Below are 47,506 nucleotides of genomic sequence, written 5' to 3'. Positions count from 1 at the left end.
CCGTCACCGGGAATGATGTCGCCGGCCTCGCAGACGACCAGGTCACCGATGCGCAGCGCGGTCCCGGGGACCTGCTCCTCGGCACCGCCGTCCTGGGACAGCCGGCGCTTCACCCTCGCCGTGATGCCCGACACCCAGTACCTCTTCGACGGACCCAGCATCGACAAGGCGCCGGTGGAGGTGTCCCTGCGCTACCTCCTCGAGCACGGCAGGGACGAGAACATCGTCTTCCTCTCCCACCTCGGCGACCTCACACAGAACGGCGCCGAGGACGAATTCGCCGCGATCGGTGAGTCGTTCGGGATCCTCGACCGGCGGGGCGTCGGCTACAGCGTCCTCGCCGGCAACCACGACGTGAAGTCCTCGACGGACGACCAGCGCGGCTCGACACCGTACCTGGACGCGTTCGGACCGCAGCGCTTCAAGAGCAAGCCGACGTTCGGGGGCGCCTCCGCGGACGGCTACAACACCTGCCACCTGTTCAAGGCCGCGGGGCGCGAGTGGATGGTGCTGGCGCTGGACTGGCGGCTGTCGGCGCAGGGGTACGCCTGGGCGAAGGACGTCCTCGCGCGGCATCCGAAGGCGCCGGTCATCCTCACCACGCACGAACTGGTCGTCGAGGACGGCCAGTTGTCGACGTACGGGCAGCAGCTGTGGGACCAGCTGATCGAGGAGCACGACCAGATCTTCCTGACCCTGAACGGCCACTACTGGCCGGCGGGCCGGGCGACCCGCGAGAACGCGGCGGGCAACGAGGTCCACCTGCACCTCACGAACTACCAGAACCGCTACTTCGGCGGCGCGGCGATGATCCGCCTCTACCGGTTCGACCTGGACCGGAACGTCATCGACGTGGAGACGGTCTCCCCGTGGATCCTGGGCCGGGCCGCGAAGGGCCTGAACGAGCTGGAGCGACAGGAGATCGAGCTGAGCGGCGACGCCGACCGCTTCTCGGTGGAGATCGACTTCGTGAAACGTTTCTCCGGATTCGCCCCGGTCCCGGCCCGCCCGGCACGCCCCGCGTCCAAGGTGCTGATTCCCGGCACGGTCGCCTACTGGCGCTTCGACGGGCACGACGACGGTGCGGCCGTCACGGGCACCGTCCGCGACCTGTCCGGACGCGGCAACGACCTCAGCCTCGTCACGGTGGGCGGCGGCGCCCTGACCTGGTCCGCCGACCACCATCCCGACCAGCCCGGCCACGGCAGCCTGGAGTTCCGGGGCTACAAGTCGCCGCTGAAGGGCGCGTATCTGAAGACCGTCGACGGCGCACCGCTCAACGCTGCCGGTTTCAAGGGCGGTTACACCATCGAGGCGTTCTACCGGCTGCCCGCCGACTGGGACCCCGACCACACCGCCTGGTCCGGCATCGTCAGCCGCACGGGCACGGGCGGCGCCGCCGGCAAGACCGCCGACGACCCCGACGAGCCCCTCGCCACGCTGTCGCTGTCCAACGACCGCGAGCCGCAGTGGGCGATGCGCCCGCTCGACCAGGAGGGCATCGCCACCAACTGGGGCCAGGAGACCCCGCTGGAGACCTGGTGGCATCTCGCGGTCGTCAACGACGGCAGACACACCACCCTGTACGTCGAGGGCTGCCCGGTCGTCCGCAACCCGAAGGCCGCCGCGTCCGGCATCACCTCCGTCGGACTGCCGTGGCTGCTCGGCGGCTACGAGTACGCCGGCAAGATCGACCAGATCCTGCACGGCCGCCTCGGCGACGTCCGGATCGTCTCGCGGGCGCTGCCCGTCACCTCCTTCATGAACCACTGACGCCGCCGAAGAGGACCTTGAGGAGGACCTTGAAGATCATGACCGAGCAGCAGCTGCCCGCCTGGGCCGACCCGTCCGTCTCCCCCGCCGCCCTCGACGTCCAGGGCGTGTCGAGACGCCAACTCCTGCACCGCGCCGGCCTGTTCGGCGCCGCCTTCGCCCTCGGCTCCGCGGCGACCCCCGCGCTCGCCTCCGCGCAGCGCGGCTTCGGCGGCGACGACCCGCGCCTCGCCTACCTCGTCGGCGACCACCACGTCCACTCCGTCTACAGCCACGACGCGAAGTACACCTTCTCCCAGCAGGCCCGGGCCGCCGCCAAGTACGGCCTCGACTGGATGGTGTTCAACGAGCACTCCAACTTCGGGCACGCCTACTACGGCGCGAAGATGGAGCACGCGGAGATCATCAAGGCCCGTGCCGAGAACCCGCGCCAGCTGATCTTCCAGGGCCTGGAGTGGTACATCCCGGCCGCCGAGCACTGCACGGTGTTCGCCGCCCCCGGCCCCAACGAGGTCGACCTGCTCACGCGGTTCGAGCTCGCCTACGACGGCAAGCTGCTCGGCTACACCGAGGGCTCCGCCGGCGCGACCGACACCGCCCGCAACGAGGCCCACGCCGTCAAGGCCGTCCAGTGGCTGGCCGAGCAGCGCCGCACCGGATACGTCGACGACGTCCTCGTCCTCGCCAACCACCCGCTGCGCCTCGGCATCGACTCCCCGCACGAGATGCGCAACTGGCGGGACGCGGCCCCCGAGATCATGATCGGCATGGAGGGCGCGCCCGGCGCCCAGGGCGCGGCCGTCCCCGGCTGGCGCGGCTCCACCTCGATCCGCGGCGAGTACGAGAACAAGCCGTCGGCGCAGTCGTGGGCGGACTATCCGGCGGACGCGTACCTGACGTACGGCGGCTTCGACTGGGCGACCGCCACCGTCGGCGGGCTGTGGGACTCGATGCTGGCCGAGGGCCGGCTGTTCACGATCACCACCAACTCCGACAACCACCGGACCGTCTTCGACACCTGGAAGAACGGCGACTGGCCGGCCGGCCAGAACTTCGACAACACCGGCAAGCTGCCCGACCCGGTGAACACCGACACCCCGCAGCCGGGCAGCGACTTCTGGCCCGGCGAGTTCAGCCGCACGCACGTCGGCGTGACCCGGTACGGCTACCGCGCCGTGATGGCGGGCCTGCGCGCGGGCCGCGTCTGGCTCGACCACGGGCACCTGCTGGACGGGCTCGACGTGCGGGTGAAGCGGGACTGCGACGCCGGCCGCGGCGTCACCCTCGGCGGGCGGCTGCGCGTCCGCAGGGGCGAGAAGATCACGCTGTACGTGACAGTGACGACCGCCTCCCGGGCCAACCCACAGGGCATCCTGCCCCAGTTGGCCCAGGTGGACGTGATCCGGGGCGCGGTGCGCGGCCCGGTCAGCGACCGCGACACCTGGAAGGCGCCGGACACGAAGGTCGTGCACTCGAAGGACGTGTCCGGCCGCAAGGGAACGTACACACTGCGCATCCCGCTGTCGGTCGGCGACGAGTCCTTCTACGTCCGGCTCCGCGGCAGCGACGGCAACCGGCATGGGGCCGGCTACCTGGGCGCCGCCGTCGACCCCCACGGCCCGATTCCCCACGAGCCCGGGAACGGTGACCCGTGGGCCGACACGTGGTTCTACTCGAACCCGGTCTTCGTCGACGTGGTGAGCGCCTGACATCGCGGACCGTAGACGGAGATCGCAGACTGTGAACGAAGATCGCAGATCGTAGGCGAAGATCGTAGACAGTAGACGTCAAGCGTAGAACCGGGACAGGCTCTGCAGGACGGCGGCGGGCTTCCCGCCGCCGTCGATCTCGATCGTGCCGTCGACGGTGATCTGCACCCCGCCGGGAACCTCCTCGACCTCCGCCAGCCGAGCCACCAGACGGATCCGGGAGCCGACCTTGACGGGCGCGGGGAAACGCACCTTGTTCAGACCATAGTTGACCTTGGTCGTGACACCCTGGACGTCCAGCAGCTCGGTGAACAGCGGGATGAACAAGGACAGCGTCAGATAGCCGTGGGCGATGGGCGCGCCGAACGGCCCTTCGGCGGCGCGCTGCGGGTCGACGTGGATCCACTGGTGGTCGCCGGTGGCGTCGGCGAAGGTGTCGATGCGCTCCTGGGTGACCTCGGTCCACTCGCTGCTGCCGAGGTCGCTGCCGGCCAGCTTCTTCAGGTCGTCCAGGCCGTTGACGGTGACGCTCATGAGTACCTTGTTCCTTAGGGGAGTTGGTTGCCGTAGCGCTGGCGCACCCGGGACTTGAGGAGCTTTCCCGAGGCGGTGCGCGGGAGTTCGTCCGCGATCACCACGGACTTGGGGATCTTGTACTTGGCGAGGCGGCCGGCCAGGGAGGCGAGCACCTCGTCGGGGTCGAGGGCGGCACCCTCGCGGGGCACGACGACCGCGCGCGGCACCTCGCCCCACTTGTCGTCCGGCACACCGATGACCGCGCATTCGACGATGTCGGGGTGGGCGAGGAGCCGGTCCTCGATCTCGGCGGGGTAGACGTTCTCCCCACCCGAGATGATCATGTCCTTCATACGGTCGACGATGTACACATAACCGTCCTCGTCGACCCGTGCCGCGTCCCCGCTGCGGAACCAGCCGTCCGCGAAGGAGGCGGCAGTCTCCTCGGGCAGCCCCCAGTAGCCGGGCATGACGTGCGGCCCGCGTACCACGACCTCGCCGGTCTCGCCGACGTCGACAGCGGTGAGGTCCGGCCGGACGACCCGTACGTCGCTGAAGAAGTGCGGTACGCCCGCCGACCCCGCCTTGCTCACGGCGTGTTCGGCGTCCAGGAAGAGGGTGCCGGGCGCGGCCTCGGTCATGCCGTAGCCCTGGAGGAAGGTCAGGCCGCGCTCCTGGTAGGCGGCGATCAGCGGGGTGGGGACGGGCGAGCCGCCGCAGGTGAGGATCCTGAGGGAGGACAGGTCGGCGCCCGCCCAGCGGGGGTGCCGGGCCACCTGGTCGAACATGGTCGGCACGCCGAACATGAAGGTGATGCGGTGCCGTTCGATCAGGTCGAAGGTCGCGTCGGGGTCGAAGGCGTCCACCAGGACGCAGGTTCCGCCCTTGAGCAGTACCGGCAGGGTCAGCATGTTGAGGCCGGCCGTGTGGAACAACGGGGCGGAGACCAGGGCGCGTTCATCGGCGATCAGGTCGTGGTCGACGAGGACGTTGACGGCGTTCCAGGTCAGGTTGCCGTGGGTGAGCATCGCGCCCTTGGGGCGGCCGGTCGTCCCCGAGGTGTACATGATGAGGCAGGTGTCGTCCGCGGCGACCGGTTCGTCGATGGGGTCGGGCGCGGCGGCGGCCAGCGCCTCCTCGTACTCGGCGCCCACCTCGGCATACGTCCGCACGTCGGTCTCGCCGGGCAGCCCGGCGACGAGCCCTGCGTGGGTGGGACCGTACACGAGGGCCTTGGCGCCGGAGTCGGCGAGCTGGTAGGCGATCTCGGGGCCGGCGAGGCGGGTGTTGAGGGGGACGAAGACCGCGCCCAGGGTGCCCGCGGCGAACAGTGTCTCCAGGTAGGCGGGGTGGTTGGGGCCGAGGTAGGCGATGCGGTCGCCGCGGCGGACGCCCCGGGCGCGCAGGGCGTGGGCCAGGCGCGTGGTGCGTGTATACAGTGTGCGGTAGTCGGTGGACCAGTCACTGTGTACCAGGGCGGTGCGGTGCGGGGTCTTGCGGGCCCGGCGAGCGGGCCACGACCCCAGTCCCTCATTGCGCATCCGACGCCCCCTTCACGGTTTCGTCAGCCCGAGCAGACGGGCGGCGTTCTCCTTGAGGATCTTCGGCCGGACCTCGTCCTTGATCGGCAGCTTCTCGAAGTCGGCGAGCCAACGGTCAGGGGTGAGGACGGGAAAGTCGGAGCCGAAGAGGACCTTGTCCTTCAGCAGCGTGTTGGCGTACTGCACCAGTTGCGACGGAAAGTACTTCGGCGACCAGCCGGACAGGTCGATGTGCACGCCCGGCTTGTGCGTGGCGACGGCGAGGGCCTCGTCCTGCCAGGGGAAGGACGGATGCGCCAGGATGATCTTCAGGTGCGGGAAGTCGGCGGCGACGTCGTCCACGTGGAGCGGGTTGGAGTATTTCAGCCGGATCCCGCCCCCGCCGGGGACTCCGGCGCCGATGCCGGTCTGGCCGGTGTGGAACAGGGCGATGGTGCCCGTGTCCTCGATCACCTCGTACAGGTCGTACGCCACCGAGCGGTCGTTGGGGAAGAAGCCCTGGATGCTGGGGTGGAACTTGAAGCCCTTCACCCCGTACTCCTCGACCAGGCGGCGGGCCTGCCTGACGCCCGCCTTCCCCCGGAAGGGGTCGATGGAGGCGAACGGGATCAGGACGTCCGCGTTGGCGGCCGCGGCCTCGGCGACCTCCTCGTTGGGGACCGGCGCGGTGCCGGTGGCGGACTCGGCGTCCACCGTGAAGATCACGGCGGCCATCTTCCGTTCGCGGTAGTGGGCGGCCGTCTCCTCCAGGGTCGGCTTCCGCTTGCCCTCGACCTTGAAGTAGGCGGAGGAGGCGTCGTGCAGGTCGTCGTCCAGGGAGGAGTGGCCCTTGGAGGACACCTCCGCGTGGGTGTGGACGTCGATCGCGACGAGTTCCTCGAGGTTAATGCCGAGGTCCATCACGCCTCCGGGAACTTGGGCGCCGGGATGCCGACGGTCTGCGGTTCGGCGCCGACCGAGCCGGCCCACGCGTCGGCCAGGGCGTCGGGGGTCCAGCCGCCGTCGGCGTAGGCCGCCCTGATCTCCTGCGGATGCGACCAGAGTGCCACCTTGTCGCCGCCGATGCCGATGGCCTGGCCGGTGATGCCGCGCGCGGCCCGTGAGGCGAGGAAGGGGACGAGGGCCGCGCAGTCCTCGGGGGTGCCGAAGCCCTCGCCCTTGCGCAAGAAGTCCGGCAGCGGTTCGCCGTTCTTCATGGCCTCGACGTACGGCGCGAAGGCGGGGATGGTCTCGGTCATGGCGGTCGCGGCCACCGGCACGATCGCGTTGACGGTGATGTCCGCGCGGGCCAGCTCCATCGACCAGGTACGGGCCATGGCGGCGATGCCGGCCTTGGCGGCGGCGTAGTTGGTCTGGCCGAAGTTGCCGCGCTGGCCCGCCGGGGAGCCGACCAGGATCAGGGTGCCGCCCTCGCCCTGCTCGCGCATGCGGACGGCGGCCGCCCGGGCGCAGGTGAAGGTGCCCTTGAGGTGGGTGGTGATCACCGCGTCGAAGTCGTCGTCGGTCATCTTCCACAGCACCTTGTCGCGCAGGATGCCCGCGTTGGTGACCAGGACGTCCAGCCGGCCGAACTCCTCGACCGCACGGCCGACCAGCCGCTCGGCGGCCTCGGCGGTGCCGACCGGGACCACCTCCGCGACGGCCGTGCCGCCCGCCTCGGTGATGGACTTCACGGCCTGCTCGGCCACGTCCTCGTCGATGTCGTTGACGACCACGGACGCCCCGTGGGCGGCGAGGGCATGGGCGTAGGCGAGGCCGAGGCCCCGGCCGCTGCCGGTGACGACGGCGGCCTTGCCGGTGAGATCGATGCTGGACACGGGCCAGTCCCTTCACAAGGCGATGCGGTTCACAAGGCGATGCGGTGCCGTGGCGGTGCCGCGGCTTCGAGATCGAAGCTAAGAGCAATAATTGTTGACGTCAATAGTTGTCCCGGACCTACGAGTGGGGCATGCTGGCCTGCGAGGACCGGACGACATCCGGGCCGGCCGAGACGAGGGAGAGCCGCCATCACCCGCCAGCACGCCACGAACCCCAGCCTCGACGCGCACGAGCCGTGGATGCGCGGCCTGCACGCCGACACCGGCTACCTGCTGTACCGGCTGGGCCTGCGCTCCGGGCAGCTGTTCAACGCCTTCCTGCAGGAGTCGGGCCTGCGCCTGCGCCACTACGCGCTGCTGCGCTTCCTCGCCACCTCCGAGGGCGCCCTCCAGCGGGAACTGAGCACGCGGCTCGGCTACGACCCGAGCGCGATCGTCGGCCTGGTCGACGACCTGGAGAAACTGGGCTTCGCCGAGCGCCGCCCCGCCCCCGACGACCGCCGCAGCCGCATCGTCGTCCTCACCGGTACGGGCCGGGCCTTCCTGCGGGACACCGACGAGGCGGGCCTGCGCGTCACCGGGGAACTGCTGGCCCCCCTGGACCCGGCCGAGCGGGAGACGCTGCACGCCCTGCTGCTGCGGATCGCCGAGGACGGGCTCTCCTGAGCCGCATCGCTGGAAACTCCGGCCGCACCGCTGGAAACTGAGGCCGCACCGCTGGAAAGGGGCACTCGGCGATGACCGTCCGTTCCGCGCCGGACCTGCTGCTGTCGGTGCTCGCCGCGTTCGACCACGAGCATCCGGCGCTGTGCCTGACGGACATCAGCCGCCGGGCGGGACTCACCCTCACCACCACGCACCGGCTGGTCGCCGCGCTCACCGAGTGGGGCGCCCTGGAGCGGGACCCGGACGGTGTGTACCACGTGGGCCTCAGACTGTGGGAGCTCGCCGCCCTGGCGCCGCGCGGCCTGGCGCTGCGGCAGATCGCGCTGCCGTACCTGGAGGACCTGTACGAGGCGACGCACGAGAACGTGCAGATGGCGGTGCGGGACGGGTCCGAGGTCGTCTACATCGAGTGGATCTCGGGCCGTTCGGCGGTCGGCGTCCACATCCGGGTCGGCGCACGCTGGCCCCTGCACGCCACCGGGGTGGGGCTCGCCCTGCTGGCGCACGCCGGCACCGGCTTCCAGGAGGAGTACTGCGCCGGTCCGCTCGCCTCCTTCACCCCGTACACGATCACCGATCCGGCGCGGCTGCGCAGGGTGCTGGCCGAAGTACGGCGTACCGGCGTCGCGGTGAGCGACCGTCAGGTGACCGAGGACGCGCTGTCGGTGGCGGCCGACGTGCGCGGGCCGGGCGGGGCCGTGGTCGCCGCCGTGTCCGTCGTCGTCCCCCAACGGGCCGCCCAGGTACCGATGCTGGCACCGGCGGTACGACTGGCCGCGCGGGGGATATCCAGGGCGCTGGGCTGGCAGCCGGAGCGGACGCCCTGAGCGCCGGCGCCGGGGACCGCCCGCCGGTGCCCGGGGTCAGTCCGCGTCCGGCGTGGTGGTGGGGGGCGCGGCAGCCAGGAGGCAGGCCGTGCCCGTCGCGCGGCGGGTGACGGATCGCTCGCGCGGGCGGGCGGGCGGGCCGTGAACTCGTAGCAGGTCTTCACCGGAATCTCAGGCAGGGCCCCTCGGATTCAAAGGAGCGACCCAGACAACCCGCGCAGTATGCCCACGCACAGACGGACAACTCGGAAAGGCGTGTCGTGGGCGTCTCGCACATATCGAACCGGGCCGGACAGCCGGCGCGGAACTGGTCCCGGCGCGGGATCCTCGGCATGCTCGGCGTCGCGCCCGGCGCCGCCGTACTCGCCGGATGCGGCTCCTCCCCGGACTCCTCCGGCGGCGCCGGCACCTCGCAGGCCGCGGACGGCGGGGGCGCGACCGCCTCCGCACAGGCCGCGACGACGAAGAAGGCGACGATCACGGTCACGCCCGCGGCGGGCACCAAGAAGGCCGACTTCACCAGCCGCGTCGAGGTCACCGCGACCGACGGCACCCTGGCCTCCGTCAAGGTCACCGGCAACGACGGCTCCACCCTGGCGGGCTCCTACAACGACGCCCGCACGAAGTGGACGTCGACGAAGAACCCGTACTCGGGAACGAAGTACACGGTGACGGCCAAGGCGAAAGGCGCCGCCGCCGAGGAGACGGTGACCACCTTCACCACCAAGTCCCCCGGCGCCACCTTCGTCGGCTACTTCACGCCCGAGGCGGGATCCACCTCCGGCGTCGGCATGCCGGTGTCGATCAACTTCACCCACGCCGTCACGGACCGGGCCGCCGTGCAGAAGGCGATCACGGTGACCGCCGAGCCCGCCGTCGAAGTGGTCGGGCACTGGTTCAGCGACACCCGGCTCGACTTCCGGCCGGAGACCTACTGGGCGCCCGGCACCACGGTCACGCTGAGCCTGCGGCTGAAGGACATCGAGGGCGCGGAGGGTGTGTACGGTATGCAATCAAAGGATGTTGTATTCCATATCGGTCGGCAGCAGATGAGCACCGTCGACCTGGCCACCAAGCAGATGACGGTGAAGCGTGACGGCACCACCGTCGCCACCTATCCCGTCTCCGGCGGCGACTCCGACCACACCACCTGGTCTGGGATCATGGTGATCAGCGAGCGGTTCAAGCAGACACGCATGGAGTCGTCCACGGTCGGGCTCGGCGACGAGTACGACATCCCGGACGTGCCGCACGCCCAGCGGCTGACCACCTCCGGCACCTTCGTCCACGGCAACTACTGGGCGTCCACCGCGGTGTTCGGGCACGAGAACACCAGCCACGGCTGCGTCGGCCTGCACGACGCCAAGGGCGCGGGCGACAGCTCCGTGGCGGGCTACAAGTTCTACGAGTCCTCGATGCTCGGCGACGTGGTGATCGTGAAGAATTCGGGCGAGAGAACGGTCGACCCGGCCAACGGACTCAACGGCTGGAACCTGTCCTGGGCGGACTGGAAGGCCGGCAGCGCGCTCTAGGGCCGACGGCCGGGCCCGCCGGATCGGGCCCGTACACGGCTTCATCGGGTGAACTCCCCCTCGAAGAAGGGAGTTTCCTTGCTTCAAGTCTTGACGACCGCAGGGGCGGAGAGCACATTGGCCGCATCTTGAGAGCGCTCTCAAGGGCATCCGCGCACATCTACTCCGTACCCGAGAGGCCCCCCCGTGATCGAAACCTCCGGCATACCCAGACGGCGCCCGCTGCGCCGTGCGCTAGTGGCCGTGCTCGGCACCCTCGGCCTCGCGGCAGCCGCCGCGACGGCCGCCGCCCTCCCCGCCAGCGCCTCGGCGCCCACGCCACCGTCCGGCTGGACGCAGGTGTTCCTGGACGACTTCGACGGCGCGGCGGGGACCGGCGTCAACACCTCCACCTGGCAGTACGACACCGGGACGTCCTACCCGGGCGGCGCCGCCAACTGGGGCACCGGCGAGGTCGAGACGATGACCTCCAGCACCAGCAACGTCGCCCTCGACGGCAACGGCAACCTGCTCATCACCCCGCGCCGCGACTCCTCCGGCAACTGGACCTCGGGCCGCGTCGAAACGACCCGCACCGACTTCCAGCCCCCGGCCGGCGGCAAGCTGCGCGTCGAATCCCGTATACAGATGCCCAACGTCACCGGCGCCGCCGCCAAGGGCTACTGGCCGGCGTTCTGGATGCTGGGCGCGCCCTACCGCGGCAACTACCAGAACTGGCCGAGCGTCGGCGAACTGGACATCATGGAGAACGTCCAGGGGCTGAACACCGACTGGGCCACGATGCACTGCGGCACCAACCCGGGCGGACCCTGCAACGAGACATCCGGCATCGGCGGCAACACCCCCTGTTCCGGCAGCACTTGCCAGGCCGGGTTCCACACGTACGCGATGGAATGGGACCGCTCCACCAGCCCCGAGGAGATCCGGTTCTACCTCGACGGCGTCAACTTCCACACCGTGAAAGCGAATCAGGTCGATGCCACGACCTGGGCGAACGCCACCAACCACGGCTTCTTCGTCATCCTCAACGTGGCGATGGGCGGCGGCTTCCCGGCGGCGTTCGGCGGCGGGCCGGACAGCGGCACGGAGCCGGGCCACCCGATGGTCGTGGACTATGTGCAGGTGCTTCAGTCGACAGGTGGTGGGAGCGGTACCACACCCCCGCCGTCCGGCAACCGTGACGCCTACAGCGCCATTCAGGCGGAGTCGTACGACAGCCAGTCCGGCACGGCCACCGAGACCACCGCGGACACCGGCGGCGGCCAGGACCTCGGTTACCTGGCGAACGGCGACTGGGCCCTGTACAAGGGCGTCGACTTCGGCTCCACGGCGGCCAAGCAGTTCTACGGCCGGGTGGCCAGCGGCGCCGCCCCCGGGGTGAGCGGACTGGTCGAGGTGCGCCTCGACAGCCCCGGCAACTCCCCCATCGGCAGCTTCGCGGTCTCCAGCACCGGCGGCTGGCAGAACTGGCAGACCGTCCCGGCCAACATCACCTCGGTGACCGGCACCCACGACGTCTATCTGACCTTCACCAGCGGCCAGCCATCGGACTTCGTGAACGTCAACTGGTTCGACTTCGGTCACTGACCTCCCGCCGCCGGCGACGCCCGGGTTGACCTTCACGTACGGGTCAATCCCTAGCGTCGCCGGCATGACCGCAACCGTGAACAACCGCACGGGCCTCGAGGCCCGCCTGGCCCGCCGTCCCCAGGGACTGCCCACCCCCGACGACATCGAGATCGCCGAGGTCCCGGTACCGGACCCCGCCCCCGGCCAGGTCCTGGTCCGCAACCTGTTCCTGTCCCTCGACCCGGGCATGCTGCTGCTGATGTCCGACGAGCCCGGGCTGCCCCTGCCGCGCTACGAGATCGGCGAGCCGATGTACGGGGACGCCGTCGGCGAGGTCGTCGCCTCGGACGAACCCTGCCTGTCGCCGGGGGACCTGGTGGTGCACCGGCTGGGCTGGCGGGAGTACGCGGTGGCCGCGGCCGAGGCGTTCCGGAAGGTGGACCGGGCCGCCTATCCGACCCCGTCCCTGCACCTGGGCTTCGGTCTGGTCGCCTACGTCGGACTCGTCGAGGCCGCCCGATTGCGGCCGGGCGACACCGTGTTCGTCTCCAGCGCGGCCGGCGCCACCGGCAGCCTCGCCGGTCAGATCGCCCGGCTCAAGGGGGCCGCCCGGGTGATCGGCAGCGCCGGCTCCCCCGAGAAGGTCGCCCGTCTCACCGGCAGGCTCGGCTTCGACGCGGCCTTCGATTACCACGACGGTCCGGTCGTCGACCGGCTGCGCGAGGCCGCGCCCGACGGTATCGACGTCTACTTCGACAACGTGGGCGGCGAGCAACTGCGGGCCGCCGTCGAGGTGATGAACGACCACGGCCGCATCGCCGTCTGCGGTGCCCTGCACCGGCAGAGCACCGGCCGGCCCGACACCGGGCCCGGCGATCTGCTCACCGTGGTCGGCAAGCGGCTGACGATCCGCGGCTTCACCGTCCGCGACCACCTGGACCGGGCCGCCGAGTTCGGGGAGCAGTTCCGCGGCTGGCTGCGCGACGGCTCGATCGTCCACGACGAGACGGTCGTCGACGGCCTGCCGAACGCGCCGCAGGCACTCCTCGACCTGGTGCGCGGCAGGTACACCGGGAAGACGGTGGTGCGGCTGAGGAGTTGACCTTCGCATACAGCATGCGAATACACCATGCCAAAGCCTCCGGAGGCGACTGTGATGCTGATAGGTGACCTGGCCGCGCTCACCGGGACCACCACCCGGGCCCTGCGCTACTACGAGGAGCAGGGTCTGCTGGAGTCCGAGCGGACCGCGTCCGGTTACCGGGTCTACGGGCCGGGGGCGGAGACGCGCGTGCGCAACGTCAGGGACCTGCTCGCCTCCGGGTTCACGGTGGAGAACGTCAAGTCCTTCGTCCGCTACCTCGACAACGATCTGCCCGAGGTGTTCGCGTACTCACCCGCCTGCGCCGCCAACTACGAGGTCGGCGCACGCCGGGTGGCCGAGTTGGAGGAGCGCATCGAGGCGCTGACCCGTATGCGCGACACGCTCGTGCGCCGGATACCGTGGCTGGGCGAGCACGCCCAGCCCCAGGGCCTGTCGGGCGGGATGCGCTAGCCCAGCTCCGCCCGGAACGCCACCGGTGTCTGTCCGGTGTGCAGTTGGAAGAACTTGGAGAAGTTCGCCGCGTCGGGGAAGCCAACGGCCGCCCCGACGCGGCCTATCGGCATGTCCGTGTGGGCGAGGAGGCGTTTGGCCTCCAGGACGACGCGTTTGTCGATGAAGCCCTTCGGTGTCTCGCCGGTGGCGGCGCGGACCGCGCGGACCAGGGTGCGGCGGGAGTAGCCGAGGGCGTCGGCGTAGGCGCTGACGCTGTGGATGGTGGCGAAGCCCTTCTCCACAGCGTCGCGGAAGAGGGTGAACGTCGTGTCGGCCTGTTGCCGTGCCGCCTGTTCCGAGCTGGCCGCCAGGTGCGCCAGGCGCAGCAGGAACGCCGTGAGGGAGTGGCGCAGCACCGAGGTGTGCAGGCTGAGCGGAAGCGTCGTGGTGTCCTCGTACTCGAGGCGCAGCTGGGCGAGGGAGGCCTCGAGGGCTGCCAGCCGGGGCTCGTCCGGGTGGAGCAGGGGTGGCAGGTCGTAGCGGTACAGGCCGGTGGCCTCCACCGTGGCGCGGGGCAGGAAGCCGGGTTGCATGGTCAGGACGGTTCCGCGGTACTCGCTGGTGCGCGAGAAGCGGTGGACCTGCCCCGGGCGGATCCACAGCAGGTCGCCGGCCGTGGCCTCGTACTCGGCGAAGTCGATCATGTGGCGTACGGGACCGTCGGTGAACAGCATCACGACGTGGAAGTCGATGCGGTGCACCCGCTCCAGCGGTGCGTCGGCGTGCCAGGTGCGGCCGTCGCCCATGGGGCCGATCTGCATGCCGACGCCGCAGACGCTGAGTTCGACCGGGAAGGGGAAGGTTCTGATCCCGTCCACGCCGCCGTCACCGCCGACGTCACCTTCTTGGCCTTGGATGGTTCTGTCCGCCATGTCCTTCTCGTGCCGCCTTTGTCGCGCGCGGTGCGGCGCCGTGCCGCGCGCGATGCCGTCGTTGCCCGCCGTCGCCGTCGTGGCCGTCGTTGGTGTCCCAGTTTCACCACAGGCTGACACACGCCGACCTTCCCCCGTAAAAGTCAGACTTTTAAGTTTGAACGCGTCAGACCAGTCACCCGCTCGGATCGAGGACTTCTTGAAGATGAGCACGCAGACACCGGACAGCTTCGAATGGACCGAACTCGACCGGCGTGCCGTCGACACCGCCCGCCTGTTGGCGGCGGATGCCGTGCAGAAGGTCGGCAACGGCCACCCCGGCACCGCGATGAGTCTGGCCCCGGCGGCGTACACCTTGTTTCAGAAGGTGATGCGTCATGACCCGGCCGACCCGGAGTGGGTGGGCCGCGACCGCTTCGTGCTGTCCCCCGGTCACACCTCGCTGACCCTCTACACGCAGCTCCACCTCGCCGGGTACGAGCTGGAGCTGGACGACCTGAAGGCGTTCCGCACGCACGGCTCGAAGACGCCGGGGCACCCCGAGTACGGGCACACCGCGGGCGTGGAGACCACCACGGGCCCGCTCGGCCAGGGCGTCGCGAACGCCGTGGGCATGGCGATGGCCGCCCGCTACGAGCGCGGCCTGTTCGACCCGGAGGCCCCTGAGGGCACCTCCCCCTTCGACCACACCGTCTGGGCGATCGTCTCCGACGGCGACCTCCAGGAGGGCGTCTCGGCGGAGGCCTCCTCGCTGGCCGGGCACCAGAAGCTCGGCAACCTGGTCTTCCTCTACGACGACAACCACATCTCCATCGAGGGCGACACCGCCACGGCGTTCTCCGAGGACGTGCTGAAGCGGTACGAGGCGTACGGCTGGCACACCCAGCGCATCGAGCCCGCCGCGAGTGGCGACATCGACGTGCGGGCGCTGCACGCGGCGCTCGAGGCCGCGCGGGCCGAGACCGGGCGCCCCTCCATCATCGCGATGCGCACGATCATCGCCTGGCCCGCCCCGAACGCGCAGAACACCGAGGCCGCCCACGGCTCGGCGCTCGGCGCCGACGAGGTGGCCGCGACCAAGCGGGTCCTCGGCCTCGACCCGGAGAAGACCTTCGAGGTCGCGGGCGACGTCCTGGCCCACACCCGCCGGGCCCTCGACCGGGGCGCGGAGGAGCATGCCGCCTGGGACAAGCGGATCGCCGAGTGGCGCGAGGTCCGGCCGGAACGCGCTGAGCTGTTCGACCGGATCGTCGCGGGCCGGCTGCCGGAGGGCTGGGAGGACGCCGTACCGGTGTTCGAACCCGGTAAGTCCGTCGCGACCCGCGCCGCCTCGGGCAAGGTCCTTGAGGCACTCGGACCGGTGCTCCCCGAGCTGTGGGGCGGCTCCGCCGACCTGGCCGGATCGAACAACACCACCATCGACAAGGCCAGCTCCTTCCTCCCCGCGGGCAACCCGCTGCCGGAGGCGGACCCGTACGGCCGTACCGTCCACTTCGGCATCCGCGAGTTCTCGATGGCCGCGGAGATGAACGGCATCGCGCTGCACGGCAACACCCGCATCTACGGCGGCACCTTCCTGGTGTTCTCCGACTACATGCGCAACGCCGTCCGGATGTCCGCGCTGATGCAGCTGCCGGTGACGTACGTGTGGACGCACGACTCCATCGGCCTCGGCGAGGACGGCCCGACCCACCAGCCGGTCGAGCACCTGGCGTCCCTGCGCGCCATCCCGGGACTGAACGTCGTGCGTCCGGCCGACGCCAACGAGACCGCCGTCGCGTGGGCGGAGATCCTCCGCCGGCACTCCACCCACCCGGCCCCGCACGGCCTGGCGCTCACCCGGCAGGGCGTGCCGGCGTACGCGCCGAACCCGGACGCGGCGCGCGGCGGCTACGTCCTCGAGGAGTCCTCCACCCGGGCGCCGGACGTGGTCCTGATCGCCACCGGCTCCGAAGTGCAGCTCGCGGTGGCCGCCCGTGAGCTGCTGGAAGCCGAGGGTACCGGTACGCGGGTGGTGTCGATGCCGTCCGTGGAGTGGTTCGAGGAGCAGCCGCGCGAGTACCGGGAGCGGGTGCTTCCGCCCGAGGTGCGGGCGCGCGTCGCCGTGGAGGCGGGCATCGGCCTGACGTGGTACCGCTTCGTGGGAGACGCCGGACGCATCGTCTCCCTCGAACACTTCGGCGCCTCCGCCGACGCCAAGACCCTGTTCGCCGAGTTCGGCTTCACCGCCGAGAACGTCGCCGTCAAGGCCCGGGAATCCCTCGCGGCCGCCCGCGGTTGATCCGATCGCACGAAGGAAGATGATCACAGTGACCGAAGCGACCGCGACCGCGGGAGCACTGGAGCGCCTCGCCGACGAGGGCGTGTCGATCTGGCTGGACGACCTGTCCCGGCAGCGGATCGAATCCGGCAGCCTCGCCGGGCTCGTCGAGGCCGGGAAGGTCGTCGGCGTCACCACCAACCCGTCGATCTTCCAGGCCGCCATCGGCTCCGGCGCGGGCTACGAGGAGCAGCTCGCCGACCTGGCCGTGCGGGGTGTCACAGTCGACGAGGCGGTGCGTATGCTGACGACCGCCGACGTGCGGTCCGCCGCCGACATCCTGCATCCTGTATACGAAAAGACAGTCGGCCGGGACGGCCGCGTCTCCATCGAGGTCGACCCGCGCCTGGCCCACGACACGGCGGCCACCGTCGCCGAGGCCCGCCAGCTCGCCTGGCTCGTCGATCGCCCCAATGTCATGATCAAGATCCCGGCGACCCGGGCGGGTCTGCCGGCCATCACCGAGGTCATAGGCCAGGGCATCAGCGTCAACGTCACGCTGATCTTCTCCCTGGAGCGGTACCGCGAGGTGATGGACGCCTACCTCGCCGGCCTGGAGGAGGCCCGCGCGAAGGGCCTGGACCTGTCCGCCATCCACTCCGTGGCGTCGTTCTTCGTCTCCCGCGTCGACACCGAGATAGACAAGCGGCTGACGGTCCTGGGCACCGAGGAGGCCCTCGCGCTCAAGGGCCGGGCCGCGCTGGCCAACGCGAGACTGGCCTACGAGGCGTACGAGGACGTCTTCTCCGGCGAGCGCTGGCTCGCCCTGGCCGGGGACCGGGCGAACAGGCAGCGTCCGCTGTGGGCGTCCACCGGTGTGAAGGATCCCGCATACAAGGACACCCTGTATGTAGACGATCTGGTCGCGCCCGGCACGGTCAACACCATGCCGGAGGCCACCCTGAACGCGGTCGCCGACCATGGAGCCGTCACCGGCGACACGGTCACCGGCGGCTACCCGCAGGCCCACGCCGACCTCGCGGCCGTCGAGCGGCTGGGGATCTCCTACGAGGAGGTCGTCCGGCAGCTCGAGGACGAGGGTGTCGCCAAGTTCGAGGCGGCCTGGCAGGACCTGCTGGACGCGGTCACGAAGTCCTTGGACACAAGGGAGTTGACGCGTAATGACCACCAATGAAGACCAGGGCGCGGCACCGGAGCCGGTGCGGGTGCCCGTCATCCCGGCGGCCGACTGGGTGAACCCCCTGCGCGATCCGCGCGACCGCCGACTGCCCCGCATCGCCGGCCCGTCGGGTCTGGTCATCTTCGGCGTGACCGGTGACCTGTCCCGCAAGAAGCTGATGCCGGCCGTGTACGACCTGGCCAACCGCGGTCTGCTGCCGCCGGGCTTCTCCCTGGTGGGTTTCGCCCGCCGCGACTGGGAGGACCAGGACTTCGCCGAGGTGGTGCACGACGCCGTCCGCGAGCACGCCCGTACCCCGTTCCGCGAGGAGGTCTGGCAGCAGCTCGCCGAGGGCATGCGGTTCATCCCGGGTGACTTCGACGACGACACCGCGTTCAAGCAGCTGCGGCAGGCCGTCGACGAGCTGGACGCCTCCCGGGGCACGGGCGGCAACTTCGCCTTCTACCTGTCCGTACCGCCGAAGTTCTTCCCCAAGGTCGTGCGGCAGCTGAAGAAGCACGGCCTGGCGAGTCCCCCGAAGGGTGCCTGGCGGCGCGCGGTCATCGAAAAGCCGTTCGGGCACGATCTGGCGAGCGCCCGCGAGCTGAACGCGGTCGTGCACGACGTGTTCGAACCGGACCAGGTGTTCCGGATCGACCACTACCTCGGCAAGGAGACCGTCCAGAACATCCTGGCGCTGCGCTTCGCCAACCAGATGTACGAGCCGATCTGGAACCGGTCGTACGTCGACCACGTGCAGATCACCATGGCCGAGGACATCGGCATCGGCGGCCGGGCCGGCTACTACGACGGCATCGGCGCCGCCCGTGACGTCATCCAGAACCACCTGCTCCAGCTGATGGCGCTCACCGCGATGGAGGAACCCATCGCCTTCGACGCCGAGGCGCTGCTCACCGAGAAGCTGAAGGTGCTCAAGTCGGTTCGGCTGCCGAAGGACCTGGGTTCGAGCACCGTCCGCGGGCAGTACGCGCAGGGCTGGCAGGGCGGCGCGAAGGTGCCCGGATACCTCCAGGAGGAGGGCATCGACGCGCGGTCCAAGACCGACACGTACGCGGCGGTCAAGCTGGAGGTCGACAACCGCCGCTGGGCGGGCGTCCCCTTCTACCTGCGCACCGGCAAGCGGCTCGGCCGCCGGGTCACCGAGATCGCGGTGGTGTTCAAGCGGGCCCCGCATTCCCCGTTCGACTCCTCGGCCACCGAGGAGCTCGGGCAGAACGCCGTCGTCATCCGCGTCCAGCCGGACGAGGGCATGACCGTCCGGTTCGGCTCCAAGGTGCCGGGCACCTCGATGGAGATCCGGGACGTGTCGATGGACTTCGCCTACGGCGAGTCGTTCACCGAGTCCAGTCCGGAGGCGTACGAGCGGCTCATCCTGGACGTGCTGCTCGGCGACGCCAACCTGTTCCCCCGTCACCAGGAAGTGGAAGAGTCCTGGAAGATCCTCGACCCCGTCGAGGAGTACTGGGCGGCGCACGGCAGGCCGGCCCAGTACCCGGCGGGCACATGGGGTCCGGAGGAAGCAGACGAGATGCTCGCACGAGACGGACGGAGCTGGCGCAGGCCATGAAGATCGACCTGACCGACACCACGGCAAGCAAGATCAACAAGGCGTTGGTGCAGGGCCGCCGCGCCATCGGAACCCCTGCTGTGGGCATGGTCCTGACGATGGTCATCGTCACGGACGAGGAGAACGCCTACGACGCGATCAAGGCCGCCGAGGAGGCCTCGCACGAGCACCCCTCGCGCACCCTGGTCGTCATCAAGCGGCACGCCCGCAGCCCGCGCGAGCGCACGCAGTCCCGGCTGGACGCGGAGGTCCGGGTCGGGTCCGAGGCCGGCACCGGCGAGACGGTCGTACTGCGCACCTACGGCGAGGTGTCCCAGCACGCCGACTCGGTCGTCCTGCCGCTGCTGCTGCCGGACGCGCCGGTGGTCGTGTGGTGGCCGGTGGACGCGCCGGAGAACCCCGCGAAGGACCCGCTGGGCGCGCTCGCGCAGCGCAGGATCACCGACCTGTACGCCGTCGAGAACCCCCTCGCGGTCCTCCAGGACCGTGTGCGTTCCTACGCGCCCGGCGACACCGACCTCGCCTGGACCCGGCTCACCCCCTGGCGGTCGATGCTGGCCGCCGCCCTGGACCAGGCCCGCACCGAGGTGACCTCCGCGGCCGTGGAGGCCGAGGCCGACAACCCGGCCGCCGAGCTGCTCGCCCGCTGGCTGGAGGCGCGGCTGAAGGTGAACGTCGACCGCGTCGTCACCGCCGGGCCGGTGGTCACGGCCGTCCGGCTGGGCACCCACAACGGCGAGATCGTCATCGACCGTCCCGAGGGCCCGCTGGCCACGCTGACCCTGCCGGGCCAGCCGCCGCGCACCCTCGCGCTGAAGGTGCGGACCATGTCCGAACTCATCGCCGAGGAACTGCGCCGTCTCGACGCCGACGAGATGTATGCAATCGCCCTGCGCGGCGACGGCGCCGAGGGGATCCCCGCCCATGCCTGACGCCCCGATCCCCACCCGGCGGCCGGAGTGGGCCGCCCTGTCGGACCACCGCGCGGACGCGATGCCGCACCCGAGCCTGAGGGAGCTGTTCGCGGCGGACCCCGCTCGCGCCGAGCGGTACGTCGTCACCGTCGGCGATCTGCGCATCGACTACTCCAAGCACCTGGTCACCGACGAGACCCTCGCCCTGCTCCAGGAACTGGCCACCGCCACCGGCGTGTCCGTCCTCAGGGACGCGATGTTCCGCGGCGAGCGGATCAACGTCACCGAGGACCGGGCCGTGCTGCACACCGCACTGCGCGCCCCTCGGGAGGCGGTGGTCGAGGTGGACGGGGAGAACGTCGTCCCCGAGGTGCACGCCGTGCTGGACAAGATGGCCGCCTTCGCCGAGCGGGTCCGTTCCGGTGAGTGGACCGGCCACACGGGCAGGCGGATCCGCAACGTCGTCAACATCGGCATCGGCGGCTCCGACCTGGGCCCGGCGATGGCATACGAAGTACTGCGATCGTATACCTCACGCGAGCTGACGTTCCGGTTCGTGTCGAACGTGGACGGCGCGGATCTGCACGAAGCGATCCGTGACCTGGACCCGGCTGAGACCCTGTTCATCGTCGCGTCCAAGACGTTCACCACGATCGAGACGATCACCAATGCGACATCGGCGCGTAAGTGGCTGCTCGACGGGCTGGACGGCGACGACAAGGCGGTCGCCAAGCACTTCGTGGCACTGTCGACGAACGCCGGGAAGGTCACCGAGTTCGGCATCGACCCGGACAACATGTTCGGGTTCTGGGACTGGGTGGGCGGCCGCTACTCGTACGACTCGGCCATCGGCCTGTCCCTGATGATCGCCATCGGCCCGGACCGCTTCCGGGAGATGCTGGACGGTTTCCGGATCGTCGACGAGCACTTCCGGACCGCGCCCGCCGAGGCCAACGCGCCGCTGATCCTGGGCCTGTTGGGCATCTGGTACAACAACTTCTTCGACGCCCAGTCGCACGCGGTGCTGCCCTACAGCCACTACCTGTCCAAGTTCACCGCCTACTTGCAGCAGCTGGACATGGAGTCCAACGGCAAGTCGGTGGACCGTCAGGGCCGCCCGGTCGAGTGGCAGACCGGTCCCGTGGTGTGGGGGACGCCGGGCACCAACGGGCAGCACGCCTACTACCAGCTCATCCACCAGGGTACGAAGCTGATCCCGGCCGACTTCATCGGCTTCGCCCGGCCGGTGGCCGAGCTGAGCGGGGAACTCAAGGCCCAGCACGACCTGTTGATGGCCAACTTCTTCGCCCAGACCCAGGCCCTGGCCTTCGGCAAGACCGCCGAGGAGGTGCGCGCAGAGGGCGTGCCCGAGGAGCAGGTGCCGCACCGCACCTTCCGCGGCAACCATCCCACCACGACGATCCTCGCCACCGAGCTGACCCCGTCGGTCCTCGGTCAGCTCGTCGCGCTCTACGAGCACAAGGTGTTCGTGCAGGGCGCGGTGTGGGACATCGACTCCTTCGACCAGTGGGGCGTGGAACTGGGCAAGGTCCTCGCCAAGCGCGTAGAGCCCGCCCTCACCGAGGGCGCGGACGTGCCCGGCCTCGACCCGTCCACTCGCGCCCTGGTGGCCGCGTACCGCTCGCTGAAGAACGCCTAGAGAGAAGTGAAGCTGATATGACAGCCATGCAGTTGGGCCTCATCGGCCTCGGCAAGATGGGCGGCAACATGCGCGAGCGGATCCGCCGCGCGGGCCACACCGTCATCGGCTACGACCGCAACCCCGACCTCTCCGACGTCAAGGACCTCGCCGAACTGGTCGAGAAGCTCGACGCCCCCCGCGCCGTGTGGGTGATGGTCCCGGCCGGCCACGCCACCCAGTCCGTCATCGACGAGCTGGGGGACCTGCTGTCCGAGGGCGACACGGTCGTCGACGGCGGCAACTCCCGCTGGACCGACGACGAGAAGCACGCCGCGGAACTCGGCATCAAGGGCATCGGTTTCGTCGACGCGGGCGTCTCCGGCGGCGTGTGGGGCCTGCAGAACGGTTACGCCCTGATGGTCGGCGGCAACAAGGAGCACGTCCAGCCCCTGGAGCCGGTCTTCGAGGCGCTCAAGCCGGAGGGCCCGTACGGCTACGTCCACGCGGGCAAGGTCGGCGCCGGGCACTTCTCCAAGATGGTCCACAACGGCATCGAGTACGCCATGATGCAGGCCTACGCCGAGGGCTGGGAGCTCCTGGAGAAGGTCAAGTCGGTGGACAACGTCCGTGAGGTGTTCCGCTCCTGGCAGGAGGGCACCGTCATCCGCTCCTGGCTGCTCGACCTCGCGGTCAACGCCCTCGACGACGACCAGCACCTTCAGAAGCTGCGCGGCTACGCGGAGGACTCCGGCGAGGGCCGCTGGACCGTCGAGGCGGCCATCGACAACGCGGTGCCGCTGCCCGCGATCACCGCCTCCCTCTTCGCGCGGTTCGCCTCCCGCCAGGACGACTCCCCGCAGATGAAGATGATCGCGGCGCTGCGCAACCAGTTCGGCGGCCACGCCGTCGAGTCGGCGAAGGACTGACCGGCCGTGGGGGACCTTCTGCTGGTCCGCCACGGTGAGACGGAGTGGAGCGTGTCGGGACAGCACACCAGCTGGACCGACCTGCCCCTCACCCGGCACGGCGAGGAACAGGCCAAGTCCCTCGCTCCGCTCCTCACCGGCCGGACCTACGCCCTGACGCTGACCAGCCCGCTCGGCCGCGCGATACGCACCGCGCAACTCGCGGGCCTCGACGGGGCCGTCCCGGACCCCGACCTGCACGAATGGGACTACGGCGGTTACGAGGGCGTCACCACCGTCGACATCCACCGCACCCGCCCCGACTGGGACCTGTGGACGGACGGCGTACCGCCCGGCCCCGAGGGGCACCCCGGTGAGTCACCCGCCGAGATCGGCCGGCGCGCCGACCGGGTGCTGTCCCGCCTGGACACGGTCCTCACCGGCGACGAGGGCGACGTGGTTCTCGTCGCGCACGCCCATTTCCTGCGCGTCCTGACCGCCCGCCGGCTGGGCCTGCCGCCCGCCGACGGCCGCCTCTTCCAGCTGGCCACCAGCACCCTCAGCCGCCTGTCGACGGAGCACGGCCGGCCGGTGATCGCGGAGTGGAACAGCAGACCCTAGCTCTGGGTGTGCTGCGCCGCGAGGCGTACCGGTGCGTTCGGGGCGCCGTAACCGTGGTAGCCGGGATCGCGCTGGACCAGTTCGAAGAAGACCCGGCCGACGGTGGCGGTGTAGCAGTGCCGGAAGGCGCCGCCCGCGTCCCGGTCGTAGAGGATGCCGAGGCCGCGGTACGTCTCGAGCTCCCCGTCGGCGAGGTCGTACCGGGCGGCCAGGTCGTCGTAGTAGTTGGCGGGGATGGGCAGCAGACGGCCGCCGGCCGCGCGGAAGCGGCGGGCGGCCGTCACCACGTCGTCGGTGGCCAGGGCGATGTGCTGGGCGTGCGCGCCGTCCTCGGTGGGGGCCGCGCCCACGGTGAGGGCGATGCGGACGCTGCCGTCGGCGCTGGTGACGGCGCGGCTTCGCAGCAGGCCGTAGGGGTCGGCGACGTCGACGCTCTCCTGGGCGTCCAGGCCGAGCACGCCGCGGTGGAAGAGGGCGGCCTCGTCGAAGTGGTGCCAGGGCTGGGTGAGGGCGAGGTGGTCGACGCGGGTCACGCGGGTGACGCCGTCGGCCGGCGGGGTGTGCGGCACGTCCGTGAAGTCGGCCCGCCAGTCGGGCAGTGGGGGACGGTTCGTGGCGCAGAAGAACAGTTCCGTGCCGTCGGGGGCCGCCACCGCGTCGAGCGGGGCGTCCCCGGGGGCGCGGCGGCGGGGCAGCACCGGGGCCAGCAGTGCCTCGGCGCGCCGGGCGGCGCCCGCCGGATCGGGTGACTCCAGGCCGACCGCGGCGAGGGCGGTGCCGTCCCGCCGCCCGGCCGCGCCGGTGTTCACCAGGATCCGGGCCTGCCCCTGTTCCCACAGGTCCACCGGCTTGCCGCGGTGGCGGGCCGTACGGACGAAGCCCAGCGCGCCGAGGACCGCCGCGACCGGTTCGGCGTCCGGGGTGAGCAGTTCGGTGAAGGCGACGCCCGTCGGCACCACCGGCGCCGGCGGCTTCGCCACCCCGGCGGCCTCCTGGAGCAGCAGCAGTGAGCGTTGCGCGTCCACGGCCGTCGGGCCGGCCTCGGCCTGCCGGAAGACGTCGTTGAAGACCTCCAGGGACAGCGGGCCGTCGTAGCCGGTGCGCAGCACGTGCCCGAGCAGCCCGGCGACGTCGAAGCCGCCCTGCCCGGGGAAGCAGCGGTAGTGGCGGCTCCACTGGAGCACGTCCATGGCGAGCCGGGGCGCGTCCGCGAGCTGGAGGAAGAAGATCTTCTTGCCGGGGATGTCCTCGATGCCCTTGGGGTCGCCGCCCCGGGAGAGGATGTGGAAGCTGTCCAGGCAGGTACCCAGGGCCGGGTGGCCGGCCGCCTCGACGATCCGCCAGGCGTGTTCGTAGGTGTTCACATGACGGCCCCAGGCGAGCGCCTCGTAGGCGACGCGGATTCCGAAGTCCTGTGCCAGGTCGGCGAGTTCACTCAACTGCGCGACTGCCAGCGCGTCGTCGTCCTCGGCGGCCGGGGAGACGCTGGAGCACACCAGGACGGTGTCCGCGCCGAGCCTGCGCATCAGCTCGAACTTGTGCCGGGCACGGCGCAGGTTGCGTGCGAACTCGTCGGCGGGCACGGCCTCGATGTCGCGCATCGGCTGATACAGGTCGATGCTCAGGCCGAGGTCGGCGCAGCGGGCGCGGATCTCCTCGGGGGTGAGGGGGCTGGCGAGCAGGTCGTTCTCGAAGATCTCGACGCCGTCGAAGCCCGCCCGGGAGGCGGCGGTGAGTTTCTCGGTGAGGGGTCCGCTGAGGGAGACGGTGGCGATGGACGTACGCACGTCGGTTCCTCTCTCTACCGGTCGCTACCGGTGTCTTCCGGTGTCTTCCGGTCCCTGCCGGTGCCTTCCGGTCTCTACCGGTCTCTACCGGTGCCTCCCGGTCCCTACCGGGGGCTGGCCACGGCGCCCGCCAGTTCGGCGAAGTCGTCGAGCATCCGCGCGCTGTCGGGTTCCCGCCCGGTGAACAGCCGGAACGCGTCCGCCGCCTGGAAGACCGCCATGCCACCGCCGTCGAGGGTGGCGCAGCCCGCCGCTCGGGCGATGCGCAGCAGCTCGGTGCACAGCGGACGGTAGACGACCTCGGCGACCCACAGGCCGGGGTGCAGCAGGTCCGCCGGGAACGGCAGGCCGGGGTAGGCGGCCATGCCGGTGGGGGTGGCGTGCACGATGCCGTCGGCCCGCGTCAGCAGGGCGGGCAGTTCCCCGGGGACCGCGGCGGTCGCCCGGCCCGCGCCGAAGTGCCGGTTCAGGGAGGCGGCGAGAGCGGCGGCCCGCTCCGGCAGCGCGTCGACGACGGTGACCAGCCCCGCGCCGAGGGTGAGCGTGGCGTGCGCGACGGCCGCGCCCGCGCCGCCCGCGCCGAGCTGCACCACCCGTTCCAGCGGCGCGTCCGGCAGACCGCGCGCGAAGGACGCCGCGAAACCGGTGACGTCCGTGTTGTGTCCCGTGGCCCTGCCGTCCTCGCTGAACACCACGGTGTTGACCGCGCCGAGCGCCTCGGCCTGCGGGGTGAGCGCGTCGAGGTGCTCCAGGACGAGCTGCTTGCACGGGTGGGTGATGTTCAGCCCGTCGAAGCCCAGGTCGCGGGCGGCCCGGACGAGGTCGCCCACCGCCTCCGGGCCGACGCCGAGCGTGTCGATGTCGATGAGCCGGTAGACGTGGCGCAGCCCCTGCCGGTCGGCCTCCCGCTCGTGCAGGGCCGGGCTGAGCGAGGGTCCGATGCCCGCACCGACGAGCCCGACGAGATACGAGTCCCTGGCCACGCAGACCTCCTGAAACCGTCTAATGTACGAACCAGTACGTTAGCTATACCAGGCCGACGAGCCCGGAGGGAAGACCCGGCGCAGCGCACCCCGCCCGGGAAGAGCCCGTGCGGAACATCCCGCCGACGCCCCGGGAACCTGCTTCTACAATCACGGGCACTGGCCCTACGCCCGAAGGAATCCGATGACCACCGTCGACGAACCGGCACGCGACAACGGGCGCATCCGCGACGCCGCCCGCACCAGGGCCGAGATCCTCGACGTGGCCACCCAGGAGTTCGCCCGGGCCGGCTACGACGGCGCCCGCGTCGACGAGATCGCCGCCCGCACCCGCACCACCAAGCGGATGATCTACTACTACTTCGGCGGCAAGGAACAGCTGTTCACGGCCGTGCTGGAGCGGGCGTACGGGGTGATCCGCGAGGCCGAGCAGGAGCTCGACGTCGAACACCTGGACCCGGTCGCGGCCATCCGGCGTCTGGCCGAACTCACCTTCGACCACCATGAGCGGCATCCCGACTTCATCCGCCTGGTCAGCATCGAGAACATCCACGGCGCCGAGCACATCGTCGCCTCCGAGAAACTCGGCAAGATCGGTTCGCCCGCCCTCGAGGTGATCCGCCGCATCCTGGCGTCCGGTCAGGAGTCCGGCCTGTTCACGGCCGACGTCGACGCGATCGACCTGCACGCGATGATCAGCTCGTTCTGCTTCTTCCGGGTCGCCAACCGGCACACCTTCGGCGCCCTGTTCGGACGGGACCTGGTGGACCCCGCGCAGCGCGAGCACTACCGCGCCATGCTCGGCGACATGGTGATCGCCTACCTGACGGCGGAGCGCGCGGCCGGCTGAGGTCATACGGCAGCACCCCTTGACACCCGGGAAACGCGGACGCAACATCCCTACCCACCGGAACTAACTATCCAGTGGGTTAATTGGCCGAGATCCGCACCTTCACCTCCCACCTCCGCTCACTCCGCCGACGGTGGAGTCCCCCCGAAGGAGCACGCCGTGTCCGTCCCCGCCGAAGCCGCCGGGCAACCGAAAAAGGCGGCCGCCGCCGCCTGGATCGGCAGCGCCCTCGAGTACTACGACTTCTTCGTCTACGGCAGCGCGGCCGCGCTGATCTTCCCCAAGGTGTTCTTCGACGCCTCCGACCCCGCGACCGCGACCCTGCTGTCGCTGGCCACCTTCGGCGTCGCCTACGCCGCCCGCCCCGTCGGCGCGCTCTTCCTCGGGCACATCGGCGACCGGCTGGGCCGCAAGAAGATCATGGTGTTCACGCTGATCCTGATGGGCCTGTCGACGTTCCTCATCGGCTGTCTGCCCACCCGTGCCCAGGCCGGCTCCGTCGCCCCCGTGCTGCTGGTGCTGTGCCGGGTGCTCCAGGGGATCTCGGCGGCGGGAGAGCAGGCCAGCGCGAGTTCCATGAGTCTGGAACACGCGCCGGAACACCGGCGCGGCTTCTTCACCAGCTTCACCCTCAGCGGCACCCAGGGCGGCCAGCTGATCGCCACCCTCGTCTTCCTCCTCGTCGCCCAGCTGCCCGACGACCAGTTGCTGTCCTGGGGCTGGCGGGTGCCGTTCTGGCTGAGCGTCGCCGTCGCCGTCGTCGGCTACGTCATCCGGCGCAGGCTCGAGGAGACCCCGGCCTTCACCCGGGAGGCGGCGACCGCGGGCGTCGCACGGCTGCCGCTGCTGGTGCTGCTGCGCGAGCACTGGCGGGACGTGCTGCGGGTGATCGCGGGTGCCCTCATCGCCTCGGTGAGCACGATCTTCACGGTGTGGTCGCTGGCCTACGCCACCAGTGACTCGGTCGGCATGTCCCGGTCCTCGATGCTGTGGGTGGGGGCTCTCGCCAATCTGGTCGCCCTGGCGGCGATCCCGCTCTGGGCGACGCTGTCCGACCGGATCGGCCGCCGTCCCGTGTACGTGGCCGGCGCGGCCGGCAGCGCGGTGACGATGTTCCTGTACCTGTGGGCGATCTCGTCCGGCTCCTACCCGCTGACCCTGCTGACCGGCGTCCTCGCCTTCGGCGTGGTCTACAGCGCCGCCAACGGCGTGTGGCCCGCCTTCTACGGGGAGATGTTCTCCACCCGGGTCCGGCTGTCCGGCATGGCGATCGGCACACAGATCGGCTTCGCGGTCGCCGGGTTCGCGGTCACCTTCGCCGCGCAGGTCGCGGGTCCCGGCGGCGACGACTGGTCGGCGGTCGGCCTGTTCACCGCGGCCCTGTGCGTCCCGCCGGTCGTCGCCGCCCTCTCGGCCCGCGAGACCCACCGGGTTCCGACGCGGGCGCTGGGCGAGCGGGCGGGGCGGGGGGCCTCGCGGCCGGAGACGGTGTCGGCCTGACCCGTCGGCGATGGTGTCGGTCTGACCCGCCGACGACGGCCCGGGCGGCTCAGGACGGGCGCACGACGGCGGAGTCCAGAAGGGGCCCGAGTTCTGCGGCCACGGTCGTCAGGGGGCGTACGTCCTCTTCGGCGCGGGCCAGCAGGATGGCACCCTCAAGGGCGCTGATCATGAGGGTTGCGAGCCCGTCGGCGCGGACGGCGGGCACGCCCATGCCTGTGAGGGCGCCGGCGAGCGGGCGCCGCCAGGCCGCGAAGGCGTCGGCGACCGCCTCACGCGTGGACGTGCCGGCCGAGGCGCAGTCCACGGTGGCCGCGGCGACCGGACAGCCCGCGCCGAAGCCGGCCGTCCCGTACTCGTCGCTCCACTGCCGCACCATCGCCGCGAACAGGCCGCTCGGCGTCGGCCCGTCCTCCAGCCCGGCCAGGAAGCGCTCGATCCGCTTGCCCGCGTACCGGCCCGCCCAGTCGACGGCCTCGTTGACGAGCTGTTCCTTGCCGCCGGGGAAGTAGTGCTGGAGCGAGCCGCGGGGTGCCCCGGCGTGCGCGGCGACGTCCCGCATGCCGGTCGCCGTGACTCCGTCCCGCCGGATGAGCTGGGCCGCGCTGAACACCATCCGCTCGCGTGGCCCCCGCCCGGACTCCGCCATCGTCGACCTCCCGGCACCCCGCATCGGCTCGCGCTCCCGGAGGCCACTCTATGACCGGTGTCATAACTGCCGCTACTATGACCGCTGTCATAGTCGCCCCTCGAGCGGAGGGTGGTCCGCCATGCGGGTCGGTTTCATCGGTCTCGGAGTGATGGGGCAGCCCATGGCGCTGCGGCTGGCGGCCGCGGGCACTCCCCTGGTGGTCTTCAACCGGACGGCCGCCCGCACCGAGCCGCTGCGCACGGCCGGCGCCGAGGTGGCGGAGTATGCCGACGGGGTGTTCGCGCGGGCCGGGGTGGTGCTGCTGATGCTGGCTGACGACCTCGCGATCGACGCCGTCCTGGGCCGCGGCACCCCCGCCTTCGCCACCCGGGTCGCCGGGCGGACCGTCGTCCACATGGGGACCACGTCCCCCGAGTACTCGCGGTGCCTGGAGGCCGAGGTGCGGGGGGCGGGCGGGCACTACGTCGAGGCTCCCGTGTCCGGATCGCGGGTCCCGGCGGAACGGGGGGAACTGGTGGCCATGCTGGCCGGAGAGGAGGCGGCCGTGGAGACCGTGCGGCCGCTGCTCTCGCCTTTGTGCCGGGAGACGTTCTTCTGCGGTCCGGCGCCCGCCGCCCTGCTGATGAAGCTGTCAGTGAATCTGTTCCTGATCACTCTGGTGACAGGGCTGACGGAGGCGTTCCACTTCGCCGAGCGGCAGGGCCTGGACCGGCGGCTGTTCCTGGACGTGCTGGACGCCGGCCCCATGGCCAGCGGCGTCTCCCGGATGAAGGCGCCCAAGCTCCACGACCGTGACTTCGCGGTCCAGGCGGCGGCCGCGGACGTGCTGAAGAACAACCGGCTGATCGCCGAGGCCGCCCGCCAGGCCCGCCTGGCCTCGCCGCTCCTCGACGTCTGCCACGCCCTCTTCGGGGAGACCGTGGAGCGGGGATACGGCGAGGAGGACATGGTGGCGGTGCTGCGGGCGATCGAAGGGCGGACCGACGGGACGTAGGCCGTACACGCAGGGTGTAGACCGTATACAAAAGGTGTAGACGACAGCCGTGGACTACGGACAGTCTCCCGTCTCCCCCGGACAGGCTTACGGCTTAGGAATGCCGTACGCGCGCTCCACCCGCAGCCTCAGCACCAGCCGGCGGTCGCGGACCATGGCGGCCCGGTAGTCGTCCCAGTCCGGGTGCTCGCCCCGCACGTCGCGGTAGAGGCGGATCAGCTCCTCCACCGTCTCGTCGTGCGGGTCCCCGGCGACGGGCGAGAGGTCGGCGGTGCCCTCGGCGACCGCGTACGCCCACCGGTCGGCGGTGGTGACGTGGTACGAGGCTCTCGGATCCCGGCGCAGATTGCGGGTCTTGGCGCGGTCGTCGGTGAGTGAGACCCGGATGATCCGCTCGTCGGGGTAGTAGGCGTGGTTGACGTTCGACAGCTGGGGCCGGCCGTCGCGCTTGAGAGTGACCAGCACTCCGCTGTTGCCCTCGGAGAGCAGCCCGAGCAGTGCGTTCTGTGTCGCGTCGTGAGTCATGCCTGGATCAACCACCCCGTCGCACTCACGCATTCCGGGTAGACACCGTCTACGCGCACTTGGTAGACAGTGTCTATGTCCTTGAGTAAGAGTGAATCCGCGCCGGGCCTGCGCACCCGCCTGGTCGACGTCGGCGTGGAACTCGTGGCCGCCGAGGGCGCCGGCGCGCTGACCCTGCGGGAGATCGCCCGCCGGGCCGGGGTCTCGCACGGGGCGCCGCGCCGGCACTTCCCCACCCACCTGGAGCTGCTGTCCGCGATCGCCCGCCGAGGCTTCACCGACCTGGCCGGCCGGGCGGAGGCCGCGCTCGCGGACGCCCCGCCGGACCCGCGCGGGCGACTGACGGTCCTGGGCCGGGTCTACCTGGAGTTCTCTCTGGGCAACCGCGGCATGTACGAGCTGATGTTCCGTCACGATCTTCTGGAAAGCGGCCACTTAGGCCTCCGCGAGACCAGTCTGCCGCTCTTCGGCCTGCTGGCCGAGCTGGTGGGCAGGGTGCGTCCGGAGGCCGACGCCCGCCTGGTCGCGGGCGCGTTGTGGGCCAACCTGCACGGCATCGCCCAGCTGTGGGGCTGGGGCAGCCTGCAACTCGCCACCGGCGGCGAGGACTTCGTACCCCTTCTGCATTCCGCGCTGGACGCCCACCTCGGACCGGAGGAGGTGCGGTGAACCGTCCGTTGACGCTGGCGAGCAGCGTGGTGGGCGCCGTGGTAGTCGCCCTGGACGGCACGGTTCTCACGGTCGCCCAGCCCACCCTGCAAAGGGAGTTGCACGCCTCCTTCGCCGAGGTGCAGTGGACCAGTACGGCCTATCTGATCGCGGTGGCGAGTCTGCTGGTGTTCGCCGGGCGGCTGGGCGACCGGTACGGGCAGCGGCGGATGTTCGCCTGGGGGATGCTCGGGTTCGGGGCGGCGTCGGCGGCCATCGGCCTGGCGCCCGGCGTGGGCTGGGTGATCGTGCTCCGGGCGGCGCAGGGCGTGTGCGGCGCGCTGTTGCAACCCGCGACGCTGGGGATGCTGCGCACCGCGTTCCCACCGGATCGTCTTGCGATGCCCCTCGCCGTGCGCACCGCCGCGATCGGGCTGGCCGCGGCCGCCGGGCCGGTCCTGGGCGGGGCGCTGGTGACGGAACTCGGCTGGCGGGCGGTGTTCTTCCTCAACGTGGTGCCCGCCTGCGGTTTCGGCGCGCTCGCGCTCGCCGCGCGCGACACCGGTGGGGCGCGGCCCGCGGGAGCCCGGCTGGACGTTCCCGGCGCCCTGCTCCTCGCGATGACGCTCGGCTCTCTGGTGCACGCGCTGGTCCTGCGTCCGGTGTCCGCGCAGACGGTGGCCGGGCTGAGCCTGGCGGCCGTCGCCGGCGCCGCGTTCGTCCGGCACGAGCGGCGGGCCGCGAGCCCGTTGCTGCCGCCCGAGGTGATCGGCTCACCGGCGGTCGGCGCGGCGCTGGGCATCCTGGTGGCCGCGTCGGCCTCGCTGTTCGGCACGCTGTTCGCCGTCACGTACGTCCTCCAGGACGGACTCGGCCTCGACCCCTTCCACAGTGCCCTGCGCAGTCTGCCGCTGGCGGTGCTGATGGTGCTGTCCGCGCCCGGCTGCGCGGTGCTGCTGCGCAGGGTGGGCGCCCGCCGTACGACCGGGACGGCGATGGCCGTCCTCGCGGCCGGAGTCCTGGTGCTCTCCCGGGCCTCGGGCACGCTCGCGCTGGGCGCCGGTTTCGCGCTGCTGGGCGCCGGGTTCGGCACGGTCATGGTGGCGGCCACGCACGTCGTCGTACGGCGGGCGGACGCCGGTACGGCCGGGGTGGCGGGCGGGTTGCAGCAGACCGCGCTCAGCATCGGGCCGACCCTGGGCGTGGCCGCGGCGACCTCGCTGCTGGGCGCGGGGACGGCGCCGGCGCTGACCGTCCTGGCCGCCGTGGCCGCGCTCGGGGCGGTGGCCTGCCGGGCGCTGCCCGGGCACCGCGTCGCGTCGATCACACCCCGCCCGGATCCGCGGGAGCGGGCCGGTGTTCCTGCGACGATGAACTCGGACGACGTCCGACGGGGTCTGACCACGTCCGATGAGGCCGGATGAGGCCTGAGGCCGTCCCGGTGGGGTAGGACGAATCACACCGGGCCGGACACGACCGGAGGAGAGCGATGGCACAGCTGCGGCAGGAAGCCGATCCGGGCGAGGCCGGGCTGGACGCGAAGGCGCTGGACCGCCTCGACCAGTACGTCGCCCACCATGTCGACGAGGGACGTCTCCCCGGCTTCCTGGTGGCCGTCTCGCGCGGCGGCCGCGTCGCCCACCTGACCGTGCACGGACACCGCGACCGGGCGGCGGGGCTGCCGGTCGAAACGGACACCCTGTGGCGGATCTACTCCATGACCAAGCCGGTCACCGCGGTCGCCGTACTGCTGCTGGCCGAGGAGGGCATGCTGTCGCTGGACGACCCGCTCGAGACCCACCTGCCCGCCTTCGCGAACCCGCGGGTGTACGTCTCCGGTTCCGGCACCGACGTGGCGACCCGCCCGGCCGACGGCCCCGTCCTCCTGCGCCACCTGCTGACCCACACGGCCGGCCTCACCTTCGGCTTCTACTACTCCCACCCCGTCGACGCCCTCTACCGCAAGGCCGGCCTGGAGTCGTCCGTGCCGCCGGGCGCGGACCTGGCCGAGACGATGGACGTGTACGCCCGCCTGCCCCTTCAGTTCGAGCCGGGCACGCAGTGGAACTACTCGGTCGCCTCCAACGTGCTCGGCCGTGTGATCGAGGTGGTCTCCGGCCGGCCCCTCGACCGGTTCCTCGCCGACCGGGTCTTCCGGCCGCTCGGCATGACGGACGCCGGTTTCGAGGTCATGTCCGAACAGTCCGGCAGGCTGGCCGAGTTGTACGGCGAGACCGACACCGGCGGCATCGAGCCGATCCCCGGGCTGCCGCTGCACGGCCGCCCCCGCTTCCTGTCCGGCAGCGGCGGAATGGTCGCCTCGGCCCACGACTACCACCGGTTCATGGAGATGCTCCGCCGGGGCGGCGAACTGGACGGCACCCGCCTGCTCTCCGCCGAGTCGGTGGCCCTCATGACCAGCAACCACCTCGCCGGCGGCGCCGACCTGCGCGCCTTCGGCGCCCCCGCCCACCAGGAGCCCGGCAACGCGGGCATCGGCTTCGGCTTCAACGTCTCCGTGGTCACCGACCCCGCCCGGACGGTGGCGCCCATGGGCCTGGGCACGTTCGGCTGGAGCGGCGTGGCGACCACGACCTTCTGGATCGATCCGGGCCGGGATCTGACCGTGCAGTTCATGACCCAGGTGCGTCCGAAGAAACTGAAGATCTTCCCGGAGCTGAAGCGGCTGGTCCACGAGACCGTCGTCGACTGAATACGGATTCTGTCTGCGATCTTCGTCCGCAGATCACCGTCTACGGTATTCCGGCCTTGGTGCTGGTGAGCTCGCGCCTTCAACTGTCGCCGATGCGGCCACCGGGCACGAGGTGGTGGTCATGGCCGTCGGGGGGCGCACCGGTTCGCAGGCGGAGCCGGGGCTTTGGACACCCATCGGGATCCCTGCCGTCAGGGTGCGGGAGTGTAGGTGCCGTTCACGTCCAGGGCGTAACTGCCGCTCTTGTGGCCGTCGACGGCGGTGTTGCCCAACCACTCTCGGGCCATGTGGTGCAGATCCTTGGCACGCCTCTCCCAGGGCATGGAGTGCCCCGTGGCAGCCACCTTGATCATGAGCTTGTCCGCGCCGGGGACGGCGGAGTAGAGGTCGCAGACGGAGAAGTTGAGCTGGTCGATTGGCGACGGGTGCATCGCCTGCATGTCGTGCTCCCCGTAGGCAAGAAACACGGGCACGACCGTGCCGAGTATGCCGTCGAGTGGCACCGTGGTGTTGTTCCAGCCCCACCAGAAGGAGTTGCGGACCCGGGACACACCGATCGGTGCGCCGGACTGCACCGGTCCCCAGTTCCTGCCGATGGTGTCGTTCTCCATGATGGCCGCCCACACCACGTCCACCATGTCGTTGTCCCGCTGCCCCGGGCTTTTCACCTCGACGTCCCAGGAGTCGGTGAAATCCTTCTTCGTGGTGAGGTTCATGGGAGGATGTGGCGGACGCCCAGGGCCAGGGGGCGGGAGACGCAGCAGGCCATGGCGCTCTCCTCGGCATCGCCCACCAGGCCGGCCTAGTACTCCTCGGCCGGGGAGATCCGCTGCCCGGACTCCTCGACGGTCAGCGTCACCCCGGTCCCGGTCGGGCGTCGGGCGTCGGGCGTCGGGCGTCGGGCGTCGGAGGGGACGATGGGCGTGCGGCGTTCCGTCGTACGGTCCTCGTGGCACAGCCACAGGTGGAGCTCGGTCATACCAGGTTGGACTCCGGGCGCGGGGCGTCGGCCGCGAAGCGGTCGGCGCTCAGGGGACGGACGTCCAGGAACGGTGCGCGGCCCAGGTACAGGTCGCGGATCACCTCCCCGACGGCAGGTGCCTGGAGGAAGCCGTGTCCGGAGAAGCCGGTTGCATACAAAAATCGGGATACTGAAGACGCCTCGCCGATCAGGGCGTTGTGGTCGGGCGTGTTCTCGTACAGCCCCGCCCAGCCGCCGGTGCGGCGCAGGTCCAGGAGGGCGGGGGCGCGCCGTTCCATGGCCTCGGTGAGGCGGGGGATCCAGCGGTCGTGGGTGTCGGTGGCGAAGCCGGGTGTCTCGTCGGGATCGGACATGCCGACCAGCAGGCCGGGGCCCTCGGCGTGGAAGTACAGGCTGGTGGTGAAGTCGATCGTCATCGGCAGCGTGGGAGGCAGGCCGGGTACGGCTTCCGTGACGGCGATCTGGCGGCGCAGCGGCTGCACCGGCAGGTCCACTCCGGCCATCACGCCGACCGCCCGCGACCAGGCGCCGGCCGCGCAGATCACGGTGCCGGTGACGATGCGGCCCAGGCTCGTGGTCACCGCCGTGATCGTGTCGCCGTGCCGTTCGATGCCGGTGACCTCGGTGTGCCGCAGGATCCGGGCGCCGTGGGCGCGGGCAGCGGAGACGTAGCCGTGGACGACCGCCTCGGGCGTGCAGTGGCCGTCGTCCGGGGACCATGCGGCGGCCAGCAGTCCGTCGGTGCTGATCAGCGGCGACAGTCTCCGGGCCTCCTCGGGGGCGATGATGCGGCTGGGCACGCCGAGGGAGTTCTGGAGCCGCACGCCCGCCTCGAAGGAGGTCACCTCCTCGGGCGTCGACAGCAGGAAGAGGTAGCCGACCCGGTGCAGCCCGATGTCGTGTCCCGTGTCCTGCTCGAACCGGGCGAAGGCCTCAAGACTGCGGGCGCCCAGCTGGATGTTGAGCTCGTCGGAGAACTGTGCCCGCACCCCGCCGGCCGCCTTCGACGTGGACCCGGCGGCCGGTTCGTCGCGTTCGACGAGTACGACGTCACGGACGCCGGCCCGGGCCAGATGCCAGGCGATGCTGGTGCCGATCACCCCGCCGCCGACGATGACGACCCCGGCCTGCATGGTCACTTGGCACCTCCGCGGCAGTCGGCGTCCGGGGCCCGGAGAGGAAGAGGACGCCTTCGGTCATGGCCTCTTCTTCCTGTCCGGATCTCCGGGCTCGTATGCGGGACAGGTGTTTCAGGACAAGGTGGTTCAGGACAAGGTGGTTCAGGACACGGTGGTTCAGGACACGGTGGTTCAGGACAGGTGAGCGACGGCGTCCAGGTGGGGCAGGTTGTGGTCGAGTCGCTCCCGCTTCGTCCGCAGGTAGGTGATGTTGCTCTCGCACGGCGGAATCAGCAGCGGCACCGTCTCGGCGACCTCTATGCCGTGCCGTACCAACGCTTCTCGCTTGCGCGGGTTGTTGGACATCAGGCGGACCGAGTTCACGCCGAGGTCGTGCAGCATGCCGGCGGCGACGCCGTAGTCGCGGGCATCGACGGGCAGTCCGAGGGCGAGGTTCGCCTCCACGGTGTCCAGGCCCTCCGCCTGGAGGGCCATCGCGCGCAGCTTGGCGAGCAGGCCGATGCCACGGCCCTCATGCCCTCTCAAGTAGACGACGATGCCACTGCCTTCGGCGACGACCGCGCGCAGCGCGGAGTCCAGCTGGTCGCCGCACTCGCAGTGCTGGGAGCCGAACGCGTCGCCGGTCAGGCACTCCGAGTGCAGCCGGACGAGCACCCCCTCGGAACCGATCTCGCCGTAGACCAGGGCCACTTGCTCGTCACCGCGGTCGTGGTCCAGGTAGCCGACCGCCTGGAATTTCCCGTACACCGTGGGCAGTGGCGCATTCACGACGCGTTCCACGCCCGTACGCTGCGCTGCCTTCTTGCCGAGTACGCCGATTTTTTCTGTCATGATCTGATTCCTAAAGCAGAGACGAAAGGCCGTGAAGAAATGAGTGGTTCGGGCGCGGGTGGGGCGAGGTACGGTACATGGGGCCCGCTGCCGGCGGACACCACGGAAGACGTACGGGCGCGGGCGGCGGGCGTCTCAGCACAGGTGGCCGTCCTTCCCGTCGGCAGTTTCGAGCAGCACGGCCCCTACCTTCCGTTGGCGACCGACACCTTGGTCGCCTGTGCCATCGCCCGGGAGATCGCCGCGGCGCACCCGGTGCACCTCCTTCCTCCGGTGACGGTCGCCTGCTCGCACGAGCATGCGGCCTGGCCAGGGACCGTGAGCATCTCCTCCGTGACCCTGCATGCGGTGGTACGGGACATCGCGGCGTCGCTGCGCCGCTCGGGCGTCGACGCGCTCGTCGTGGTCAACGGGCACGGCGGAAACTACGTGCTGGGCAACGTGGTTCAGGAGGCTTCCGCGCGCGGGGAGCGGATGGCGCTGTTCCCGGCCGCGGAGGACTGGGAGGAGGCGCGGGAGCGGGCCGGGGTGCTCACCTCGCTGCTCACCGACATGCACGCGGGAGAAATCGAGACGTCCATTCTGCTGCACGCTCATCCCGAATATGTCCGTCCTGGTTACGAGTCCGCCGATTTCACCGCGGACGACCGCCGTCATCTGCTCACCGTGGGAATGTCCGCCTATACCGAATCGGGTGTCATCGGCCGTCCCTCCCTGGGTTCGGCGGAAAAGGGGAAGGAACTGCTGGCGAGCCTCGTCGAATCCTTCGGCGCGTACCTGGAGCTGCTCACCTCGTCGGAGCCGGAGGGCGGCTCCGGCAGCGGGCGCGCGTAGCGGCCGCGCAGTCCGGTGTACCACCGGGCGACGAGGACGAGCGCGCCGGGCAGGGCGGCGACGAAGCTGAGGACGCCGTACACCACGGCGACGGCCAGCCCGCTGCTCGCGCCCAGCCCGGCCGCGCCGAACGCCCAGGCGGTGGCGCCCTCCCGGGGGCCGAAGCCGCCGACGTTCAGCGGCAGGCCCATGGCAATCAGGGCGAGCACCGCGAGCGGCAGCAGCACCGGCACGGAGGCACCGGATCCGGCGACCCGGGCCGCGACGACGAACATCGCGAGGTGTCCGGCCAGGACGACGACGGAGGACAGCGCGACGCCCGGACCGTTGCGGCGCGAGAGCAGCGCGTGACGGGCCTCGACGAGGCTGGTGCGCCGGGTGCCCCGGCGCGAGGGGGCGCGGTTCATGCGGACCGCGAGGACGACGGCGAGCGCGCCCAGCGCGGCGAAGACGGCCGGCAGGGCGAAGCTGCGGGCGTCGTCCCGTACCGGCGAGGGCAGCGTCAGCAGCGCCGCCCCGCCGATCACGGCCAGCGCGACCTGGCCCGCGACGCGCTCCAGCACGACCGCCCGGACGCCGCGCCCCATGTCGCCGGCGCTCTGCCCGTGGCGCACCGCCCGGTGCACGTCGCCGAGGACGCCGCCGGGCAGGGCCGCGTTCAGGAACAGCGCCCGGTAGTAGTCGGCGACGGCCGCCCCCAGCGGCAGCCGGATCCCGAGGCCGCGGGCCACCAACTGCCAGCGCCAGGCGCTGAACACCGTGGTGACGACGCCGACTCCCAGCGCCACGAGAAGCGTTCCGCCGTCGATCCGCCGCAGCCCGTCGAGGAACACGCCCGTGCCCAGCCGCCACAGCAGGACGGCGAGGATGACGACACCGGCGACGGTGCCGAAGTGGGTGCGCACGGCGGGGGTGTTGACGCGTGCCAGGAGGGAACGCAGGCCGGAGCGGGGGGCGGCGGGCGCGTTGGGGCCGGTGGGTTGCGGGGGCACCGGGACGGGGTCCGGCGTGTGGGGGGAGGGTGCAGCGGCGTCGGGCACCCACACGGGCATCGCGACCGCCCGCGGTGCGGCCCCGGTTCCCGCGGCCGTGCCCGCGGACCTGCGCACGCGGGTGCGTGCGGTCCGAGTGCGTGCGGTCGTGGTGGGCTGCACGCGCGCGTGGGTGGCCGCACGGGCCGTCCGCGGCTTCGTGGCACCGTACGCCTGCGCGGACCTGGCGGTGCCGGCTCGCGCGGTCCGGGCGGCGCCCGGCCGTGTGGCGCGGGCGCTGGCCGCGAGCGTCGTCCGCGCGCTCGCCGGACGCGTGGTCGCGGCGCTCCCCGTCTGCGGGGCCCCCGCACTCACGCGGCGCCGCCCGTCGGCCGCGGCAGTGCCAGCAGGTCGCTGTGGTGGACGGTGACGCGCAGTTCGCCGGCGGCGCAGGCGGCCAGGCGCTCCTGGAGGTAGCGGCCGGCGCGCTCGCCCAGTTCGGGGCGCTGCTCGACGGCCGCGCCGACCCAGCCGCGCAGCCACTGGGCGGTCAGTTCGGCGTCGCCGGGGCCCAGTCGCCAGGGGCTGGGGTTGACCCGTACGGTCGCGCCGCGCTCTCCGAAGGCCTCGGCGGCCGCGGTGACCGCGTCGGGGCCGAGCAGGCCGCCGCGTCGCTGGTGGGCGTTGAAGGCCTCGGCGATCTCGGTGTCCAGCGGGTCGGACGGGCCGAGTTCGACGCGTCCGGCGACGGACAGGGTCAGCAGCGCCGGGCAGCCGGCGCCCACGCAGGCCTCCGCGAGGGCCTCGATCTCCTCGCGGGTGAGGACGTCGAGCAGTGCGGAGGCGGTCACCAGGGAGGCGCCGGACAGGGCGTCCTGGGTGAGACGGGCGACGTCGGCGCGCCGGGTCTCGACGGTGACCCGGCTGCCGTCGGCGGCCGCCCGGGGGGAGGCGACGGCAGCGAAGTGCAGCAGGTAGGGGTCGCGGTCGTGCAGGATCCAGTGCTGGGCGCCGTCCAGACGGGGCGCCAGCCAGCGGCCCATCGAGCCGGTGCCGCAGCCCAGGTCGTGCACGACCAGACTCCCGCACCGTCCCGGCAGGTTGGCCAGCCGGATCCGCAGCGGGTCGAGCAGGTCGAGCGCCCGGGCGGCCCCGTCGGCCCCTTCGCGCAACTGGAGCCACTCGGGCGCGTACCGGGGCGGTTCCTCCTCCGACTCCGACCCGGTGTCCCTCAGCCGTACGGTGGCCCGCTCGCCGGGGCGGGCGACGGGCCCCGCGCCGGCGATCACGCCGGACGGTCCGGGCTCGCCGGCAGTGTCGTGCCGCGGTGCGGGTTCCGTCATGTCCGTGGCCCCGTCGGTCGTACTGTCCGTCGCCGTCTTCGCCGCCGCGTCCTTCGCCGCCGCGTCCTTCGCCGCCGCGTTCTGCGCCGCCGCGTCCGAGACGTCCTTGGGGCCGGGCTGGGCCGGGATGCCGTCGGTCGTCGTGGTGGTCCGGCTCATGCCGCCCTCCGGGGTTCGTCGGGGAGTCGCAGCAGGACTCCGGCCAGGCTGCGGGCGGTGGCCGCCCAGCCGCCGAGTGCCGCGCGGCGGCCGCGGGCTGCGGCCTTCAGACGGCGGCGCACATCGGCCTCGCCGAACCAGCCGCGCAGTTCGGCGGCGAGGGCGGCGGGGTCCTCCGGCGGTACGAGGATGCCGGGCACGCCGCCGTCGGGGGCGCGGCCGACCGCCTCGGGCAGCCCGCCGACGTCGGTGGCCAGCACCGGGATGCCGCGCGCGAGGGCCTCGGTGACCGCCATGCCGTAGGTCTCGGCGTAGGAAGTGAGGACCATCAGGTCGGCGGTGGCGTAGCTGGCGTCGAGGTCGGCGCCGGAGCGCGGGCCGGCCAGGTGCAGGCGGTCGCTCAGGCCGTGCTTCTCGATGAGGGCGCGCAAGTGGGCGACGTACTCGGGATCCTGGTTAAGACCGCCCACGCAGGTGCAGGTCCACGGCAGGTCCCGTACCGCGGCGAGGGCCTCGACCAGCCGGTGCTGGCCCTTGCGCGGGGTGACCGCGGCCACGCACACCAGGTGGGAGACGCCGTCGGTGCCGGGGGCGAGGGGGGCGATGTCGGCGCCGGGGGCGGCGACGTGCACCCGTTCGGGGGCGAGGCCGTGGTGGGAGACGAGGCGGCGCACCGCCCAGTCGCTGGTGGCGATCACCGCGGGCACCGCCCGCAGCACCGCCCGTTCCCGGGCGTCGAGGTCGGCGGCGACGGACGGCTCGAGGCCGGTCTCGTCGCCGAGCGGCAGATGCACCAGCACGGCCAGGCGCAGCCGTTCGGCCTCGGGGACGACGATCTCGGGGACGCCGCAGGCGACCAGGCCGTCCAGCAGGACGACGGCACCGTCGGGCATCTCCCGCAGGGTACGGGCGAGTGCGTCACGGGCGGCGGCGCCGGGGCGGGGCCAGGCGCCGTCCACGGGGTGCTTGGTGACCTGCCAGCCGAAGCCGGGCAGGTCCAGGCAGACCCGCCGGTCGTAGGCGTTGCCGCCGCTGGGGTTGGCCGGGTCGTCGACGCCGCCCGGCAGGACGAAGTGGACGGTGCGCAGGGACATGGGGATGATCCCGACGTTGTTCAGGGCCTCGCGCTGGACGGGCACGTAGGCGAGCGCCGGGCCCCGGCCGATGGTCGTGTCGGTCACAGCGCACGCTCGTAACTCGCCCAGGCGATGTGCGACTCGTGCAGGGTGACCGTGATGCCCGCCAGGCCCTTGGCGCCCTCGCCGAGGGCGCCCTTGTGGACGCGTTCGGCGAGCCGGTCGGCGATGACCTTGGCGAGGAACTCGGTGGAGGTGTTGATGCCGGCGAAGTCGGGCTCGTTGTCGAGGTTGCGGTAGTTCAGCTCGCTCACCACGGCACCCAGTTCCTGGGTGGCCAGTCCGATGTCGACGACGATGTTGTCGTCGTCGAGCTGCTCGCGCCGGAATGTGGCGTCCACCAGGAAGGTGGCGCCGTGCAGCCGCTGGGCGGGCCCGAACACCTCGCCGTGGAAGCTGTGGGCGATCATGATGTGATCGCGGACGGTGATGCTGAACAACTGACGACCCTCCAGGTGCGGCGCGTCCGGTTCCCCAGCGGTTCCCTGCCGGGGGATGCCGTGTAGTACGGCTCTTCGCTTCCCCGTGTTCAGCCGTTCCTCACTCTTTTCTCAGGTCAGGCGCTCTTGCCGGGCCGCGGGTAGTCAGGGATCGGACGTCCCGTCAGTCGTGTACGCCGTACCGCACCCGGTGGCACAGTGCGGGGACCTCCCCGGAGGCGAGCCGGGGCAGCACGTCGGGGAGTTCCTCGAACGCGGACTCACCGGTGATGAGCGCGTCCAGGGCGGGGTCGGCGAGCAGGTCGAGGGCGAGGGCGAGCCGGTCGGCGTAGGTGCGGCCGGGGCGGGCCGGGGAGACGGTGCCGACCTGGCTGCTGCGCACGGTCAGCCGCCGGGAGTGGAAGGCCTCGCCGAGCGGGAGGCTGATCCGCCGGTCGCCGTACCAGCTCAGTTCGACGACGGTGCCTTCGGGGGCGAGGAGTTCCAGTGACCGGGTCAGGCCCGCTTCCGTGGCGCTGGCGTGGACGACCAGGTCGCAGTCACCGAGGGCGTCGGCGGGCGAGGCGAAGCCGGCTCCGAGGGCCTCGGCGGTCTTCGCGCGCGCGGGGTCGGCGTCGACGAGTTGCAGCCGTACGCCGGGGAAGCGGGCGAGCAGGGCGGCGACCGAGCAGCCGACCATGCCGCCGCCGACCACGGCGATCCGGTCGCCGACCAGCGGGGCCGCGTCCCACAGGGCGTTCACGGCCGTCTCGACGGTCCCGGCGAGGACGGCCCGCTGCGCGGGCACGTGGTCGGGCACCACGGTCACGGCGCTCGCCGGGACGACGTAACGGGTCTGGTGCGGATACAGGCAGAAGACCGTGCGGCCGACCAGCTCGCCGGGCCCCTCCTCGACGACTCCGACGCTGAGGTAGCCGTACTTCACCGGGCCGGGGAAATCGCCCTCCTGGAACGGCGCCCGCATGGCGGCGTGCTGGCTCTCCGGCACCCCGCCGCGGAAGACGAGCGTCTCCGTGCCGCGGCTCACCCCGGAGTACAGCGCGCGGACCAGCACCTCGCCCTCGGCCGGTGCCGCGAGCGCCTCCTCGCGGATCTCTCCGTTCCCCGGCGAGGCGAGCCAGAACGCGCGGGCCGAGTGGTTCATCGGCATCCTCCTGAACGATCGGGAACTTGTCCACGTACCGAGGTGTGCACAGGGAGATGTGCACAGGCCGCGCACAGTACGCGGCGTTGATCGACTCTGTCACTCGGCCGGAGGATGTGCGGTGGCCCTGAACAACACGTACGACGCGAGGCTGGTCCAGCAGGAGACCGCTGTGGGAGCGGGCGTCCAGATCCTGCTGCTGGCCCTGCTGGGCTCCGCCATCGGGATGGGGCCGGCCGGCTGGCTGACGGGCCTGGTGTTCGCGATCGCCACCTGGGCGGTGCTCTCCCGGGCACTGCACCGCTCCCGGCTGCGCTCCTTCGGGCCCGCCAACCGCGTCACCCTCGGCCGGGCCACCCTGGTCGGCGGGGTGACCGCGCTGGTCGCGGACTCCTTCGAGAGTTCCCCGCCGGTCACGCTGCTGGTCGGCCTGACCGCCGTCGCCCTGATCCTGGACGGCGTGGACGGCAAGGTGGCCCGCCGCACGGGCACCTCGACGGCGCTGGGCGCCCGCTTCGACATGGAGGTCGACGCGTTCCTGATCCTGGTGCTGAGCGTGTACGTCGCCATGCAGCTCGGCCTGTGGGTGCTGCTGATCGGCGGTATGCGGTATGCGTTCGTCGCCGCCGCCCGTGTCCTGCCCTGGCTGAACGCGCCGCTGCCGCCGTCCTTCGCCCGCAAGACCGTCGCCGCGATGCAGGGCATCTGCCTGCTGCTGGCCGGCGCGGAACTGCTGCCGCACGCCGCCAACCTGGGGATCGCGCTGCTGGCGCTGGGGTCGCTGCTGTGGTCGTTCGGACGGGACGTGCACTGGCTGTACCGGACGTCCCGGACGAGCCCGGTGGCGCCGGTGGCGCCGGTGGCGGCGCAGGCGCCCGTGGTGGAGCGGGCACCGGTCGAGGAGCAGGCGCTGGTGGAGGAGCAGTTGCTGGAGCCCGCGCTGCGGTGAACCGTCCCGGCAGACGTGCGGAAGGGCCCCGGACCATCGACTGGTCCGGGGCCCTCCGCATGTGCGGCGCTACGAGCTGCACGTCGTGTGCGGCCCTACGAGCAACACGCCGTGCGCGGTGCGACGAGCAACACGCCGTGCCCGGTGCTACGACCGTGACAACCGGCCGCGTACGAGGGCGAAGGCCGCCGCCGCGAGGCCGAGCACGCCGACGATCAGGCCCGCGACGCCGAGGCCGCGCGCCGTCGAGTCGCTGCCGGAGGCGGCGGTCGGCTTGGTGCCGGCGGAGCTCTTGGCGTCCGAGGACCCGGTCTTGCCGCCCGCCGAGGAGCTGTCGTCGTCCTCGGCCGCACCCTTGGCGGTGAGCTTCAGCACCGGCGCCGGGTTCTCCGGCTCGTCCGCGCCCTCCGCGGGCTGCTCGATCCAGCGGGTCGTCTTGCCGTCGGAGTACGTCTGAAGGGCCTTGAAGGTCAGCTGGTCGGTGTCGTCGGGCAGTTGGCCGAAGGCGACGTCGAAGTCCTCGTAGTGCCCGGCGGTGATCTTGCCACCGGTGAAGGTGATCTCGGAGGCGGCCTCGGTAATGGTGCCGTCGTCGGTCTTCACCGGGGTCTTGAGCTTGCTGGTGGTGACCTTGGCGGTCCAGCCGTCCCGCGGGGAGACCAGTACACCGAGGACGGGGTGGTCGGTGGGCAGGAAGACCTGCACCTTGGTGGTGGCGGCGCTGTCCTCCTCGTTGGGCACGCGGAAGGTCAGCACACCGTCCGTGGCCCCCTTCGCGTAGCTCTCGGGGTGCACGGTGACGTGCGCGGAGGCGGCGCCCGCGGCGGCGAGGACACCGACGGCGGCGAGAACGGTGACGACACCGGCGCGGCGCGCGTTCTTGGACATGCTGGTGGACACGCTGATGGACATGGGTGACTGGATCTCCGTACGTACTGAAAGGTGTTAGGGGGTCAGGTCGGGTACGGGATCCGGGCCGGGGGCCCGCGGCGGTTCACCGCGTGCCGCAGCGGCAGCAGACGGGGCGTTCCCGGGGCGGCCTGGGCGCGCAGCGGTCCGTCGAGGAGTCCGGGCAGCGGGGCGTCCCGCCACCAGGCCACGAGGCCCGGCACCAGGGCGGCCGCCCGCCGCAGCAGCGAGAACAGCGCGGCCTCGCCGCGCCTGAGCCACCAGGAGGCGAGCAGGGCGGCGAGGATGTGGGCGGCCGTGGCGTGCGCGGTCACCGCGTGAACGGGGTGCGGACGGTCCATCCCCACCATGACGTGACCGTGCATGGCGGTCATGCTCATGGCATGCACGGACACGGGGACGGCGCGGTGTGCCGCGTCGAAGGCGATGTGCAGGCCCGCCTGGGTGGCGAGCATGGCCGAGCCGATCCCGAGCAGCGAACGCTCCCGCCCGCCGAGCAGCCACCCGAGCGCGAACACAACGAGGAAACCGGCGGCGTCGACCCGCACCGGCGGCATGTCACCCATGGCGAGCCCGTGCCCGGCGGCAGCCAGCAGCACGCACACCGCGGCGAACATCGCGGCACGCAGACTCCGTACGGCCGGGGACGCGCTCATGGTGAGGGATCCTCCCACGCTCGGGAGATACGGGGGACGCCGACGCCCTGTTCAGTCGCCGCGTCAGGTCACCCTGCGGGCCGGCGTCAGGTCACCCCGCGGGCTACTCGAGACCCGTAGCGTCGATGAGCCGCACCAGGTCGTCCCGGCGGTAGCCGACGAGTCCCGCCCGGTGGACGGCACTCAGCAGCAAATGAGCCACCACCTCCCCCTTGAATCCGTCCTTTCCCTCACCGAACCACTCCTCGGGTTTCTCGATGCCGAGACTGTTCAGAACCACTCCGTGCTCCCGACGGACCTCGGCGACGGTGTCCGTCACCGCGTCGAGAAGCGTGGCTCCGGGTCGCTCGCACTTCAGGGCGAAGCTCCCCCAGTCCACGGGGACACACCCTTCGGGAGGGTGCGCCCGCAGCCCCGTATAGCGAGGGTCGTCGAAGCCGTTGGTGTCGAACGCATCGTCCACGAGGGCGAACCGGTGATGCCCGGGCGGTACGGGGGGCGACGGAGGCGTGTACTCCCACCCCGCGTCCTCGTACAAGCGCCGCTTCACCTCTTCCGCATCGGCGTCCGTCACGGTGAAGTCGTTGATCGTGTTGCGGCCCGTTGTGGTGCCGTCGGGATTACGGTGAAAGGAAAAGCCCATGCGCTCCCCCAATGGGTCGGGTCGGTCTTGACAATTCCGCGCCATTGATCCAAACGGACCGCACCCTCCGTGCGTCCCCGTCTCGGCGAGCTTCACTCGAAGGCGTGACCACCACTGAACCCGTGCCTGCCCACCGGGACCTGACCACCGCGCACCCGCACTCGCCTCAGCCGCGCATCAACGCGCCCGGTCCGACCTGCGCCGGCAGCGGCGGCTCGGTCTGCCCCTCGTAGGCGAGAGGCAGTTCGTGCCGGACAAGGGTGGCCAGGACGGTCCGTGTGGGTGCCGGATGACCACCGAGTCGAAGCCCAGCCCTTTGGCGCTGGCGCGGTGGACCAGGTGACCGACGCGCGGGGTGATCAGCTTCCGTCGCCCGCAACGGACTTCGCTCCCCCCTGACGCGGAGTCGGGCCGCGGCCTCCTGCTGGTCACCGCCCTGACCGACCACTGGGGCACGGAGCCGTATCCGCCGGGCGGCAAGACCGTCTGGGCCGAGTGCGCTTCCCCAAGGGCCTGATCACGTACACCGGCAGCGCGCCCACTCGGAGCGGGCGCGCGCAACGCGTGGCTCGACCGCCGTGTCGAGCGGGTGACGCGGCCAGCCTTCACGGTGACCGAGCAGTGGGACAACGGCCACCGGCCGCTGTCCCACTCCCGCAGATTCAGCCGCTTCAGGGGTGGGAGCCGTGGGGCACGTACGCCTTGCAGTAGTTGCTGTAGTAGCCGTCGTCCATGACCACCCAGAAACCGGTGCTCTTGCCCACCACGCTGTCGGCGTGGAGGCCGTACTTGCCCTGGTACCAGGCCACCCAGTCAGCGGTGCTCGTGCCGAACACCGCGTCCTCGGCGAGCGGGCCGCTCTTCTTGTCGTAGTACTTCTCGTAGTAGAGATTTACGGCGTGCTGGACGCACCAGACGCCGTGTCCGGTGTCTCCCTTGCCGATGGTGCTGGGCGGAGTGGCCGCCATGGCGGCCGGGGCGAGCAGGGAGCCCACGCCGAGGGCAGCGGTTGCAGCGAGCAGGCCGGCCCGCACGCCGACAGCCTTGATACGCATGTCATTTCCCTTCGAAGGGGCTTGGGGCGGCGCAGGCCGTTGGTCGTTGACGAGCACCGCGCCGCCCGTCTTGCATCGATATGCCTGGCTCGTCTTGCGTCTCGGGCGTGTCTCTCAGTTGTGCGGCACGTACG

General features: G+C 71.4%; 45 protein-coding genes and 2 pseudogenes (1 of these 47 cut by a window edge). 24 read left to right on the top strand and 23 right to left on the bottom strand.

The window, feature by feature from the left end; translation table 11 throughout:
* The first annotated feature begins 48 nt into the window (after positions 1 to 48).
* Both ACWGJM_RS10370 and ACWGJM_RS10365 read left to right on the top strand, forming a co-directional pair.
* Positions 49 to 1,773 carry a LamG-like jellyroll fold domain-containing protein gene (locus tag ACWGJM_RS10370; RefSeq protein ID WP_453411246.1) on the top strand — a complete coding sequence of 575 codons (1,725 nt, stop codon included), beginning with the start codon at positions 49 to 51 and terminating at the stop codon, positions 1,771 to 1,773.
* Between the two features lie 38 nt (positions 1,774 to 1,811).
* The gene (locus ACWGJM_RS10365) at positions 1,812 to 3,482 is read left to right on the top strand and encodes a histidinol-phosphatase (protein WP_453411231.1); all 1,671 of its coding nucleotides are present in this window, start codon (positions 1,812 to 1,814) and stop codon (positions 3,480 to 3,482) included.
* A gap of 78 nt (positions 3,483 to 3,560) precedes the next feature.
* Here the strand turns inward: ACWGJM_RS10365 and ACWGJM_RS10360 are convergent, their stop codons facing one another.
* Genes ACWGJM_RS10360 through ACWGJM_RS10345 form a run of 4 tightly spaced genes read right to left on the bottom strand, consistent with a single transcriptional unit; the run spans position 3,561 to position 7,356 of the window.
* The gene (locus tag ACWGJM_RS10360; protein WP_453411230.1) at positions 3,561 to 4,016 is read right to left on the bottom strand and encodes a MaoC family dehydratase; all 456 of its coding nucleotides are present in this window, start codon (positions 4,014 to 4,016) and stop codon (positions 3,561 to 3,563) included.
* Positions 4,017 to 4,030: 14 nt separating this feature from the next.
* A complete protein-coding gene (locus ACWGJM_RS10355) occupies positions 4,031 to 5,539 on the bottom strand; it encodes an acyl-CoA synthetase (RefSeq protein WP_453411229.1) in 1,509 nt (502 codons plus the stop codon).
* A gap of 12 nt (positions 5,540 to 5,551) precedes the next feature.
* Complete coding sequence (locus ACWGJM_RS10350; RefSeq protein ID WP_453411228.1) at positions 5,552 to 6,439, bottom strand: amidohydrolase family protein; 888 nt, start codon at positions 6,437 to 6,439, stop codon at positions 5,552 to 5,554.
* Positions 6,439 to 7,356 (bottom strand): SDR family NAD(P)-dependent oxidoreductase, encoded by a 918-nt coding sequence (locus tag ACWGJM_RS10345; RefSeq protein WP_453411227.1) that lies wholly within the window; start codon positions 7,354 to 7,356, stop codon positions 6,439 to 6,441. Before ACWGJM_RS10345 ends, ACWGJM_RS10350 begins: the two co-directional genes overlap by 1 nt.
* A 240-nt stretch (positions 7,357 to 7,596) precedes the next feature.
* On the opposite strand from ACWGJM_RS10345, the gene ACWGJM_RS10340 reads away from it, so the two are divergent.
* The 6 genes from ACWGJM_RS10340 (at position 7,597) to ACWGJM_RS10315 (ending at position 13,505) form a co-directional block, all read left to right on the top strand.
* Positions 7,597 to 8,022, top strand: coding sequence for a MarR family winged helix-turn-helix transcriptional regulator (locus ACWGJM_RS10340; RefSeq protein ID WP_453411226.1), 426 nt, complete (start codon positions 7,597 to 7,599; stop codon positions 8,020 to 8,022).
* A gap of 71 nt (positions 8,023 to 8,093) precedes the next feature.
* Positions 8,094 to 8,849: an IclR family transcriptional regulator gene (locus ACWGJM_RS10335; RefSeq protein ID WP_453411225.1), complete on the top strand. Its 756-nt coding sequence runs from the start codon at positions 8,094 to 8,096 to the stop codon at positions 8,847 to 8,849.
* A gap of 260 nt (positions 8,850 to 9,109) precedes the next feature.
* Positions 9,110 to 10,381 (top strand): L,D-transpeptidase, encoded by a 1,272-nt coding sequence (locus ACWGJM_RS10330; RefSeq protein ID WP_453411224.1) that lies wholly within the window; start codon positions 9,110 to 9,112, stop codon positions 10,379 to 10,381.
* Between the two features lie 186 nt (positions 10,382 to 10,567).
* Positions 10,568 to 11,968: a glycoside hydrolase family 16 protein gene (locus tag ACWGJM_RS10325; protein WP_453411223.1), complete on the top strand. Its 1,401-nt coding sequence runs from the start codon at positions 10,568 to 10,570 to the stop codon at positions 11,966 to 11,968.
* A gap of 64 nt (positions 11,969 to 12,032) precedes the next feature.
* Complete coding sequence (locus tag ACWGJM_RS10320; RefSeq protein WP_453411222.1) at positions 12,033 to 13,052, top strand: NADP-dependent oxidoreductase; 1,020 nt, start codon at positions 12,033 to 12,035, stop codon at positions 13,050 to 13,052.
* A 54-nt stretch (positions 13,053 to 13,106) separates the two neighbouring features.
* Positions 13,107 to 13,505, top strand: coding sequence for a MerR family transcriptional regulator (locus tag ACWGJM_RS10315; protein WP_453411221.1), 399 nt, complete (start codon positions 13,107 to 13,109; stop codon positions 13,503 to 13,505).
* Here ACWGJM_RS10315 and ACWGJM_RS10310 read toward each other — a convergent pair.
* Positions 13,502 to 14,419 carry a helix-turn-helix domain-containing protein gene (locus ACWGJM_RS10310; RefSeq protein ID WP_453411220.1) on the bottom strand — a complete coding sequence of 306 codons (918 nt, stop codon included), beginning with the start codon at positions 14,417 to 14,419 and terminating at the stop codon, positions 13,502 to 13,504. The genes ACWGJM_RS10315 and ACWGJM_RS10310 overlap by 4 nt on opposite strands.
* Positions 14,420 to 14,624: 205 nt before the next feature.
* On the opposite strand from ACWGJM_RS10310, the gene tkt reads away from it, so the two are divergent.
* From tkt to ACWGJM_RS10275, 7 genes and pseudogenes are all read left to right on the top strand, one after another.
* Positions 14,625 to 16,700, top strand: coding sequence for a transketolase (tkt, locus tag ACWGJM_RS10305; protein ID WP_453411219.1), 2,076 nt, complete (start codon positions 14,625 to 14,627; stop codon positions 16,698 to 16,700).
* A gap of 19 nt (positions 16,701 to 16,719) precedes the next feature.
* Positions 16,720 to 17,874 (top strand): transaldolase, encoded by a 1,155-nt coding sequence (gene tal, locus ACWGJM_RS10300; RefSeq protein WP_453411218.1) that lies wholly within the window; start codon positions 16,720 to 16,722, stop codon positions 17,872 to 17,874.
* Positions 17,861 to 19,447: a glucose-6-phosphate dehydrogenase gene (gene zwf / locus ACWGJM_RS10295; protein ID WP_453411217.1), complete on the top strand. Its 1,587-nt coding sequence runs from the start codon at positions 17,861 to 17,863 to the stop codon at positions 19,445 to 19,447. The genes tal and zwf overlap by 14 nt, the downstream gene beginning before the upstream one ends.
* Entirely contained in the window at positions 19,444 to 20,379 is a 936-nt protein-coding gene (gene opcA, locus ACWGJM_RS10290; RefSeq protein ID WP_453411216.1) for a glucose-6-phosphate dehydrogenase assembly protein OpcA, read from the top strand. Before zwf ends, opcA begins: the two co-directional genes overlap by 4 nt.
* Positions 20,327 to 21,997, top strand: a pseudogene (pgi, locus tag ACWGJM_RS10285) (glucose-6-phosphate isomerase); the annotation flags it as partial. The gene opcA and the pseudogene pgi, both read left to right, overlap by 53 nt.
* Entirely contained in the window at positions 21,889 to 22,929 is a 1,041-nt protein-coding gene (gene gnd / locus ACWGJM_RS10280) for a phosphogluconate dehydrogenase (NAD(+)-dependent, decarboxylating) (protein ID WP_453411215.1), read from the top strand. The pseudogene pgi and the gene gnd, both read left to right, overlap by 109 nt.
* A 6-nt stretch (positions 22,930 to 22,935) precedes the next feature.
* Positions 22,936 to 23,529 (top strand): histidine phosphatase family protein, encoded by a 594-nt coding sequence (locus ACWGJM_RS10275; RefSeq protein ID WP_453411214.1) that lies wholly within the window; start codon positions 22,936 to 22,938, stop codon positions 23,527 to 23,529.
* On the opposite strand, the gene ACWGJM_RS10270 is transcribed toward ACWGJM_RS10275, so the two are convergent.
* Both ACWGJM_RS10270 and ACWGJM_RS10265 read right to left on the bottom strand, forming a co-directional pair.
* Positions 23,526 to 25,316 (bottom strand): bifunctional sugar phosphate isomerase/epimerase/4-hydroxyphenylpyruvate dioxygenase family protein, encoded by a 1,791-nt coding sequence (locus tag ACWGJM_RS10270; RefSeq protein WP_453411213.1) that lies wholly within the window; start codon positions 25,314 to 25,316, stop codon positions 23,526 to 23,528. The genes ACWGJM_RS10275 and ACWGJM_RS10270 overlap by 4 nt on opposite strands.
* A 104-nt stretch (positions 25,317 to 25,420) precedes the next feature.
* Positions 25,421 to 26,299: a shikimate dehydrogenase gene (locus tag ACWGJM_RS10265; protein WP_453411212.1), complete on the bottom strand. Its 879-nt coding sequence runs from the start codon at positions 26,297 to 26,299 to the stop codon at positions 25,421 to 25,423.
* Positions 26,300 to 26,483: 184 nt separating this feature from the next.
* On the opposite strand from ACWGJM_RS10265, the gene ACWGJM_RS10260 reads away from it, so the two are divergent.
* A complete protein-coding gene (locus tag ACWGJM_RS10260; RefSeq protein WP_453411211.1) occupies positions 26,484 to 27,149 on the top strand; it encodes a TetR family transcriptional regulator in 666 nt (221 codons plus the stop codon).
* Between the two features lie 159 nt (positions 27,150 to 27,308).
* Positions 27,309 to 28,649: an MFS transporter gene (locus ACWGJM_RS10255; RefSeq protein ID WP_453411210.1), complete on the top strand. Its 1,341-nt coding sequence runs from the start codon at positions 27,309 to 27,311 to the stop codon at positions 28,647 to 28,649.
* 49 nt (positions 28,650 to 28,698) lie between these two features.
* On the opposite strand, the gene ACWGJM_RS10250 is transcribed toward ACWGJM_RS10255, so the two are convergent.
* Positions 28,699 to 29,298 carry a TetR/AcrR family transcriptional regulator gene (locus ACWGJM_RS10250; protein ID WP_453411209.1) on the bottom strand — a complete coding sequence of 200 codons (600 nt, stop codon included), beginning with the start codon at positions 29,296 to 29,298 and terminating at the stop codon, positions 28,699 to 28,701.
* 121 nt (positions 29,299 to 29,419) lie between these two features.
* On the opposite strand from ACWGJM_RS10250, the gene ACWGJM_RS10245 reads away from it, so the two are divergent.
* A complete protein-coding gene (locus ACWGJM_RS10245) occupies positions 29,420 to 30,295 on the top strand; it encodes an NAD(P)-dependent oxidoreductase (RefSeq protein WP_453411208.1) in 876 nt (291 codons plus the stop codon).
* 87 nt (positions 30,296 to 30,382) lie between these two features.
* Here the strand turns inward: ACWGJM_RS10245 and ACWGJM_RS10240 are convergent, their stop codons facing one another.
* Complete coding sequence (locus tag ACWGJM_RS10240; protein WP_453411207.1) at positions 30,383 to 30,820, bottom strand: PPOX class F420-dependent oxidoreductase; 438 nt, start codon at positions 30,818 to 30,820, stop codon at positions 30,383 to 30,385.
* A gap of 75 nt (positions 30,821 to 30,895) precedes the next feature.
* On the opposite strand from ACWGJM_RS10240, the gene ACWGJM_RS10235 reads away from it, so the two are divergent.
* From ACWGJM_RS10235 to ACWGJM_RS10225, 3 genes are all read left to right on the top strand, one after another.
* Complete coding sequence (locus ACWGJM_RS10235) at positions 30,896 to 31,489, top strand: TetR/AcrR family transcriptional regulator (RefSeq protein ID WP_453411206.1); 594 nt, start codon at positions 30,896 to 30,898, stop codon at positions 31,487 to 31,489.
* Entirely contained in the window at positions 31,486 to 32,892 is a 1,407-nt protein-coding gene (locus ACWGJM_RS10230; RefSeq protein ID WP_453411205.1) for an MFS transporter, read from the top strand. Before ACWGJM_RS10235 ends, ACWGJM_RS10230 begins: the two co-directional genes overlap by 4 nt.
* A gap of 65 nt (positions 32,893 to 32,957) precedes the next feature.
* Positions 32,958 to 34,181, top strand: a complete 1,224-nt coding sequence (locus tag ACWGJM_RS10225) for a serine hydrolase domain-containing protein (protein ID WP_453411204.1) — start codon at positions 32,958 to 32,960, stop codon at positions 34,179 to 34,181.
* A 191-nt stretch (positions 34,182 to 34,372) separates the two neighbouring features.
* On the opposite strand, the gene ACWGJM_RS10220 is transcribed toward ACWGJM_RS10225, so the two are convergent.
* From ACWGJM_RS10220 to ribA, 4 genes are all read right to left on the bottom strand, one after another.
* Complete coding sequence (locus ACWGJM_RS10220; RefSeq protein ID WP_453411203.1) at positions 34,373 to 34,897, bottom strand: hypothetical protein; 525 nt, start codon at positions 34,895 to 34,897, stop codon at positions 34,373 to 34,375.
* 86 nt (positions 34,898 to 34,983) lie between these two features.
* Positions 34,984 to 35,160 carry a hypothetical protein gene (locus ACWGJM_RS10215; RefSeq protein WP_453411247.1) on the bottom strand — a complete coding sequence of 59 codons (177 nt, stop codon included), beginning with the start codon at positions 35,158 to 35,160 and terminating at the stop codon, positions 34,984 to 34,986.
* Entirely contained in the window at positions 35,157 to 36,296 is a 1,140-nt protein-coding gene (locus ACWGJM_RS10210) for an NAD(P)/FAD-dependent oxidoreductase (protein ID WP_453411245.1), read from the bottom strand. The genes ACWGJM_RS10215 and ACWGJM_RS10210 overlap by 4 nt, the downstream gene beginning before the upstream one ends.
* Before the next feature lie 177 nt (positions 36,297 to 36,473).
* On the bottom strand, positions 36,474 to 37,133 hold the full coding sequence (ribA, locus tag ACWGJM_RS10205) for a GTP cyclohydrolase II (protein ID WP_453411202.1): 660 nt from the start codon (positions 37,131 to 37,133) through the stop codon (positions 36,474 to 36,476).
* A 39-nt stretch (positions 37,134 to 37,172) separates the two neighbouring features.
* On the opposite strand from ribA, the gene ACWGJM_RS10200 reads away from it, so the two are divergent.
* Entirely contained in the window at positions 37,173 to 37,967 is a 795-nt protein-coding gene (locus ACWGJM_RS10200) for a creatininase family protein (protein ID WP_453411201.1), read from the top strand.
* A 56-nt stretch (positions 37,968 to 38,023) separates the two neighbouring features.
* Here the strand turns inward: ACWGJM_RS10200 and ACWGJM_RS10195 are convergent.
* The 5 genes and pseudogenes from ACWGJM_RS10195 to ACWGJM_RS10175 form a co-directional block, all read right to left on the bottom strand.
* Positions 38,024 to 39,019: pseudogene (locus ACWGJM_RS10195) on the bottom strand (lysylphosphatidylglycerol synthase transmembrane domain-containing protein); the annotation flags it as partial.
* Between the two features lie 290 nt (positions 39,020 to 39,309).
* On the bottom strand, positions 39,310 to 40,281 hold the full coding sequence (locus tag ACWGJM_RS10190; protein ID WP_453411244.1) for a methyltransferase domain-containing protein: 972 nt from the start codon (positions 40,279 to 40,281) through the stop codon (positions 39,310 to 39,312).
* A 155-nt stretch (positions 40,282 to 40,436) separates the two neighbouring features.
* Positions 40,437 to 41,621, bottom strand: coding sequence for a glycosyltransferase family 4 protein (locus ACWGJM_RS10185; RefSeq protein WP_453411200.1), 1,185 nt, complete (start codon positions 41,619 to 41,621; stop codon positions 40,437 to 40,439).
* On the bottom strand, positions 41,618 to 42,016 hold the full coding sequence (locus ACWGJM_RS10180; RefSeq protein ID WP_453411199.1) for a 6-pyruvoyl trahydropterin synthase family protein: 399 nt from the start codon (positions 42,014 to 42,016) through the stop codon (positions 41,618 to 41,620). The genes ACWGJM_RS10185 and ACWGJM_RS10180 overlap by 4 nt, the downstream gene beginning before the upstream one ends.
* 163 nt (positions 42,017 to 42,179) lie before the next feature.
* Complete coding sequence (locus ACWGJM_RS10175; protein ID WP_453411198.1) at positions 42,180 to 43,160, bottom strand: zinc-dependent alcohol dehydrogenase; 981 nt, start codon at positions 43,158 to 43,160, stop codon at positions 42,180 to 42,182.
* A 121-nt stretch (positions 43,161 to 43,281) separates the two neighbouring features.
* On the opposite strand from ACWGJM_RS10175, the gene ACWGJM_RS10170 reads away from it, so the two are divergent.
* Entirely contained in the window at positions 43,282 to 44,109 is an 828-nt protein-coding gene (locus ACWGJM_RS10170; RefSeq protein WP_453411197.1) for a CDP-alcohol phosphatidyltransferase family protein, read from the top strand.
* 147 nt (positions 44,110 to 44,256) lie between these two features.
* On the opposite strand, the gene ACWGJM_RS10165 is transcribed toward ACWGJM_RS10170, so the two are convergent.
* The 3 genes from ACWGJM_RS10165 to ACWGJM_RS10155 form a co-directional block, all read right to left on the bottom strand.
* Positions 44,257 to 45,021 carry a YcnI family copper-binding membrane protein gene (locus ACWGJM_RS10165; RefSeq protein ID WP_453411196.1) on the bottom strand — a complete coding sequence of 255 codons (765 nt, stop codon included), beginning with the start codon at positions 45,019 to 45,021 and terminating at the stop codon, positions 44,257 to 44,259.
* Between the two features lie 41 nt (positions 45,022 to 45,062).
* Positions 45,063 to 45,674, bottom strand: a complete 612-nt coding sequence (locus tag ACWGJM_RS10160) for a hypothetical protein (protein WP_453411195.1) — start codon at positions 45,672 to 45,674, stop codon at positions 45,063 to 45,065.
* Between the two features lie 103 nt (positions 45,675 to 45,777).
* Positions 45,778 to 46,317 (bottom strand): hypothetical protein, encoded by a 540-nt coding sequence (locus tag ACWGJM_RS10155; protein ID WP_453411194.1) that lies wholly within the window; start codon positions 46,315 to 46,317, stop codon positions 45,778 to 45,780.
* A gap of 104 nt (positions 46,318 to 46,421) precedes the next feature.
* Between ACWGJM_RS10155 and ACWGJM_RS10150 the strand changes: the two genes are divergently transcribed.
* A complete protein-coding gene (locus ACWGJM_RS10150; RefSeq protein WP_453411193.1) occupies positions 46,422 to 46,550 on the top strand; it encodes a hypothetical protein in 129 nt (42 codons plus the stop codon).
* 438 nt (positions 46,551 to 46,988) lie between these two features.
* Here ACWGJM_RS10150 and ACWGJM_RS10145 read toward each other — a convergent pair whose 3' ends face one another.
* Together ACWGJM_RS10145 and ACWGJM_RS10140 are read right to left on the bottom strand one after the other, a co-directional pair.
* The gene (locus ACWGJM_RS10145) at positions 46,989 to 47,372 is read right to left on the bottom strand and encodes a peptidoglycan-binding domain-containing protein (protein WP_453411192.1); all 384 of its coding nucleotides are present in this window, start codon (positions 47,370 to 47,372) and stop codon (positions 46,989 to 46,991) included.
* A 114-nt stretch (positions 47,373 to 47,486) separates the two neighbouring features.
* Positions 47,487 to 47,506, bottom strand: the 3' portion of a protein-coding gene (locus tag ACWGJM_RS10140; protein WP_453411191.1) for a peptidoglycan-binding domain-containing protein. Its footprint extends 355 nt past the window's final position; the window shows 20 of its 375 coding nt (coding positions 356-375); its start codon lies beyond the right edge, outside the window — the gene reads right to left on this strand; the stop codon is at positions 47,487 to 47,489.

Source organism: Streptomyces sp. NPDC054834 (assembly GCF_053611185.1).
The sequence above is the reverse complement of the archived record's forward strand: the minus strand, read 5'-3'. Positions and strand labels throughout refer to the sequence as shown.

Bases quoted from the DNA above. Each gene is read 5' to 3' on its own strand.
- ACWGJM_RS10245 (WP_453411208.1), top strand. From the start codon at position 29,420: ATGCGGGTCGGTTTCATCGGTCTCGGAGTGATGGGGCAGCCCATGGCG.
- ACWGJM_RS10210 (WP_453411245.1), bottom strand. From the start codon at position 36,296: ATGCAGGCCGGGGTCGTCATCGTCGGCGGCGGGGTGATCGGCACCAGC.
- tal (WP_453411218.1), top strand. From the start codon at position 16,720: ATGATCACAGTGACCGAAGCGACCGCGACCGCGGGAGCACTGGAGCGC.
- ACWGJM_RS10225 (WP_453411204.1), top strand. From the start codon at position 32,958: ATGGCACAGCTGCGGCAGGAAGCCGATCCGGGCGAGGCCGGGCTGGAC.
- ACWGJM_RS10260 (WP_453411211.1), top strand. From the start codon at position 26,484: ATGACCACCGTCGACGAACCGGCACGCGACAACGGGCGCATCCGCGAC.
- ACWGJM_RS10235 (WP_453411206.1), top strand. From the start codon at position 30,896: ATGTCCTTGAGTAAGAGTGAATCCGCGCCGGGCCTGCGCACCCGCCTG.
- ACWGJM_RS10190 (WP_453411244.1), bottom strand. From the start codon at position 40,281: ATGACGGAACCCGCACCGCGGCACGACACTGCCGGCGAGCCCGGACCG.
- ACWGJM_RS10160 (WP_453411195.1), bottom strand. From the start codon at position 45,674: ATGAGCGCGTCCCCGGCCGTACGGAGTCTGCGTGCCGCGATGTTCGCC.
- ACWGJM_RS10365 (WP_453411231.1), top strand. From the start codon at position 1,812: ATGACCGAGCAGCAGCTGCCCGCCTGGGCCGACCCGTCCGTCTCCCCC.
- ACWGJM_RS10370 (WP_453411246.1), top strand. From the start codon at position 49: ATGCGCAGCGCGGTCCCGGGGACCTGCTCCTCGGCACCGCCGTCCTGG.
- ACWGJM_RS10145 (WP_453411192.1), bottom strand. From the start codon at position 47,372: ATGCGTATCAAGGCTGTCGGCGTGCGGGCCGGCCTGCTCGCTGCAACC.
- ribA (WP_453411202.1), bottom strand. From the start codon at position 37,133: ATGACAGAAAAAATCGGCGTACTCGGCAAGAAGGCAGCGCAGCGTACG.
- ACWGJM_RS10355 (WP_453411229.1), bottom strand. From the start codon at position 5,539: ATGCGCAATGAGGGACTGGGGTCGTGGCCCGCTCGCCGGGCCCGCAAG.
- opcA (WP_453411216.1), top strand. From the start codon at position 19,444: ATGAAGATCGACCTGACCGACACCACGGCAAGCAAGATCAACAAGGCG.
- ACWGJM_RS10340 (WP_453411226.1), top strand. From the start codon at position 7,597: ATGCGCGGCCTGCACGCCGACACCGGCTACCTGCTGTACCGGCTGGGC.
- ACWGJM_RS10240 (WP_453411207.1), bottom strand. From the start codon at position 30,820: ATGACTCACGACGCGACACAGAACGCACTGCTCGGGCTGCTCTCCGAG.
- ACWGJM_RS10220 (WP_453411203.1), bottom strand. From the start codon at position 34,897: ATGAACCTCACCACGAAGAAGGATTTCACCGACTCCTGGGACGTCGAG.
- tkt (WP_453411219.1), top strand. From the start codon at position 14,625: ATGAGCACGCAGACACCGGACAGCTTCGAATGGACCGAACTCGACCGG.
- ACWGJM_RS10310 (WP_453411220.1), bottom strand. From the start codon at position 14,419: ATGGCGGACAGAACCATCCAAGGCCAAGAAGGTGACGTCGGCGGTGAC.
- ACWGJM_RS10315 (WP_453411221.1), top strand. From the start codon at position 13,107: ATGCTGATAGGTGACCTGGCCGCGCTCACCGGGACCACCACCCGGGCC.
- ACWGJM_RS10350 (WP_453411228.1), bottom strand. From the start codon at position 6,439: ATGGACCTCGGCATTAACCTCGAGGAACTCGTCGCGATCGACGTCCAC.
- ACWGJM_RS10155 (WP_453411194.1), bottom strand. From the start codon at position 46,317: ATGGGCTTTTCCTTTCACCGTAATCCCGACGGCACCACAACGGGCCGC.
- zwf (WP_453411217.1), top strand. From the start codon at position 17,861: ATGACCACCAATGAAGACCAGGGCGCGGCACCGGAGCCGGTGCGGGTG.
- ACWGJM_RS10320 (WP_453411222.1), top strand. From the start codon at position 12,033: ATGACCGCAACCGTGAACAACCGCACGGGCCTCGAGGCCCGCCTGGCC.
- ACWGJM_RS10360 (WP_453411230.1), bottom strand. From the start codon at position 4,016: ATGAGCGTCACCGTCAACGGCCTGGACGACCTGAAGAAGCTGGCCGGC.
- ACWGJM_RS10175 (WP_453411198.1), bottom strand. From the start codon at position 43,160: ATGAACCACTCGGCCCGCGCGTTCTGGCTCGCCTCGCCGGGGAACGGA.
- ACWGJM_RS10335 (WP_453411225.1), top strand. From the start codon at position 8,094: ATGACCGTCCGTTCCGCGCCGGACCTGCTGCTGTCGGTGCTCGCCGCG.
- ACWGJM_RS10165 (WP_453411196.1), bottom strand. From the start codon at position 45,021: ATGTCCATCAGCGTGTCCACCAGCATGTCCAAGAACGCGCGCCGCGCC.
- ACWGJM_RS10200 (WP_453411201.1), top strand. From the start codon at position 37,173: ATGAGTGGTTCGGGCGCGGGTGGGGCGAGGTACGGTACATGGGGCCCG.
- ACWGJM_RS10250 (WP_453411209.1), bottom strand. From the start codon at position 29,298: ATGGCGGAGTCCGGGCGGGGGCCACGCGAGCGGATGGTGTTCAGCGCG.
- ACWGJM_RS10215 (WP_453411247.1), bottom strand. From the start codon at position 35,160: ATGACCGAGCTCCACCTGTGGCTGTGCCACGAGGACCGTACGACGGAA.